General features: G+C 41.7%; 56 protein-coding genes, 4 tRNA genes and 2 pseudogenes (1 of these 62 running past the window's edge). 27 read left to right on the top strand and 35 right to left on the bottom strand.

Annotated features, from left to right (window positions below):
- Together argH and FTU79_RS13565 are read left to right on the top strand one after the other, a co-directional pair.
- A protein-coding gene (argH, locus tag FTU79_RS13570; protein WP_180007020.1) for an argininosuccinate lyase crosses the window boundary here: on the top strand, positions 1-343 show its end. Its footprint begins 1,088 nt before the window's first position; the window shows 343 of its 1,431 coding nt (coding positions 1,089-1,431); its start codon lies off the left edge, out of view; it ends in the stop codon at positions 341-343.
- A 27-nt stretch (positions 344-370) separates the two neighbouring features.
- Positions 371-640 (top strand): oxidative damage protection protein, encoded by a 270-nt coding sequence (locus tag FTU79_RS13565; RefSeq protein WP_180007019.1) that lies wholly within the window; start codon positions 371-373, stop codon positions 638-640.
- Positions 641-1,642: 1,002 nt separating this feature from the next.
- On the opposite strand, the gene pgsA is transcribed toward FTU79_RS13565, so the two are convergent.
- The 3 genes from pgsA to uvrC all read right to left on the bottom strand — a co-directional run bounded on the left by pgsA (position 1,643) and on the right by uvrC (position 5,065).
- The gene (gene pgsA / locus FTU79_RS13560; protein ID WP_078190467.1) at positions 1,643-2,230 is read right to left on the bottom strand and encodes a CDP-diacylglycerol--glycerol-3-phosphate 3-phosphatidyltransferase; all 588 of its coding nucleotides are present in this window, start codon (positions 2,228-2,230) and stop codon (positions 1,643-1,645) included.
- Between the two features lie 104 nt (positions 2,231-2,334).
- The gene (locus FTU79_RS13555) at positions 2,335-3,129 is read right to left on the bottom strand and encodes a thioesterase family protein (protein WP_180050760.1); all 795 of its coding nucleotides are present in this window, start codon (positions 3,127-3,129) and stop codon (positions 2,335-2,337) included.
- Between the two features lie 136 nt (positions 3,130-3,265).
- A complete protein-coding gene (gene uvrC, locus FTU79_RS13550; protein ID WP_180050756.1) occupies positions 3,266-5,065 on the bottom strand; it encodes an excinuclease ABC subunit UvrC in 1,800 nt (599 codons plus the stop codon).
- 178 nt (positions 5,066-5,243) lie between these two features.
- Between uvrC and FTU79_RS13545 the strand changes: the two genes are divergently transcribed.
- The gene (locus FTU79_RS13545; protein WP_180050740.1) at positions 5,244-6,302 is read left to right on the top strand and encodes an AAA family ATPase; all 1,059 of its coding nucleotides are present in this window, start codon (positions 5,244-5,246) and stop codon (positions 6,300-6,302) included.
- Between the two features lie 52 nt (positions 6,303-6,354).
- Here the strand turns inward: FTU79_RS13545 and FTU79_RS13540 are convergent, their stop codons facing one another.
- From FTU79_RS13540 to lpxO, 3 genes are all read right to left on the bottom strand, one after another.
- Positions 6,355-6,765 carry a PH domain-containing protein gene (locus FTU79_RS13540; RefSeq protein WP_180025935.1) on the bottom strand — a complete coding sequence of 137 codons (411 nt, stop codon included), beginning with the start codon at positions 6,763-6,765 and terminating at the stop codon, positions 6,355-6,357.
- A 181-nt stretch (positions 6,766-6,946) separates the two neighbouring features.
- Positions 6,947-8,029 (bottom strand): diguanylate cyclase domain-containing protein, encoded by a 1,083-nt coding sequence (locus tag FTU79_RS13535; RefSeq protein ID WP_180025934.1) that lies wholly within the window; start codon positions 8,027-8,029, stop codon positions 6,947-6,949.
- 370 nt (positions 8,030-8,399) lie between these two features.
- A complete protein-coding gene (gene lpxO / locus FTU79_RS13530; RefSeq protein ID WP_078190472.1) occupies positions 8,400-9,314 on the bottom strand; it encodes a lipid A hydroxylase LpxO in 915 nt (304 codons plus the stop codon).
- 470 nt (positions 9,315-9,784) lie between these two features.
- On the opposite strand from lpxO, the gene fadB reads away from it, so the two are divergent.
- From fadB to drt2, 3 genes are all read left to right on the top strand, one after another.
- On the top strand, positions 9,785-11,938 hold the full coding sequence (gene fadB / locus FTU79_RS13525; RefSeq protein ID WP_180050737.1) for a fatty acid oxidation complex subunit alpha FadB: 2,154 nt from the start codon (positions 9,785-9,787) through the stop codon (positions 11,936-11,938).
- 12 nt (positions 11,939-11,950) lie between these two features.
- Positions 11,951-13,123 carry an acetyl-CoA C-acyltransferase FadA gene (fadA, locus tag FTU79_RS13520; RefSeq protein ID WP_180010561.1) on the top strand — a complete coding sequence of 391 codons (1,173 nt, stop codon included), beginning with the start codon at positions 11,951-11,953 and terminating at the stop codon, positions 13,121-13,123.
- 422 nt (positions 13,124-13,545) lie between these two features.
- On the top strand, positions 13,546-14,868 hold the full coding sequence (gene drt2, locus FTU79_RS13515; RefSeq protein WP_180050719.1) for an antiviral reverse transcriptase Drt2: 1,323 nt from the start codon (positions 13,546-13,548) through the stop codon (positions 14,866-14,868).
- 82 nt (positions 14,869-14,950) lie between these two features.
- Here the strand turns inward: drt2 and tehB are convergent, their stop codons facing one another.
- Entirely contained in the window at positions 14,951-15,844 is an 894-nt protein-coding gene (tehB, locus tag FTU79_RS13510) for an SAM-dependent methyltransferase TehB (protein ID WP_180050716.1), read from the bottom strand.
- A 297-nt stretch (positions 15,845-16,141) separates the two neighbouring features.
- On the opposite strand from tehB, the gene FTU79_RS13505 reads away from it, so the two are divergent.
- Complete coding sequence (locus FTU79_RS13505) at positions 16,142-16,768, top strand: hypothetical protein (protein ID WP_180050713.1); 627 nt, start codon at positions 16,142-16,144, stop codon at positions 16,766-16,768.
- A gap of 53 nt (positions 16,769-16,821) precedes the next feature.
- Here the strand turns inward: FTU79_RS13505 and FTU79_RS13500 are convergent, their stop codons facing one another.
- The 11 genes and pseudogenes from FTU79_RS13500 to FTU79_RS13450 form a co-directional block, all read right to left on the bottom strand.
- Positions 16,822-17,721, bottom strand: a complete 900-nt coding sequence (locus FTU79_RS13500; protein ID WP_180050711.1) for a diguanylate cyclase domain-containing protein — start codon at positions 17,719-17,721, stop codon at positions 16,822-16,824.
- A 51-nt stretch (positions 17,722-17,772) separates the two neighbouring features.
- Positions 17,773-18,183 (bottom strand): hypothetical protein, encoded by a 411-nt coding sequence (locus FTU79_RS13495; RefSeq protein WP_180050692.1) that lies wholly within the window; start codon positions 18,181-18,183, stop codon positions 17,773-17,775.
- 377 nt (positions 18,184-18,560) lie between these two features.
- Positions 18,561-18,839 carry a hypothetical protein gene (locus FTU79_RS13490; protein WP_180009286.1) on the bottom strand — a complete coding sequence of 93 codons (279 nt, stop codon included), beginning with the start codon at positions 18,837-18,839 and terminating at the stop codon, positions 18,561-18,563.
- A gap of 79 nt (positions 18,840-18,918) precedes the next feature.
- Complete coding sequence (locus tag FTU79_RS13485; RefSeq protein ID WP_180009284.1) at positions 18,919-19,668, bottom strand: hypothetical protein; 750 nt, start codon at positions 19,666-19,668, stop codon at positions 18,919-18,921.
- A gap of 192 nt (positions 19,669-19,860) precedes the next feature.
- Positions 19,861-20,388, bottom strand: coding sequence for a hypothetical protein (locus tag FTU79_RS13480; RefSeq protein ID WP_257224312.1), 528 nt, complete (start codon positions 20,386-20,388; stop codon positions 19,861-19,863).
- A gap of 193 nt (positions 20,389-20,581) precedes the next feature.
- Positions 20,582-21,316, bottom strand: a pseudogene (locus tag FTU79_RS13475) (class I SAM-dependent methyltransferase).
- A gap of 104 nt (positions 21,317-21,420) precedes the next feature.
- Complete coding sequence (locus FTU79_RS13470) at positions 21,421-22,146, bottom strand: hypothetical protein (protein WP_257220959.1); 726 nt, start codon at positions 22,144-22,146, stop codon at positions 21,421-21,423.
- Positions 22,147-22,176: 30 nt separating this feature from the next.
- Positions 22,177-22,617 carry a hypothetical protein gene (locus tag FTU79_RS13465; RefSeq protein ID WP_180009280.1) on the bottom strand — a complete coding sequence of 147 codons (441 nt, stop codon included), beginning with the start codon at positions 22,615-22,617 and terminating at the stop codon, positions 22,177-22,179.
- A gap of 151 nt (positions 22,618-22,768) precedes the next feature.
- Positions 22,769-22,844, bottom strand: a tRNA-Phe gene (locus FTU79_RS13460).
- Between the two features lie 137 nt (positions 22,845-22,981).
- Positions 22,982-23,057: transfer RNA gene (locus FTU79_RS13455), tRNA-Phe, on the bottom strand.
- 207 nt (positions 23,058-23,264) lie between these two features.
- Positions 23,265-23,654 carry a GNAT family N-acetyltransferase gene (locus FTU79_RS13450; protein WP_078190486.1) on the bottom strand — a complete coding sequence of 130 codons (390 nt, stop codon included), beginning with the start codon at positions 23,652-23,654 and terminating at the stop codon, positions 23,265-23,267.
- A 97-nt stretch (positions 23,655-23,751) separates the two neighbouring features.
- On the opposite strand from FTU79_RS13450, the gene hisB reads away from it, so the two are divergent.
- The 8 genes from hisB to FTU79_RS13410 all read left to right on the top strand — a co-directional run bounded on the left by hisB (position 23,752) and on the right by FTU79_RS13410 (position 30,250).
- Positions 23,752-24,345 (top strand): imidazoleglycerol-phosphate dehydratase HisB, encoded by a 594-nt coding sequence (hisB, locus tag FTU79_RS13445; protein WP_078190487.1) that lies wholly within the window; start codon positions 23,752-23,754, stop codon positions 24,343-24,345.
- The gene (gene hisH / locus FTU79_RS13440; RefSeq protein ID WP_078193147.1) at positions 24,345-24,962 is read left to right on the top strand and encodes an imidazole glycerol phosphate synthase subunit HisH; all 618 of its coding nucleotides are present in this window, start codon (positions 24,345-24,347) and stop codon (positions 24,960-24,962) included. Before hisB ends, hisH begins: the two co-directional genes overlap by 1 nt.
- 130 nt (positions 24,963-25,092) lie before the next feature.
- Positions 25,093-25,563, top strand: a complete 471-nt coding sequence (locus tag FTU79_RS13435) for a DUF805 domain-containing protein (RefSeq protein ID WP_168378999.1) — start codon at positions 25,093-25,095, stop codon at positions 25,561-25,563.
- A gap of 267 nt (positions 25,564-25,830) precedes the next feature.
- A complete protein-coding gene (locus FTU79_RS13430) occupies positions 25,831-26,304 on the top strand; it encodes a DUF805 domain-containing protein (protein WP_180009274.1) in 474 nt (157 codons plus the stop codon).
- 174 nt (positions 26,305-26,478) lie between these two features.
- Positions 26,479-27,144, top strand: coding sequence for a 3'-5' exonuclease (locus FTU79_RS13425; protein WP_180050689.1), 666 nt, complete (start codon positions 26,479-26,481; stop codon positions 27,142-27,144).
- A 432-nt stretch (positions 27,145-27,576) separates the two neighbouring features.
- Positions 27,577-28,341 carry a hypothetical protein gene (locus tag FTU79_RS13420; protein WP_180050685.1) on the top strand — a complete coding sequence of 255 codons (765 nt, stop codon included), beginning with the start codon at positions 27,577-27,579 and terminating at the stop codon, positions 28,339-28,341.
- Positions 28,342-28,534: 193 nt separating this feature from the next.
- Entirely contained in the window at positions 28,535-29,266 is a 732-nt protein-coding gene (gene hisA / locus FTU79_RS13415; RefSeq protein WP_078190493.1) for a 1-(5-phosphoribosyl)-5-[(5-phosphoribosylamino)methylideneamino]imidazole-4-carboxamide isomerase, read from the top strand.
- 69 nt (positions 29,267-29,335) lie between these two features.
- Positions 29,336-30,250, top strand: a complete 915-nt coding sequence (locus FTU79_RS13410) for a DMT family transporter (RefSeq protein WP_180050682.1) — start codon at positions 29,336-29,338, stop codon at positions 30,248-30,250.
- A gap of 66 nt (positions 30,251-30,316) precedes the next feature.
- Here the strand turns inward: FTU79_RS13410 and FTU79_RS13405 are convergent, their stop codons facing one another.
- Positions 30,317-31,726: an FAD-binding oxidoreductase gene (locus tag FTU79_RS13405; protein WP_180050679.1), complete on the bottom strand. Its 1,410-nt coding sequence runs from the start codon at positions 31,724-31,726 to the stop codon at positions 30,317-30,319.
- Positions 31,727-31,786: 60 nt separating this feature from the next.
- A complete protein-coding gene (locus FTU79_RS13400) occupies positions 31,787-33,118 on the bottom strand; it encodes an APC family permease (RefSeq protein ID WP_180050676.1) in 1,332 nt (443 codons plus the stop codon).
- A 96-nt stretch (positions 33,119-33,214) separates the two neighbouring features.
- On the opposite strand from FTU79_RS13400, the gene FTU79_RS13395 reads away from it, so the two are divergent.
- The gene (locus FTU79_RS13395; protein WP_180050672.1) at positions 33,215-33,574 is read left to right on the top strand and encodes a helix-turn-helix domain-containing protein; all 360 of its coding nucleotides are present in this window, start codon (positions 33,215-33,217) and stop codon (positions 33,572-33,574) included.
- Between the two features lie 347 nt (positions 33,575-33,921).
- Here the strand turns inward: FTU79_RS13395 and FTU79_RS13390 are convergent, their stop codons facing one another.
- Genes FTU79_RS13390 through FTU79_RS13380 form a run of 3 tightly spaced genes read right to left on the bottom strand, consistent with a single transcriptional unit; the run spans position 33,922 to position 35,958 of the window.
- Complete coding sequence (locus FTU79_RS13390; protein ID WP_168378990.1) at positions 33,922-34,314, bottom strand: hypothetical protein; 393 nt, start codon at positions 34,312-34,314, stop codon at positions 33,922-33,924.
- Positions 34,315-34,353: 39 nt separating this feature from the next.
- The gene (locus tag FTU79_RS13385) at positions 34,354-34,980 is read right to left on the bottom strand and encodes a DUF1294 domain-containing protein (protein WP_180022370.1); all 627 of its coding nucleotides are present in this window, start codon (positions 34,978-34,980) and stop codon (positions 34,354-34,356) included.
- A 27-nt stretch (positions 34,981-35,007) separates the two neighbouring features.
- Entirely contained in the window at positions 35,008-35,958 is a 951-nt protein-coding gene (locus tag FTU79_RS13380; RefSeq protein WP_180050669.1) for a homoserine kinase, read from the bottom strand.
- A 110-nt stretch (positions 35,959-36,068) separates the two neighbouring features.
- Here FTU79_RS13380 and hisF point away from each other — a divergent pair, with 110 nt between their 5' ends.
- Positions 36,069-36,830: an imidazole glycerol phosphate synthase subunit HisF gene (gene hisF / locus FTU79_RS13375; RefSeq protein WP_306674445.1), complete on the top strand. Its 762-nt coding sequence runs from the start codon at positions 36,069-36,071 to the stop codon at positions 36,828-36,830.
- A gap of 374 nt (positions 36,831-37,204) precedes the next feature.
- Here hisF and FTU79_RS13370 read toward each other — a convergent pair whose 3' ends face one another.
- Entirely contained in the window at positions 37,205-37,825 is a 621-nt protein-coding gene (locus FTU79_RS13370) for a hypothetical protein (protein WP_180050665.1), read from the bottom strand.
- A 111-nt stretch (positions 37,826-37,936) separates the two neighbouring features.
- On the opposite strand from FTU79_RS13370, the gene FTU79_RS13365 reads away from it, so the two are divergent.
- Positions 37,937-38,947, top strand: a complete 1,011-nt coding sequence (locus FTU79_RS13365; RefSeq protein WP_180050661.1) for an AraC family transcriptional regulator — start codon at positions 37,937-37,939, stop codon at positions 38,945-38,947.
- Between the two features lie 73 nt (positions 38,948-39,020).
- Positions 39,021-39,708: pseudogene (gene aqpZ / locus FTU79_RS13360) on the top strand (aquaporin Z).
- A 97-nt stretch (positions 39,709-39,805) separates the two neighbouring features.
- Here aqpZ and FTU79_RS13355 read toward each other — a convergent pair.
- Together FTU79_RS13355 and FTU79_RS13350 are read right to left on the bottom strand one after the other, a co-directional pair.
- On the bottom strand, positions 39,806-40,054 hold the full coding sequence (locus tag FTU79_RS13355) for a hypothetical protein (RefSeq protein WP_078193158.1): 249 nt from the start codon (positions 40,052-40,054) through the stop codon (positions 39,806-39,808).
- A 117-nt stretch (positions 40,055-40,171) separates the two neighbouring features.
- A complete protein-coding gene (locus FTU79_RS13350) occupies positions 40,172-41,260 on the bottom strand; it encodes a DNA/RNA non-specific endonuclease (RefSeq protein ID WP_168378985.1) in 1,089 nt (362 codons plus the stop codon).
- A gap of 264 nt (positions 41,261-41,524) precedes the next feature.
- Here FTU79_RS13350 and FTU79_RS13345 point away from each other — a divergent pair, with 264 nt between their 5' ends.
- Positions 41,525-42,241 carry a hypothetical protein gene (locus FTU79_RS13345; protein WP_180050641.1) on the top strand — a complete coding sequence of 239 codons (717 nt, stop codon included), beginning with the start codon at positions 41,525-41,527 and terminating at the stop codon, positions 42,239-42,241.
- 201 nt (positions 42,242-42,442) lie between these two features.
- Here FTU79_RS13345 and FTU79_RS13340 read toward each other — a convergent pair whose 3' ends face one another.
- Entirely contained in the window at positions 42,443-44,323 is a 1,881-nt protein-coding gene (locus FTU79_RS13340; RefSeq protein ID WP_078193161.1) for a potassium transporter Kup, read from the bottom strand.
- A gap of 122 nt (positions 44,324-44,445) precedes the next feature.
- Between FTU79_RS13340 and FTU79_RS13335 the strand changes: the two genes are divergently transcribed.
- From FTU79_RS13335 to FTU79_RS13325, 3 genes are all read left to right on the top strand, one after another.
- Positions 44,446-44,536 (top strand) — tRNA-Ser (locus tag FTU79_RS13335).
- Positions 44,537-44,964: 428 nt separating this feature from the next.
- Positions 44,965-45,192, top strand: a complete 228-nt coding sequence (locus FTU79_RS13330) for a hypothetical protein (RefSeq protein WP_078190515.1) — start codon at positions 44,965-44,967, stop codon at positions 45,190-45,192.
- Positions 45,193-45,382: 190 nt separating this feature from the next.
- Positions 45,383-45,458: transfer RNA gene (locus FTU79_RS13325), tRNA-Thr, on the top strand.
- Between the two features lie 51 nt (positions 45,459-45,509).
- On the opposite strand, the gene FTU79_RS13320 is transcribed toward FTU79_RS13325, so the two are convergent.
- The 3 genes from FTU79_RS13320 to FTU79_RS13310 all read right to left on the bottom strand — a co-directional run bounded on the left by FTU79_RS13320 (position 45,510) and on the right by FTU79_RS13310 (position 48,946).
- Positions 45,510-46,337, bottom strand: a complete 828-nt coding sequence (locus FTU79_RS13320) for a cyclopropane-fatty-acyl-phospholipid synthase family protein (RefSeq protein ID WP_180050638.1) — start codon at positions 46,335-46,337, stop codon at positions 45,510-45,512.
- Between the two features lies 1 nt (position 46,338).
- Positions 46,339-47,637 carry an FAD-dependent oxidoreductase gene (locus FTU79_RS13315; protein ID WP_180050635.1) on the bottom strand — a complete coding sequence of 433 codons (1,299 nt, stop codon included), beginning with the start codon at positions 47,635-47,637 and terminating at the stop codon, positions 46,339-46,341.
- A 430-nt stretch (positions 47,638-48,067) separates the two neighbouring features.
- Positions 48,068-48,946 (bottom strand): pirin family protein, encoded by an 879-nt coding sequence (locus tag FTU79_RS13310; RefSeq protein ID WP_180050632.1) that lies wholly within the window; start codon positions 48,944-48,946, stop codon positions 48,068-48,070.
- A 322-nt stretch (positions 48,947-49,268) separates the two neighbouring features.
- Between FTU79_RS13310 and ycaC the strand changes: the two genes are divergently transcribed.
- On the top strand, positions 49,269-49,901 hold the full coding sequence (gene ycaC, locus FTU79_RS13305; RefSeq protein ID WP_180050753.1) for an isochorismate family cysteine hydrolase YcaC: 633 nt from the start codon (positions 49,269-49,271) through the stop codon (positions 49,899-49,901).
- Positions 49,902-50,007: 106 nt separating this feature from the next.
- A complete protein-coding gene (locus FTU79_RS13300) occupies positions 50,008-50,931 on the top strand; it encodes a LysR substrate-binding domain-containing protein (protein ID WP_168378962.1) in 924 nt (307 codons plus the stop codon).
- Between the two features lie 69 nt (positions 50,932-51,000).
- Here FTU79_RS13300 and ahpC read toward each other — a convergent pair whose 3' ends face one another.
- Together ahpC and FTU79_RS13290 are read right to left on the bottom strand one after the other, a co-directional pair.
- Positions 51,001-51,564 (bottom strand): alkyl hydroperoxide reductase subunit C, encoded by a 564-nt coding sequence (gene ahpC / locus FTU79_RS13295; protein ID WP_078190520.1) that lies wholly within the window; start codon positions 51,562-51,564, stop codon positions 51,001-51,003.
- A 162-nt stretch (positions 51,565-51,726) separates the two neighbouring features.
- Positions 51,727-52,365, bottom strand: a complete 639-nt coding sequence (locus tag FTU79_RS13290) for a TetR/AcrR family transcriptional regulator (RefSeq protein ID WP_180050629.1) — start codon at positions 52,363-52,365, stop codon at positions 51,727-51,729.
- Positions 52,366-52,498: 133 nt separating this feature from the next.
- On the opposite strand from FTU79_RS13290, the gene FTU79_RS13285 reads away from it, so the two are divergent.
- Positions 52,499-52,963 carry a hotdog fold domain-containing protein gene (locus FTU79_RS13285; RefSeq protein ID WP_180050626.1) on the top strand — a complete coding sequence of 155 codons (465 nt, stop codon included), beginning with the start codon at positions 52,499-52,501 and terminating at the stop codon, positions 52,961-52,963.
- Positions 52,964-53,086: 123 nt separating this feature from the next.
- On the opposite strand, the gene ssb is transcribed toward FTU79_RS13285, so the two are convergent.
- The 3 genes from ssb to FTU79_RS13270 form a co-directional block, all read right to left on the bottom strand.
- Complete coding sequence (gene ssb / locus FTU79_RS13280; protein ID WP_078193176.1) at positions 53,087-53,674, bottom strand: single-stranded DNA-binding protein; 588 nt, start codon at positions 53,672-53,674, stop codon at positions 53,087-53,089.
- 51 nt (positions 53,675-53,725) lie between these two features.
- Positions 53,726-55,090 (bottom strand): MFS transporter, encoded by a 1,365-nt coding sequence (locus FTU79_RS13275; protein WP_111884498.1) that lies wholly within the window; start codon positions 55,088-55,090, stop codon positions 53,726-53,728.
- A gap of 155 nt (positions 55,091-55,245) precedes the next feature.
- On the bottom strand, positions 55,246-56,331 hold the full coding sequence (locus FTU79_RS13270) for a DUF475 domain-containing protein (RefSeq protein WP_180050623.1): 1,086 nt from the start codon (positions 56,329-56,331) through the stop codon (positions 55,246-55,248).
- A gap of 207 nt (positions 56,332-56,538) precedes the next feature.
- Between FTU79_RS13270 and tenA the strand changes: the two genes are divergently transcribed.
- Entirely contained in the window at positions 56,539-57,204 is a 666-nt protein-coding gene (gene tenA / locus FTU79_RS13265) for a thiaminase II (RefSeq protein WP_078193179.1), read from the top strand.
- Positions 57,205-57,671: the final 467 nt, after the last annotated feature.

Here is a 57,671-nt window from a genome sequence, read left to right as displayed (position 1 = left end):
AGTGCCAAACATTGACATCATGCGTGAAGCAGCGCTGCGTGGCTTCTCAACTGCAACTGACCTTGCCGACTACCTAGTTAAAAATGGCGTGGCATTCCGTGATGCACATGAGATTGTGGGTAAAGCAGTTGCTCTCGGTGTTCAAGAAGGCAAAGATCTTTCAGAATTAACCCTTGAGCAACTTCAACAGTTCTCTGACTTGATTCAGGCCGATGTCTTCAAAAAAGCTTTAACACTCGAAGCATCTGTCAATGCACGTAACCACATTGGTGGTACTGCACCTGCTCAAGTTGAAGCAGCAATTGAACGCGCGCACGCACGTTTAGAAAAACTTTACGCATAACTTTTTCAAGTTAAATGGAGTATTGATATGTCTCGACAAGTTTTTTGCCGTAAATATCAGGCTGAAATGGAAGGTTTAGACTTTGCACCATTCCCGGGTGCAAAGGGACAAGAATTGTTTGATACGATATCTAAACAAGCTTGGCAAGAATGGCTAAAACACCAAACCACGTTGATCAATGAAAAACGTTTAAACGTGTTTGAAGCTGACGCGAAAAAGTTCCTTGAAGAGCAACGTGAAAAATTCTTCAGCAATGATGAATCTTTAGAAAAAGCCGAAGGCCTAAAGCCTGAGTAAAACTTAAAGCATTGCTTTAAGTTTTACGCAAGACAAGCGAAGCGCGTAGCTTCAAATGTCATGAAGGAGTCCAATGGGACTCCTTTTTTGTACTCAGGAGCACTGCTCCGCCACGCCGCAAAACAAGCAGCTATGCTGTGCGTAGGCTTTAATTGAAAAGAATCTCCAATCTTGGGGATTCTTTTTTATTGCTCTAAAAATTACGCAACACAAGCGAAGCGCGTAGCTTCAAATGTCATGAAGGAGTCCAAAGGGGCCCCTTTTTTGTGCTTAGGAGTACTGCCACGCCGCAAGACAAGCAGCTATGCTGCGCGTAGGCTTGAATTGAAAAGAATCTCCAATCTTGGGGATTCTTTTTTATTGCTCTAAAAATTACGTAAGACAAGCGAAGTGCGTAATTTCAAAATAAAGTCTGAAAGGACTCTTTTTTGCTTCGGAGCACTGCTATTTTCGCAAAACCAAGATGACGTCTGTGTAAGCTTTCATTCAGAAATGATCTTCATCATTGCTGGAAAATCTTTTATCCATTGATCAATTTTATTTAAACTTAAATAAATGAACTTATTATTTAAATAATGTTAATTGTATTTTTTCCATTACATATATCGACTTTTATCGTTTAAATCCAAACAAAACCTACCAAAGTTATTGGCCAATTTGTATCAAAAATTCTTAATGTAAATTTGTGATACATTTCTCAATAAAACACAACATTACACTACAAGAAACTCCATGTATTTCTAAGTCTGCTTTCCTATACTAGCAATCAAGGAGATGGAAACATCTTCCATAATAGCGATAAGTAACCCCGATTTTCCTTCCCAGATTTCCCCCAAAATCTGGGAATTTTTTTATCCAAAATTTGCGCTAACGTCTCACATTTAACTTCAAGCTCTATTCAAATGAAGCGTTGTTCAAACTAGACAAACCCTCAATTTTTTCTAAAAGCTAGGCAATAAAAAAGCCCCGATAACGGAGCTTTTAATAATCTACATTTTTTCATCAAGGCTGTTTTAAATACGGCCATGCGGCTTTCAAATATATAAACATCGACCATAAAGTTAAAACCACTGCTGTATAGAGCAATCCATACGCCAACATTTCAAGGGGTTGCCAATTCAGCAAAAATACTGAGATCGCAATCATCTGAAATGCTGTTTTATATTTACCAACGGTTGAAACCGCAACACTGGTACGTGCGCCTAATTCAGCCATCCATTCACGTAGCGCAGACACTGTAATTTCACGTGAAATAATCACAATCGCTGCAAAGGCCATCGAAATGGTCGGTTGCCATTGCACCAAGACGATCAACGCAGTTGCGACCATCAGCTTATCTGCTACAGGATCGAGAAAACGTCCAAATGCTGAAGTCTGATTTAAACTTCTCGCAAGGTAGCCATCAAACCAGTCAGTGACAGCTGCGATCACAAAAATAGCGGTCAGCAATATATGACGTGACATGCTTGCAGCATGCTCACCCACGCCCATTGCAGGTGGCCAATACGCCACCAACAAAAACACAGGAATTAAAGCAATTCGTGCCAATGTTAAAATATTAGGAATATTCAGGATTCGACCTGTTGTCATAGACACCCCAGTTTTCCCCTCATGCACGATGAAAATGCAGAATAATTTGAGGATTTATCCATCGTTAGTTGCACTCACTTTATACGAAATGCCCCTCAGTGTCACTAGGCAAACACCGTAACAGTCTGTCGCGCAATCGCTATCAACTGGTTATTTTCATCCCATAAATGAGCATATTCTGTAGCGTATCCATCCGCTGCATAATCGGTAAATACTTTATATTTAAACCAATTATGTAAGTTTGATTGCAAGGGATGTACATAGGTCAATGTCCACGTTAAAGAACTAGCAGGTGCCATGGTTTTGTACATAGGCAGTACACCGGGCGGCCACATATCCATCGAGACCATTAGGTCAGCAACAGTCATCTTACGGTTATCATGACGTTCTGGGTTAAAACGCATCCAACCACTAAAGTCAGGCTTTTGACTTGCTGTACATGGATACTGCCCATCTACCCAGACCAAATCCATTTGCTGAAAGCACTGGGGTGCAAGTGGATGATGTTCGGCAATCTTTAAGCTGCTCACTTCAGGAAAATTGGGTGCTTGACGCTCCTGATTGACGGCAATGCTTGATTCACGTGGAACACCAAAGCTCGCCAATAAAATGCTTTGTACGGCATCATCTTGCCAAAGTCGAACTTCAATGGTGGTGACGGATTTGCCCTGTCTTAAAATTTCCGCACTTAAACGCACGGGCGCCAATTGTACTGGCCCAACAAAGGTCACATTACAACTGAGTAAACGTCGCTGCGGATCTGCAATGATGGCAACGGCTTTGTGCATCATCATGCCAGCCACTAAGCCGCCATAGATCGTACGTCCTTGCAACCATCCTTCTGGAATCTCAACCCATTCATTGTGTTCAATATGTTGATACAACTGTGCGAGTGACATCATCATCCCTGATCATATTTTTGATTTTTATATCATTGTATAAAAATCAAATGATGTGAATGATCAGTGACTCATGCGTCAATGAGCATTTTGGCAAATTCAGACTTGATGCGTCATCGATTGGGCTTAGTTCGCGCTATTCATGCAGGATTTTATAAATGGTGCGCGCCATCACATCGCCTAATCCCGGTACAAGTTTTAAATCATTTTCCGAAGCTTTGAGTACCCCCTGAATGCCACCAAAATGGGTCAACAGATCCCGACGACGTTTTGGCCCTAAGCCCGGAATCACCTCAAGTACCGATGAGCCACGCTTTTTATCTCGTTTCGCTCGATGTTTAGTAATAGCAAAGCGGTGGGCTTCATCACGAACCTGTTGAATCAAATGCAGGGCTTTATGGTCTTCGGGCAATTGGATTTTTTCACCATCGGTAAAGTGCAAGGTTTCCAGACCTGGTTTACGCCCCTCGCCTTTGGACACCCCGACCATAAAGGCATCGAGCTCGAGCTCCTGCATGACTTCCATCGCCATGTGTAATTGACCTTTGCCTCCGTCAATTAATAGCAAATCGGGCAACATATGCTTTTTATAGCGGCGGGTCAGTGCTTGACGCATGGCAGCATAATCATCGCCTTCGGTAATGTCATTGATGGAAAATTGGCGATAGTCGCGCTTTCTTGCACCGCCAGCATCAAAGACCACACAAGACGCGATAGTTGCCTCCCCCATAGTGTGAGAAATATCAAAACACTCAATACTGTCAATTGGTCGCCCTACCACTTGTTCTAACTGATGAAAACGTTCATTCAATTCAAAATGATCAGCCAGTTTACCTTTAATCGCATGCTGCACATTCATTTGTGCAAGCTCTTGCCATTCGGCACGAGTTTCTCGCACTTTATGTTTGATTTGAATTTTTTTATCAAAGTGCTGATGTAGTGCATCTTCCATGTCTTTGCGATCTGGAATATCGACATTGATGATGAGTTCAGTTGGAATCTCATCTGCAACTTGAAAGTAGAAATTGGCAATGAAGTCCGAGAGCATTTGACCTAGATCATCACCCTGCATATCAGGAAAATAACTCTTTCCGCCGAGCATTTTACCATTGCGCACATGCATAATCTGCACACAGGTCACACCGGCTTGATAAGCAATGGCAATGATATCGGCCTCACCTTTGACTTTATAAATCGCTTGCTGGGTTTGTACATCACGCAGCAGTGCCATACGATCACGATAAAACACCGCCTTTTCAAACTCCAAAGCTTCGGCAGCAGCTTCCATTTTTCCAATTAACTCTTGATTGAGCTCTTTGGTGTCGCCTTGTAAGAAACGAATCGAGTTATTGACATCTTCTTTATAATCTTCGGGTGAGATCAACCCCACACAAGGCGCGGAACAACGTTTAATTTGGTATTGCAGGCATGGTCGTTTGCGCTGTGAAAAATAGCTATTTTCACACTGACGCACATTAAACAGTTTTTGCAGCACCACCAAAGTATCACGCGCGTTATAAGCACTCGGATAAGGCCCGAAAAACTTACCGGCCTGATGCTTCGCTTTGCCTCGCCCTGCGGCAATTCGTGGATAGGGTTTATCGGCTGAAATAAAAATATAGACATAGGATTTGTCGTCACGCAGCATGATGTTATAGGGCGGACGATGCAGCTTAATCAGGTTTTGTTCGAGCAATAAAGCTTCGGTTTCAGAACGCACCACCAAGGTTTCAATGTCGTAGATTCGTGCCACTAAGGCCTGTGTTTTCGGATGTTCAATGGTTTTAACAAAATAGCTCGACACACGATTTTTTAAATTCTTTGCTTTACCCACATACAGCAACTCACCGTCTTTACCCAGCATGCGGTAAACACCGGGTAGAGTCGTCATATTAGCCAGAATTTTTTCAATATGTTCGCGTGCGTTTTCGTTCACTTTTGCCTTGTTCCGTCTTCGATATTGCTCTTTGACATGATGTGATGCTTTTATCTGCATTTTCAAGCAATCCCGCAAATTTATTGTTGCTCATAGCAATGATCTGATTGTTAAAAGCTATTAATGCAAAATTCTAAATTTGCTATGCTCAAAACATCCCGCTTTAGGAACATGATGCATGACGAACGCCAATCCCGCCATCCATGTCGTACACCCGACAACTTCGACGCAGAGCACTGCTGAAAAAAACCGTTTGATGGGTAAGCCGCGTTTTCATTTTGAACCGCATGACGTTATGCAACACCTAAAGCAACGGATCATTGGACAAGAAGCAGCATTAGACGAAATTGAAAAAATGCTGCATGTGGTCAAGGCTGATTTTTCCAGTCCTGAACGACCGCTCTCCGTAACCTTAATGCTTGGACCGACAGGTGTTGGTAAAACCGAAACTGTGCGTTTAATCAGTGAAGTGATTTATGGCCGACCTGATGCCTTTTGCCGTATTGATATGAACACGCTCGCACAGGAACATTATGCGGCTGCCATTACTGGCGCGCCTCCGGGCTATGTCGGTTCTAAAGAAGGCCATAGTTTATTTGATGAAGTTGCCATTGCAGGTAGTCATACCCGACCGGGCATCGTGCTTTTTGATGAACTGGAAAAAGCGTCAACCGAAGTGCTTCGCGGCTTAATGAATGTGCTGGATAGCGGAAAATTAACCCTAACCTCAGGTACAAAAACCATCGACTTTCGTAATTGTATGATCTTTATGACCAGCAATGTCGGTGCACAAGCGGCACAGCAATATCTAGATAAGTTAAATTTTTTACCCGAAAAAATACAGAAGGTTTGTCTCAAACGCGTGCCGGTCAGCAGCATTATTGAAAAAGTCATGCAACGTAAATTCGACCCTGAATTTATTAACCGTATTGACCGTGTACTGCAATATCAACCCGTTCAAGATGATGCCTTGCCCCGTTTGGTGGAGATTGAACTGGAAAAACTTAATCAACGCCTACAACATCAAAAACGCAGTATCAAACTCACAGATGCAGCCAAAGCACATTTTTATCAGAACCATGATATTCGTTATGGCGCACGACATTTAGCACGAAAAATACGAGTAGAACTTGAGCCAATTTTGGCGATGTATTTTTTACAGTATCCTGAACAAACTCAATTACACTTAGATGCACAACACGACAAGTTGGTGATCACCGACGAACTTAATTCATAAAAAAGCACGTGATCGCGTGCTTTCTATTGATTTTAAGCAACCAAATTGATAATCAACTTAAGTTGATGCCCAATGCCTGCGCAAAAGCTTGCTGGTCTTTGGGTGAAACCATGACAAATTTGGCTTTCCCCTCCTGCACATATTCGATTTTTAAACGTTTAATCGAAAGCGCAGGCGCAGCAGATAAATCCTGACTTGGACTAACGCGCTGAATCTCGACCAATGGAATACGCCAACGCACAAACATGCTGCGGATATTCAAATGTGTTTTCGTGATTTGATAACGCGTATTGAAAGGCCACCATAAAATCAGCACCGTCAACACGTACACGGCGGTATGAACAGGATATTGCTGCATGGTACCTTTAGCTTGCATCGTCAGTAATAATTGAATGAGCAAGCCACTCATACAAATAATAAATGCGACCACCCACCAATCTTTTTTTGAACGAAAAACTTGCATCTTATCCCCCATCAACAGCTTTTATTCTATACAAGATTTTGAAGGATGCATCTGCTATTTCAGCTTTATTTTTTGCAGGAAATAAGCGTATTTATCACATTATTTCCAGGAAGATTAAGACCCATTTAGCTCAAGTTTTGCAATTCATCCATTGTCATTTTTGACATTCTCTAGGCTCAGATCACGCTTCTTTCGACATGGGTTGTTCCTGCAAACGTTTATAATTCTTTTTCTCTTGATACATTTTAGCATCGGCTTGTTGTACTAAGCTCATCGCATCTACATAGCCTTGCTGATGGTCTGTTTGACACAACCCAATACTTAAACTTAAGCCTGCTTCCATTTCAGCCACTGCTTCTAATAAACGCGGGATAAAACTCCCTTCCACATGCTTTTCACTACATCCGGGCAAGACCAAACAAAATTCGTCTCCGCCATAACGGAAGCAATGATCATCCGAACGTGCAACCGACTTTATGGCCGCAGCAACCATTTGTAGTACCTGATCTCCACGTGGATGACCTTGTTCATCATTGATCTTTTTAAAATCATTGATATCAATAAACACTACTGTCACAGGTTCATGATTACGCTGTGCGGTATATAAAATACTGGTCAATAAGGTCGATAAATGCCGGACATTTAAGAGTCCTGTTAATGGATCGCGCTGTGAAAGCTCTTCCATTTCTTGTGCACGAAACTCTAGCGCATGCGCATACTGTTCCATTTTTTCACGGGAGATCTTCACCTCATTAATCAAACTCCATACATAGGTTTCCACCACCAATGTAGTATCGAACATAAAGAGCTTTTCCAAGGTGTTAATAATCCGCTGATATTGTTCCGTATCATTAAAGGTACGCTGAATTAAGCGAAACAACATGGTCTTTAGGGTATGCACCGCAGAGAGATACAACTTCGGCTCTACACCTATCCGCTTATGAACCAAACCAATCCGTAAACGGTTATTCACATACGCGCTGTCATAGCGCCCGGAAAATAAATCCAATAAATATTGATGCTGCGCGCGTTGCAAACGCTTCAAGGTATCAAGATCACCAATCAAAGTGGCAATTTCTGGAATTGAGGTCTGATTTTCATAAAATTCATCGACCATACTGTCGAGGATCGGCGCCACAATTCCACCAATCGAAGCCAATTCCGCCAGCTCTAAATCAGTCAAGCCAAGCAACTGTTTACGTCGTTCTATATCTTGCATCGAAATATGCATTTGATGCATCAATGTTTGGTTGGTTGCTTTCATGAATCGGATCCCCTTCCCGCCAAATCCCTCTCTTCAGGCGTTTACACAGGGTTTCTATGCAGTAGGTCTGCAATGTTTCCACCGTTTTCACCCTTGGGTTTTGGCTATCATTGATGATGACGCGTTTCTTTCAGCTCAACGGTTTTGCATGGGCTTAAGTTCGGACGTCAACATCATATTCCTCGTCTATTGGCTCATTTTTTCTGGCTTATTCTGATTCTGGCTTATTTTGGCTAACACGATTCCTGTATTTAGCTGATTTGCTCTGCATAATTATTTTTATTCTGCTTGCAAGATAACTGATATTTCACTGACTGTCAGCATAAAAAAACGCCCCTAAGGGCGCATTTTTTCGATATTTATTCCACTTTTAAAATAAATATGGACGTACAAAAATCAGGAAGAACAGCCCCAACATCAGGAACCACTTTAAAAAGTAATACAGTGAACGATTGGTTTTTTTCAAGGCTTTGGCTTTTATGCGAATTTGATAGACATAGCCAAACACTTTATTTAAACCACCCGTTTTATCACCACTTTCATTCGGTGAACTCGCAGCAGTCATGACATTTTTACCAAACCAATGGTTAAAAGCTTCCATCCACTTCGACTTTAATGGCCGTTCAACATCTGCAAAGAAAATGATCCGGTTCTGATCCGTTTTATTTTCAGCATAGTGAATATAAGTTTCATCAAACACCACACTCTCGCCGTCACGCCATGAGTACCGCTGACCATCGACATCAATAAAACAACGGTCATCATTGGGCGTCAGTAAGCCCAAGTGATAACGCAATGAACCTGCATAGGGGTCACGATGACGAACTAAACGACTGTCGGGCGCCAACTCAGTAAACATCGCGGCTTTAATGGTGGGTAAATTTTTTAACAAGGCCGTAGTTTTTGGGCAAAGTTCAGCAGCTGAAGGATGGGCTGAGTCATACCATTTTAAATAAAAGCGTTTCCAACCGGTTTTAAAGAACGAGTTAAATCCAAGGTCATCATAAGTACTCGATGCTTTGATGCCCCCTTTTTCATACAAGGCCTTGGCTTCATCACGAATCATTTCCCAGTTTTCATCTAAGACTTTTAAATCTTTAAAATGCTGCGTGTCAATATAGGGTTGGCTCGGCACTTTTGAAAACATGTACATGAGAAAATTGATCGGTGCGAGCAATGTCGAATGATCAAAAAACTGACGATAAAATGAATGACGGACTTTACCGCGTTGCTGGATATAAAACGCAGAAATGACAAAGACCGCCAGGATAATCCACTTAATCATATGAGGACCTGGTGCTAATAAGCATTGTGCTTAATAAAAAATTAACTTTTGAGAACGCGGCGAGTATAGCATAGTGCTCAGTGACGCTTCAATAAGCAGCATAGAACACTGTGTCTCAGCAAAGATGGATGACAATAGTAAAAGTGAATTGACCATTCTGCCGAAAAATACACTTGCTTTTTTCTTGATTTTTTCTTTCGCATCTCAATCTATAGCTTACATTTATAAAAAATGTGAACTGAAACATAAGCTTCAACATATTTAATCAGAGCGATAGCGTTTAAAGGCAGATCCGAAGGCTATTTCCAAAAGAAATTTTGATGACCCTAGCGTCACGGCTTGATACAACTTGTTATGTTCTTTTTAGATATAGTTATCGTAAGATTAGCGAGGCATAAAGTGTACGCAGGAACCGCGTACTCGCTTCACAACATCAACTTAGAAGTCCTCCAAAATAAAGGAGATCAGGCATGATCCACGCTGGCAATGCCATTACCGTCCAAATGCTTTCGGACGGAATTGCAGAATTCCGCTTTGACTTACAAGGTGAGTCGGTCAACAAATTTAACCGCGCAACAATTGAAGATTTTAAAGCTGCAATTGACGCTGTTAAAGCAAACGGTGACATCAAAGGTTTAATCGTTACTTCAGGTAAATCTACATTTATCGTGGGTGCAGATATCACTGAATTCGGTGAAAACTTCGCTCAAGGCGAACAAGCGATTGTGGATTGGGCATTGCCTGTTCACGACATCTTCAATGCGTTTGAAGATCTAAACGTTCCTAAAGTTGCTGCAATCAATGGTATGGCATTGGGCGGCGGTTTTGAAATGTGCTTAGTGTGTGACTATCGTGTGATGTCAGAAGCTGCACAAGTTGGCCTTCCAGAAATCAAACTGGGTATCTACCCTGGTTTTGGTGGTACGGTTCGTTTAAGCCGTGTGATTGGTATCGACAATGCGGTTGAATGGATGGCAATGGCTGCGCCGAAAAAGCCTGCTGCTGCGCTCAAAGACGGTGCTGTTGATGCAGTTGTTGCTGCAGACAAACTACAAGACGCTGCAATTGACCTTGTGAAACAAGCGATTGCTGGCCGTGTAGACTGGAAAGCAAAACGCCAAGAAAAATTAGATCCTGTTAAATTGAACATGCTTGAACAAATGATGGCATTCAATACAGCGAAAGGTGCAGTTCTTGCAAAAGCAAATCCTGCTCAATACCCAGCGCCAAAACTTCTTTTAGACTCATTACAAGCAGGTGCAAGCCTTCCACGTGATGAAGCATTGAAAATCGAAGCGCAAGGTTTTGCTAAAGCGGCTGTAACTCCACAAGCAGGTGCGTTAATTGGTTTATTCCTTAACGACCAAATTGTGAAGAAAACTTCGAAGAAATATGAAAAAGGTGCGCACCCTGTCAACCAAGCCGCTGTATTAGGCGCGGGTATCATGGGTGGTGGTATTGCTTACCAAGCGGCAAGCAAAGGCACACCGATCATCATGAAAGACATTGGTAATCCACAACTTGCTTTGGGTATGAAAGAAGCAAATGGCTTACTGACCAAACAAGTTGAACGTAAGAAGATGAAACCTGCTCAAATGGGTGAAACTCTTGCGCGCATCCGTCCAACTTTAAGCTATGACGAGTTTAAAGAAGTGGACATCGTGATTGAAGCGGTGACTGAAAATCCAAAAGTAAAAGGCATTGTACTTGCTGAAACTGAGAAAAATGTTCGTGACAATACGATCATTGCTTCAAATACTTCAACAATTTCAATCACACGTTTGGCTGAAAACCTACAACGTCCTGAAAACTTCGTAGGTATGCACTTCTTTAACCCTGTTCACATGATGCCATTGGTAGAAGTGATCCGCGGTGAGAAAACATCTGCTGAAGCAATCGCGACAACTGTGGTTCTTGCTCAGAAAATGGGTAAAACACCAATCGTGGTTAACGACTGCCCAGGCTTCTTGGTAAACCGCGTACTATTCCCTTACTTCGGTGCATTTGACCTTCTACTGAAAGACGGTGCTGACTTCCAGCAAGTTGATAAAGTGATGGAAAAATTCGGCTGGCCAATGGGTCCTGCTTACCTCATCGACGTTGTGGGTATCGACACAGGCGTACACGGTGCGGAAGTAATGGCAGAAGGTTTCCCTGACCGCATGAAGCCCAACTACAAAGGCGCAACTTTAACCATGTACGAAAACAAACGTCTTGGTCAAAAGAACGACGTTGGTTTCTACAAATACGAACTTGACCGTAAAGGTAAGAAAGCCAAAGTGGTTGATCCTGTGGCTTACGAACTTGTGGCTTCTGTTGCAACTGCGGAAAAACGTGAATTTGACGCTCAAGAAATTATTGACCGTATGATGCTGACGTTCTGTAACGAAACTGTTCGTTGCCTAGAAGACAACATCGTAGCGACTGCTGCTGAAGCAGATATGGCGATGATCATGGGTGTAGGTTTCCCTCCATTCCGTGGTGGTCCATGCCGTTACATCGACCAAACAGGTGTCGCTGAATACGTAGCGCTTTGCGACAAATATGCGTATTTAGGTAAGGCTTATGAAGCGCCACAAATGTTGCGTGACATGGCTGCTAACAACAAAAAATTCTACGGTTAAGGAGCAACGTGAATGGCTACTTTAAATCCACGTGACGTTGTCATCGTTGATGGCGTACGTTCAGCAATGGGTAAAACCAAAAATGGTATGTTCCGTAACGTACGTGCTGACAGCTTATCTGCTGAATTAGTACGCGCGCTTGTTGCTCGTAACCAGTTTGATACCAATGAAGTTGAAGACGTTATCTGGGGCTGTGTAAACCAAACCCTAGAGCAAGGTATGAACATTGGTCGTAACATTGCATTGTTAGCAGACCTACCACGTACTGTTGCAGGTCAAACAGTGAACCGTCTTTGTGGTTCTTCTATGCAAGCAATCCACACAGCGGCTGCGCAAATTGCAACCAACCAAGGTGATATCTTCATCATTGGTGGTGTAGAACACATGGGTCACGTTGGCATGATGCACGGCATCGACATCAACCCTGAAGCGTCTAAGCACTATGCAAAAGCATCTAACATGATGGGCTTAACGGCTGAAATGTTAGGTCGTATGAACGGTATTTCGCGTGAAGAACAAGATGCATTTGGTGTGGAATCTCATCGCCGTGCTTGGGCTGCAACACAAGAAGGTCGTTTCAAAAATGAAATCGTGGGCGTTGAAGGTCACGATGCAAATGGCTTCAAAATTCTGTGCGATATCGATGAAGTGATTCGTCCTGATGCAAACCTTGAAGCATTCCAAGCTTTACGTCCAGTATTCGATCCGAAAGGCGGTACAGTAACTGCTGCAACATCTTCAGCTTTGTCTGATGGTGCTTCTGCAATGTTGCTGATGTCTGCTGAACGTGCTCAAGCTTTAGGTCTTAAGCCACGTGCTGTGATTCGTTCTATGGCGGTTGCAGGCTGTGATGCTGCGATCATGGGTTATGGTCCTGTACCAGCAACTCAAAAAGCGCTTAAACGTGCTGGCTTGTCAATTGCTGATATTCAAACGTTTGAATTGAACGAAGCGTTCGCAGCACAAGGTTTGTCTGTTCTTAAAGGCTTAGGCATTTATGACCAACAAGACCGTGTGAACTTGAACGGTGGTGCGATTGCATTAGGTCACCCATTGGGTTGTTCTGGCGCACGTATCACAACGACTTTGCTGAACGTTATGGAACAGCAAGATACACAAATCGGTCTTGCGACGATGTGTATCGGTTTGGGTCAAGGTATCGCGACCATTATCGAACGTGTTTAATTTTTAATTAAATACTGAGATAAAAAGAACCCCGCGAAAGCGGGGTTTTTTTTAGTTAATAACATATTGAATTTAATTTATATTTTCAATATCATCATATTGCTCATGTAAATGTACATGAGGAAGGTAATTTACTGTCAAGTATTGCACCAATGAACATTAAGATAATCTCTGAAAGTTCTGGTGAAACACTGCAAGCTGCTAAACTCCATACGCTACATAAGCATAGGATAATTAGTAGAACGTAGTTAATGCTTCTCATAATATACACCTTATATGATCAAAAGACGGTGTAGGGGTCATAACTTCTAGAGGGTGCGTAAAAATGGGCACTTGAGTATGCCCTTGGGAATTTTAATTTTTTTAATTGAAACACATTATGTGAGGACTACCGTCAAACCTTTCCCTTGGGTTTACTAACCATGAATATTGATTCAAATTTTTTTAAAAAGCGTAGAAAAAAATATTTACATTTTGATAACTCAATAGATTCGCTCAAAATATTTAATTACGTCACCAATCCAATTAAAATACAATCACATGCATTTTTTCCTTTTATTCATTTTGATGTAAAAATGAATAAAGTTAAAAAATCTAAAGATAAAAAAAATCTTGAAACAATATTAAAAATTAGGCCTATCAAATATGCATCCCATATAGATAGTCACATCTATTCATATTATTCTCATCTTCTATCAGAACATTACGAAAAGCTTATTTATGAAGAAAATATTAATGATTCGATACTTGCTTTCAGAAAATTACAAGGCTCTCCAAATAATATTCATTTTGCAAAAAATGTTTTTGATGAAATAAAGAATCAAAGGACGTGCGCAGTTATTTGTCTAGATGTAAAAAGCTTTTTTGATGAACTCGACCACTCATTATTAAAAACTGCATGGAAAAAGACACTAAAAGTCAATGAACTTCCAAAAGATCACTACAAAGTTTTCAAATCAATAACCAAATATTCTTATGTATATCGTGATGAAATTTTAAGCCAACTAGGTTTAAATAAAAATTCAAAATTGGATGGAATGAAACGCTTATGTACTTCAAATGATTTTAGAGTCAAAATTAGAAATAAAAACTTAATAAATGTAAACTCTGAACAGAAAGGTATACCGCAAGGGTCACCTATAAGTGCTTTATTATCGAATATCTACATGATAGATTTTGATAAATTCACCTCAGATTTGCTAAATGAAATTGATGGAAAATATTATCGCTATTGTGATGACATATTAATTATTTGTCCTATTAAAGAATACCCATCTGTATTACTAAATGTCATAAAAAGAATTAAAAGGTTAAAGTTAGAAATTCAGGATTCTAAAACTAAAATTTCAATTTTTAATGATGGAGTTATTCAAGAAAATAATCCATTACAATATTTAGGTTTTACTTTTGATGGTCAACAAATTTTACTGCGTCATTCAGGTTTAGCTCAGTATTCTTATAAATCTGCAAAAGCTATTAGAATGAGCTATAGAAAATTAGTGCGAATTAATAGCTCACGTTTGCGTAGAAATAAACCAAGTTTAACTTTCAACAAAAAACATATTTATCGTAAATTTTCTTATATTGGAAAACGAAACTATATTAGTTATGCTTTAAGAGCATCTAAAATCATGGAAGAATCAGCCATTAAAAAGCAAATTAAACCTCACTGGAAAAAAATTAAAAGAACTATTAGTTACTATGAAGGTTTATATAAAGATGAAATATCTAATACCTCACAATAACGAAAGTAGATTGAAAGCAAAAAAAATTATTTAATATTTTTTTTAAATACTAAGTTTGTAGTGGAGACTATATCTAAACAACTCAAGGTATTAAAACATATGCTTCATTTTTCTGCGCCAACAAGGTCGCAAAATGCTGCTTAATCCGATTGCCTTGCTCATCCACCCGATGCAACTCCCCGACATTTTCATTGTATTTCACAATGTTCCAGCCCTCATACAAAGCACTTAACTCCCCTGCTTTAAAGCTAAATGGAAAGTCAGGCTGCGCAGGCAGATCAGGCGTATCCATCGCACAGACAATCAGGTTATAACCATTGATATTTGTGGCTTGCTGCATCTGCTGAATCAGAGGCTTTACTGTCTTGGCCTCTAAAAACATCATCACCACAGTACAGCAAATAAAGTCGTATGTACCTGTAATGCTTGGGTCAGCGTTTAGATCACGCTGCTGTACATGAATATTTTCAATGCCTTCCGCAGCGATCACCTCTTGCAGCTTGTGCAAACTGTGTGGATTGACATCCCATGCATCCACCTCAAAACGCTGCTCAGACAACTGACTTAAGTACAGCGAATTACGCCCCTGACCACAGCCGACATCCAAAGCTCGACCACCTTGCAAATATGGTGTCGCTGCCAAAATCTCTGAATGTGTTGGGCTGAGCTGATACTTCTTATAAAAATAATCCTGTGCTAAACAATAAAAACTTAACTGACATTGCACATCATCACTCGCAGAGATAATCTTGTGCCACGCCTGTGGTTCTATAAACGGCGGTGGTAGGTCTGGACTAAATACATGCGTCGAGAGGACATTTCCAGACGCATCTAACATGGCAAAATTTACTTCACCTTGCAGCACGGTGAGTTTTGCCCATGTGCCTGCTTTGGTATTGTGCTGTTGTTTAAAACCTTGTGGAATCGACTGCTGTGTCCACACAGGGAGCTGTTTATAACAAATAAGCTGCTGCATCTGTAGTTATCCCTCATGCGACGTTATTTTTATGCCATACCAATAGCGGAAATGTATATTCACCATAACGGCTTTAACAGTGATTTTAAATCAGCTTTGAATTAAAAATTTCGAATGCTGTGGAATGTACGCTGTTTTTGTTTGTTTTTCTGCGTAACACCATGTTATCCGTTTGTAACATTGGTGGAATATTCACACAATCGAATCCCTCACTCTGTGCCGTGTAACCTAAGCGCTGTTGATAAGGCATAAAATTTACAATGCCTTATTTTAACTAAGTTTTATAGAGTGATGACTATGAACGCGATCAAAACTACTTTAGCTGTTGCTTTAGTTGCTGCTACAACTTCTGCTATGGCAACTACTGCTGTAGAACAAAAACCTGCAACTGCTGTTGAAGCTGCACAAGCGAAAACTGCAACTGTAGCTGCTGCTCAAGCAACTCAAGATGCTGCTAAAACTCAAGTGGCTGTTGCAGAAAAAGCAACTCAAACTAAAACTTTAACAGTAAAAGAAACCACTAAAGCAAAAACTGCTGACATGAAAAAAGCAGTGGTAGAAAAAGCAGCGGCAACTAAAGAAACTGCAGTTGCAGCAAAAGATGCAACTGTAGCAAAAACTGTAGCGGCTAAAGATGCTGTTGTTGCGAACACTGTTGCAGCAAAAGACGCGACTGTAGCAACTAAAGATGCTGTTGTTGCAAAAACTGTAGCAACTAAAGACGCTGTCGTTGCAAAAACTGTTGAAGCAAAAGATGCGGCTGTAGAAAAAGCAACTGATGCAAAAGAAGCTGTTGAAACTAAAACTGAAGAAGTAAAAGCTGAAGCGAAAAAAGACTGCGCTAAAAAATGTGCAGAGAAAAAAGCTGAAGCAGCTAAAGCTGAGAAAAAAGGTTTCTTTTCTTGGTTCAAAAAAGCAGCTTAATCGTTGATTAAATGCAAAAAAAGATGCCTTCACGGCATCTTTTTTTTGCCCATTTAGACTGCAATACTGCTTTCTGCCAACGGAATAATCTTTTGATAAACAAACTGATTTTTCCCCTGTGATTTCGCCTGATATAGGCAGGCATCGACATGCTGTAGAGTCGTGGAGTAATTAGACAAACTCAACTGTTGAAACTCGGCCAAGCCCATACTAAAGCTGACATCTAGCCTTAATTGATCTTTTCGAAACGGTACATGTTCGCAGCGTTCCAAAATTGTTTCACACAACATTTTACCCTGCTCCAAATCGGCACCTTCGAGCAAAATTAAAAATTCTTCACCGCCCCAGCGACTGATAAAACTCGCGCGAGGACTACAATTTTTTAAGATTTTTGCCAAATGCACCAAAACACTATCCCCCATTTGGTGTCCATATTGGTCATTAATTTTTTTAAAATTATCGACATCGAGCAAAATGACACAGCCTTTATCAACCGCACCCTCTATAAATATTTGTTCTTTAAAAGCATGGCGATTTTTCAGCCCCGTCAACTCATCGCAAAAACTTACACGTTGCAAAGCCAAATACAGGCGTTTATTTCGTGCATATAGCTCACAAATAAATAGAAAAATGATCAGATAAATACCCAATGCCAAACGATAAGAACTGATCCGCGAGAGCATATGTACTTGTGCATCCGACCAATATTCCCCAGCCAATGGCATGGCACCATACCAGCCACAGATCAGCGTCATTAAGCCAATCAGCCAGCAAAAGGTTTTGAGGTCGTATTTGATCGCGTAATAACACATCAATAAAGGCAAGACCATGCAGGCATAGAAGATCTGATCATTTGAGATCACATATTGCACGGCCAATGCCACGATCAGATAGCCATAATCTATCCACGGTACATTCATCCAGCGCTGAACACCAAATAATAAACACACCACAGCCAAACTTGTTGCAAATTGCTCTAGAAAATAATCAACAAAGGCAAAGTATTAGTTGTCCATCTGAAAGCATGCCACGAACAACAGACTGCCTGCAAAAGCACTCACGATACTCGGAACAGTTAGCATCAAGGTTCGTTTAAAGCGGCGCTTTTTTAAATGGCTCAGTGCCAAATAGGCTTTAATAAATACCCAAATCTGAAATGCCGAAATCGCACACAGGAGAAATTTATCTTCTAAGATTTTGGCAGGATCGACCATCAGCGAAGCCACAAAGATCGCACTAAAAGCATAGAGCACGATCAGTAAATCGTGGCTTAAATGCTTCCGCATTAAAATCATGCCATAGGCAGCAAATGCATTTACCACCCAAACAGGGCTAATGAATAATTCATAGGTATAGCCTATCGACACCAATGAAACCGCACATATGGCAAGCCATAGCAGTATTAATTTTTTCATACGCTAAAAAAATCATCTCTAAAGATGGCGATAAACCTTTCATTCAAAGCCAATCGGTCTAAGGTTAGAATGTTTGCAAGTTCAATACAGCTCAGCTTCTTATGAGTTATGGGCTGCTGGCTAAAAATTTATGTTTAAATTTTCGGCGTATTTTGAGTGATTTAAGTCACACTATTGGTTGATAGTTGTATTAAATTTGCAAATCCAATGCCTCAGGACAATTTTAGGGCTCACGTTTTCTGCGCCATTCATACTAGCTCAGACCACGCTCCCCCCAATTAAGTTCGCTAGCAACAAAAAAAGCCATCCGCTAAAGGATGGCTTTGAATTGCATAACATATCTCGAAGCTGTGCTGAATAATTTGAATGAAAAGGACTTATTTTAATATTTGTAATTGTTCCATCAACCAAGCCATGTATTTGTCTTGATCCATAAAGTCAGGCGCCATCCCTGTATCCAAACTATAAAATTGTTGATTAAATTCAATCACAATCTGTTCAGTCAGATGCCAATCTTCAATCATGCGAAAATATTGACTGAAGAAAAAACGGTTCTTACCCCAATTGTTTAAACTTTCCAACCGTGGATATTGGCGGTTCGCGATAAAGTCGATATAGACCTGCTGAATATCATCAAAAATCTGAATAGCTCGCATGAGCATGGACCTCTATATGATGTAAAACCCTGCTATAAGCCACTTTATCGCGCAAATTTGAAAGAGTGATGACAGTCAGTTAAAGCTTTTGTTTCAACTCTGAACGGTTCTTTTGGCGGATCTCATCCATTTGTGCATTGAGCGCTAACATCTCTGTATAAAGCTGATTAAACTGCTTTAAAGGCGCATCTTCATAGAACATAAATAATTTATTTTTCTTTTCCCATTTATTGGCTTTTAGTACAGCAAAGATCTCATCAGCCTTCGCTAAACTTTGCTTTTCTAACTCAAATAAAGCATACGACTCATCACTATCACGACTGTCTCTTAAACTCTGGGCAATTTGCTGACGAAACACCTGTTTGACTGCCAACTGTTTGGCCTGAGCTAAACCATTTTCCTCTTGCTGTGTGGTTTTTTGCTCATAAGCATCGACCACTGCATGCACCTGCTGCAGCATTTGCTCAGTCTCTTGATACTGGTTTTTTTTATCCTGCAATAAGCGATCGATGTCGAGAAATTTATCCCAATTCAGTGCTTTAAGATCACGAATATATTGATTCCGCGCTTCTGCACGCTGCAGCATTTGGCTCAAAATAAAATCCGACATGATTTTATAATCACCCGTTAGCCGTGCATCTGTCACATTGAGTTGTATCGGCTCTTCCCAGTGCTGAGCTTGCTGAAAAATTTGCTCGGTTTTTTCGCGCAAAACCGTTTCATAGGTCGAGAGTTGCACAGCTTCTTTTTGCTGTACTGAATATTGATAAAACATCCATCCAAAGACCAATACCGTAGCACTGGCCAAGACAACAAAGATACGCGGCATAATGAGCTCCGAATGCCCTTTTATTCAGTTTAACCAAAAGTTTGAAGATTGACGATAAAATAGCCATGCTTTTTAAGAAGGCTATTTGAAAACATCAATGTAAATAGACTTAAATTGCGCATGCCATCAAAACGAAAATTCATGGATAAAACATGAATTTTCGCCTTCAATGTACTGTAGAGATGTATTCGATTATGGGGTCTTAATCGGATTGGTATTTAACTGACGGTCGATGTTTCCGAGATTGATTTGATCACGGCTGATTTGCACATTGGTCGCATTACGGTCAATCCCAAAGGGTTGCAACATAATATATAAACCATTGCGTGGGTCAGAAGACTGCAAACCTGCGGCAATATTTAAAACATGCTGTTGCATCAAAGGCGATAAATTCGACATATCTGGCACTGCTGTGGCAGGTAAGATATCAATATTTGACACGATTGTTGCATCGACACCTTTGTTTTGAGTATCACGCTCAAGTTGCATCACCCGTTGCTGTAAGGCTTTACGGCGATCCACCTGCTCTTGGTACTCAACAATGCCCGTCTCTGCACGCATTTCACGCTCTGCCATAATGGTTAAAGCAGGCATCTGAATGGCTTGTTGTTCGGTGTCCGCAGCTTTTGTTGTGGCTTTTTCCGCAGCCAAAGTATTCATAGCCGTCATTGCTGTACTAACAAAAACCAAAACGGAGACAGATTTAGGGAGATTCATCATGTTCATTCCGAGAGATTTAAAAATAGAAAATTGAAAAAATTTACACTGCTATTATTGTACAGCAATTAATCAACTCACTATATTTAACCCCGACAAACGGCAGGATAGCACAGCTAGTTTAAACCTCACGTTGCTCATTCTGGACTTGAGATATCATCCTTTACCTATCTGCATTACCACTGCTTTTTCTTTTTTATACTGTTCCAATTCTTAACAGCACAGGAAATGACAAAGCAAACTCTTGCTGCGGATGACGGCTAAAGAAGTAGTGCAAAGCTGCACATGGTTGAAGTGTCGGATGTTGCTGTTGGTAGTGTTTTAACCCAGACCATGTTTGCAGATAGTCCAAAATTTGCTGTGAACGCCACCTGTAATTTAAAAACAGCTGAGGTGTCGCTAACTCCTGAAATGGAAACGGAATACTGCGATATTCTTCATCGATGTAACGACGTTCAGCGTCCCAATAGCCTTTTAACGTGATAAAATACAGATCCTGTAAGAGCTGGTTTAATTCCGCATGTTCAAATTGAATCAGACCATAGCCCACAATGGCAATGTGACCATGGGGTTTCAATACGCGTCGTACTTCTGCATAAAAGGCAGCAAAATCGAACCAATGAATCGCTTGCGCGACTGTGATTAAATCCGCTGAATGGTCTGCAAGCGGACAATGTTCGGCGCTAGCTTGCTCATAACGCACATTATCTAAGTTGGGTGCTTGTGCCAATTGTTCGGCACTCAGATCTGTCGCTAAAACCTGTTGAAAATAGGACGCCAAACCTTTGGTAAATTAACCTGAACCTGCACCACAGTCCCATGCCAGTTCACGCACGGCAACATGCTGCAAGATGCTATCGACAACTTCAGCAGAATAACTTGGACGTGATTGTTGATACAGCGCACTCCCTGTAGAGAAAAGGTCTTTCATTGTAGAAATTCATTGGTTATTTTTTATCAGTTTAATCGAATTTTAGGGGTAGGAACTAGCACTTAAGTCATAGCTTCAGCGATAAAATTTGAGCTTCAAAATATTTACTCAATCACATGCTGTATATAAAAACTGGTCTGCGCAATCGGGCTTAATTGATCATTCATTTGATAATATTTCACATCATAATGACCAGTTTTCCATCCAGTCATAGGATAGAAACTCACCCAGTTTTGTTGCTGTTGCTCACTAACTTTGCGTGGTGTAAAGAGCAGCACTTCACCGCTATCACGATGCGTCAAACGCACCATGACTTGCATATTGTTTGGAACTTTACCCATGGTATCAAAATGTGCATACAACGGCTGTGTGACATAGATTTCACGAGGTAAAACTTGATCTACATCTGTCTGTGATTGATCTGTCACATACGCTTGCCCTGCCAATCGCTGATGCGGATCATTTTTGGCTTGTAGAAATTCGTCTAACATCTGCTGCGCAAATTGTTGCTTATTTTGAATCCCTGCAAAACTGTAATTGGGAAATGCCTGCTGTAAATATCGCCCCAATTGTTGATCTGAAGTCTGCTGAATAATGCTCTGTAGCTGACGATGTTGGCTTTTGCGTTGTTGCTGTATATCTTTAGAATGAGGTTGATCCGAGGCATCTTGATCTAAAGCCAAGAGTGCCACAGGATTACTCGTCGCCAAAGTTACAAGCGAGTGTTCAGGTGGCGACGACGTCAAGCTTGGTTGGTCATTCCACGATGCCGCAATATAGCCCAGTGCAAAACAAAGCAGTCCAAGCATCGGATATTGAAGTCGCTTCAACTGTCACTCCACGAATCTATGTTCATTTGATTAAAGCCTACAGCGGAGCACTTCTGTGCCGACAATATATTCACCAGAGCTCATCGTCGTACCCGTGTTAATCACCTGATTTAAGCTAAAGTTAGATCCAACTTTTAATTTAAGCAGACCATTATCACATGCTGCAGTTATTCTGCTGCCCGATTTCATATTGGATACACAGCCCGTTTTGGTCACGGCAAAAATTGTTTGCCCTGCGGAAATACTGGTGCTGCATGATGCTGTGATTATTTTATCGAGCGATGATTCACAAGAAGAACAATTGCCATTATCACAAAGCGCTGCTGCATTTTCACTTTTACATTCATAGGTCACACCATTTTGAATAATGGTTTTAGAATAGGAAGAATCGACATTACTACCGCCCCCGCCACCACATGCGCTCAGCAAGGCAATCATGCCGATCAAAACAGGAAATAATATTTTTTTCATAACCTTAACCCTTATTTTTTAATAATTTTCTTATAGCAATTGGGCCCATCATCTGGCATCGATTGTAGCAGTTAAACTGTGCGAAATATCAACACCTGAAAAACAGCAGACGAAAAAAAACCTCAAACAATCGTTTGAGGTTTTTCTAATATGGTGGCGAGACCCAGGATCGAACTGGGGACACACGGATTTTCAATCCGTTGCTCTACCTACTGAGCTATCACGCCGATGCGGTGTATTAAGCCGCATCTCAGTTAATTAGTCAATCATATTTATAAAAATATTTTTCGTATGCATATTTTTTAGGCAAAAAAAATCCCTGATGGGATCAGGGATTGATAAACTGAAAAATCAGTTTTGAATATGGTGGCGAGACCCAGGATCGAACTGGGGACACACGGATTTTCAATCCGTTGCTCTACCTACTGAGCTATCACGCCGATGGGGCGTATTAAACAATTTCAGTCTCATGGCGTCAAGCATCCGTTGCGCTTTTTTGTGCAAATGTTTATTTTTAAATCAATATTTCACACTATTTGCTTATTTTTTGAGTGATTTCAAATTTCCACAGCTGAAATTACAGTGACGAAACTGTATTTATCCAACAAAAAAGCAGCTCAATGGCTGCTTTATTATTGGAGGGCAGGTTATTCAGCCGCAGTAATTTTTCCAATGTGTGCCAAACAGCGGTGGATCGCGCCACAACCTGGTTCAAAAGTTTTCACCCCTTTTTCTTCTTCCATACGGGTGGCCTCACTGACCAAGCGCTCTGCAACACCACGCCCACGATTTGCAGGGTGTACCACAATATATTCAAGGGTTTTGCTTTCACCTTGGCCTGTACACCAAATCGCACCAATCAATTTTGTATTAAATTCTGCAGTATAAACTAAGGTATACTGAGCTAAGTTCTGCTCAAGTTGTTCAATCGCATCGGAACCGTCGCTAAACTCAGGGCTGGTGTCATACAGTCGCTCAAGCTGGCTGCGCACTTCATCATTTTCTAAAGAAGTATAGGCATGTACGGTAATAGGCATTGATAAACCCTCCTGAGCAATCTAATATGCGGTGACTTTTCGTCACAGCGAAAATATTTTTACATCAATCATTTTGACGTATTTGAGGAACGTGTCTATGACAGATCGTATCAGTGAAGTGGTAAGAAACACCAACGAAACCAAAATTCGAGTTCGTGTGAATCTTGATGGTACTGGTCAAGGCACTTTAAACACTGGTGTTCCATTTTTAGATCATATGATTGATCAAATCAAGCGACATGGTCTGTTTGATATTGATATTCATTGTGATGGCGATCTTGAAATTGACGATCATCATACCGTAGAAGACTGTGGGATTACACTGGGCCAAGCCTTTGCTCAAGCACTGGGCAATAAAAAAGGCTTACGTCGCTACGGTCACTTCTATGCGCCACTTGATGAATCACTGAGTCGTGTTGTGGTGGATTTATCTGGCCGTCCGGGTCTTTGGATGGATATTCCATTCACTCGCGCGCGCATCGGGACTTTTGATGTGGATCTTTTCTCTGAATTTTTCCAAGGTTTTGTGAACCATGCGTTAATGACGCTGCACATCGACAACCTAAAAGGTAAAAACAGCCACCACCAAATTGAAAGCGTATTTAAAGCCTTTGCCCGTGCATTACGTATGGCGTGTGAAGTTGACCCGCGTGCCGAAAATACTGTTGCGTCTACCAAAGGAACATTGTAATGACCCGTATTGCCCTTCTTGACTATGGCATGGGAAATCTTCACTCAGCAGCAAAAGCCCTCGAACACGTGGGCGCAACTGTTGATGTCACCAATGATCCTAAGCTGATTGCACAAGCAGATAAAATTGTGTTCCCCGGTGTGGGAGCAATGCGTGACTGTATGCAAGGCATGCATGATGCAGGCATTGATGAAGTGGTCCGTAAAGCGGCATTTAATAAACCTGTGCTTGCGATCTGTGTCGGTATGCAAGCCCTAATGCAGCATTCCGAAGAAAATGGCGGTGCAGATGCATTGGGTATTTTTGAAGGTTCGGTTAAACGCTTCCCTGACGTAGAGGGATTAAAAGTGCCGCACATGGGCTGGAACCAAGTGCATCAGGCAGACCCTAGCCACCCGATGTGGAAAAACATTGAGCAAGATGCACGTTTCTATTTCGTACATAGTTTCTATGTAGAGCCGCAAGATTCAAGCATTGTCGCTGCAACCTGTGACTATGGTTTGGAATTTTGTACCGCAATTCACAAGGAAAACTTGTTTGCGACACAATTTCACCCAGAAAAAAGTCATACAGCCGGCCTGCAATTGCTCAAAAACTTTGTGGAATGGGATATTTAAAATTCCTTCACCGCAAAAAAGCCCGCTCCTTGCGGGCTTTTTTGTACTGTTTATTTTTCATCCTTTTATTTTCTACATATTCATTTTAGAATTTGCCTACTTATAAAAATACCAAAGCCTAGGAATAATAATGAATACCTTCACATCTGACTCACCGACCCAAGCCAGTGGTCGCTTTAGCCGGCGCGCATATCTTGCATGGAATCTACTTCTCGGCATTATTTTTACGCTAATTGCTGTTGTAGTCGGCCTGCTCATACCCGGTGCGCAAAATGCGTTGACTGAGGGTGCAATGTCGACGCCACTCATGATTATTTTCTTTATCATGTATGCCATCGTCATTTATTACAGCGTCATTTTCTTAATCCGTCGTTTACATGACCGAGACCATTCAGGATGGCTTGCACTGCTGATCTTAGTTCCTGTAGTGAATATATTATTTGCGCTCTATGTGTTATTTGCACCGGGTAATAGCGGTAGTAATAGCTTTGGACAACCACGCCCGACCAAAGGCTGGGAAACAGTGCTGGCTGTTTTGTATATCGTGGTGTTTATAGTCGGGATACTTGCTGCGATCATGATTCCGTCTTACCAAAACTAAGTGATCCGCTCTCAACAAGCCACGATTCAACAACAATAATGATAAATCATTAGATGCCGCCTAGATCGCTCTAAACAGCAATACATCTATTCAAACAAGCTCACACAAGTGGGCTTTTTTTGTACTTTACCTTTATAATCAACGCGCTTTTTATGTTCAGGATCAAATCCTGTACTTTTTCACATTTTTATGTCGTTTTGAGCTCAATTTTTGCGGTTAAAAATGAATGATAACAATACTTTTTACGATAATTTAAGATCATTTAATATGAATAATTCACCCAATATAAACTCTGGTTGGAACCGTGACGGTCGTTTTAATCGCATGTCTTTTATCGGTTGGAATGTCTTTTATGGCCTCATGCTGAGCATATTGATGCTACTGATCGTCAGCATGATGCCCAATACCCTCAATGCCCTAATAGCTCACGCTGAAAATCCAATGACGCAAGTGATTGGATTTATCCTAAATGTTTTAATGCTGATCCCTTTGATGATTTTTTCAGTGCGTCGTTTGCATGACTTTAATCTCTCAGGCTGGTTTGCACTCTTAGAGCTGATTCCGTTGCTCAATATCGTCATGTGCATTGCGCTGATGCTCATCCCCGGGTCTGCAAATGCCAATCAATATGGTGAGCCACGTGCATCCAAAACATGGGAGGTGGTTCTCGCCTTTCTCTTTATCGGTTTATTCTTACTGATCTTGGTAAATGTATTATTTACTGCGCGTTTTCTGTTTTAAGTTACTGTCTTTAAATCTCTTGGTCACTGTGTTTAAGTGCCCTCGTCACTGTCATAGCAACGCGCTATGACAGGCAGGTGAGTCAATGGCTCATGCTCAACGCCACATCTCGGTATTTGCATTTCCCTACTAAACGCTCTAGGCTGCAACAACAAGCCTTTGAATTAAATCACAATGACTGATGCTCTACCGACACCTATTTTGCCAACAAAAGAACAGATTAAAAATTTTCCATTGTTCCAAAATTTAGTGCCAGAGCAGATCCATGTCATTCACAATGCAGAACAATGCCAACACTGGGCCGATGAATTGCAGACGACTGCCTTATTCGGTTTCGACTCTGAATCTAAGCCGACTTTTCGTAAAGGTGAGGTCTCTACCGGTCCACATTTAATCCAACTCGCTACGGCGCAACAGGCGTGGTTGTTTCAAATGAACGAATGCACTTGGGATTTTTTAAAGCCGATCTTGAGTAATCGTGATCAAATTAAAGTGGGTTTTGGCTTAAAAAATGATGCGCATTTATTTCGTAAAAAAGGCATCGAACTGAATAGTGTATTGGAACTCTCCAAGTGCTTTGCTTCTTTTGGCTTAAGCCAACCCGTCGGTTTAAAAAATGCCATGGCACTGCTTTTTCGTGTGAATTTTCCAAAATCTAAATCGGTCAGCACCTCCAATTGGGCCAAAAAGCGCATAAGTCCGGAGCAAATTCGTTATGCCGCTGCCGATGCTTATGCCCCTGTTTTGGTCTTTGAAGAATTATTACAACGTGGTTTATTACCTAAAACCATTCCCAATACCTCCCTCAAACTAAGAATTCGTCCGCACATGAAATTATAAACCCTTAATTATTTTAATGATTTAAATTATATTCAGCGATGTAACCGCTCTGTAACTGGATATTGCCCCAATCTATGGCATGACCAAGTGCAAAGATCGGCTGAAGAGTGCCAATGAATTTGCAGTTTATTTGCGCTAAAGATTTGAACAGTACCTTATTGCCTTAAAAATAGTCACTGCACAGTCTAAAAAAATAAAATCGCACCTTTTAAGTACATCTATATCTTTGATTTAAATCATTTTAATTACATTAATACACATTTATATTTTTATTCGACTAAGGTTTTGATCTCTCTAGATTTTCTAGCAGAATTACATGATTTATCTCATTCTTTCTATACTTTCATAATTTGTTTTCATCAGTCCCCTTTTGCTAAAACAAATCTGCCAAATACATAACACATCATAATTTAAAAACTTGGAGAACCTGACATGTTGAACTTATTTACAGGAAAAATCAGCGGTGTACTCAGCCTGACTTTACAAGGGATCAGTAAAGCGGTTGGACTGGTTTTAAATACTGTTTTGGATACTGTAGACAGCGTTTTAGAGACAGTGAATAGCTTAACAGCGCCCTTAACAGATGCACTGACTGAACTACCACTCATTGGCGGGACCATCGAAAAAGTACTCACGGTTGAAAATCAGTTGGTCGGCACCTTAGGTGACGGCTTACATGCTGTAGCTGATCAACTAGCGACAGGTGATCTTCTCGGCGATGTACAGACCGCTCTCAATGGCGTAACTGGTGTGGTCGGTCAAACTGTGACTGAAGTTGCAGGTTTGGTTGATCATATAGGTGGTGTTGCTGCACCAATCACAGACGCACTTTCTGACCTGCCATTGCTTGGCGGGCTATTGAATGCAGTAGGCGAAACTACGGGTAATTTAACTGGCTTGTTGGCTGAAACGGGCGACTATGTAGCCAGTATTGATCCTACCGAATTATTAACATCCGTCCTGAATGATCCTTTAGCAAGTGTGGGTGGTGTCGTGCAAGATGTTTCAGGCACGTTAGATACCTTACTGGATGACATTGCACCGATTACATCGATTGCCACTGAACTTCCTGTAGTCGGTGATCTCGTTCAAGTGGTCGGTGAAAGTACCACAGCCCTCAATCAAGGCGTATACGATGTCGGTAGCTTACTTCAATCCGTAAACAGCGATTTATTACAAACTGCTGCTTATGTTTAATGACTAAAAACGCGAATACACAGCGCATTTTTATAGACCAAGAATAAAATCCAATCCTCTATTTACACTGGCCTGACCTATGTCAGGCTTTTTTAATTCATCAATTCTGATATTAGCATTTAGTGAATAGCCGTTTATTTGATAAGATTGGGCACAAATTTATTCTTAATTTGATTGAGCAAGGAGCGAAAGCATGCTGATCATCCCTGCAATTGACCTGAAAGATGGCAAATGTGTCCGTTTAAAACAAGGTCGTATGGAAGACGATACCGTATTTTCTGACGATCCAGTGGCAACTGCACAGCATTGGGTAAATGAAGGCGCGCGTCGCTTACATTTGGTAGATTTAAACGGTGCTTTCGCTGGTACACCGATTCATAAGCCTGTGGTTGAAGCGATTGCTAAAGCACAGCCTGAATTGCCAATTCAAATTGGTGGTGGTATCCGCTCTCTTGAAACCATTGAACACTACCTTGATGCAGGCGTCTCGTTTGTCATCATTGGTACAAAAGCGGTAAAAGAGCCTGAATTTGTTGAAGAAGCGTGCAAAAAATTTGCAGGCCATATCATTGTCGGTATCGATGCCATGAACGGCATGGTGGCAACTGATGGTTGGGCAAATGTCACTGACGTGAAAGCGACTGATTTGGCAAAACGCTTTGCAGATGCCGGCGTATCGAGCATCGTCTACACCGACATCGCACGTGATGGCATGATGCAAGGTGTGAACGTTGAACAAACCGTTAACCTTGCAACGTATTCAGGCTTACCTGTTATTGCATCTGGTGGCGTGACCAACCTTGACGACGTGCGTAACTTAAAAGGCCAACCGGGCATTTTAGGTGCGATTACCGGTCGTGCAATTTATGAAGGCACATTGAACCTTCGTGAAGCTCAATTACTGCTTGATCAACAAAGCTTGTAATTTACCCGAGCAGAAAAGAGGTCTTCGGGCCTCTTTTTTTATTTCTCCTCTTTGAACATTCAAATACACATGCCAACCGTCCAATCTGCTTGGAAAGCCAAGTTTCCGCAGCTCGCACTCATCCTGATTACCATGATTTGGGGCGCCAGTTTTATCACCGTGCAATACGGTTTAAATTTTAGCAGTCCAGTGCTGTTTGTCGGTCTACGTTTTGCCGCAGCTACACTGGCTGTGAGTCTGTTATCGCTCAAATATCTTAGACATTTTTCTCAATACGATGTCATTGCGGGCGCAAGTATTGGCGCGGTGATTGCAATCGGCTATGCGACGCAAACAGTCGGCTTACAAAGCATCAGCAGCAGTGAATCGGCTTTTTTAACAGCGCTGTATGTACCGCTGGTTCCGATTTTTATGTGGCTGTGTTTTCGGCATAAACCACATGTGATGACATGGCTGGGTGTAAGTTTGGCTTTTGTCGGTTTGGTCTTTTTAACGGGTAATGGTTTTGGCGCTATTCAGCTCAATTTTGGACAAATCATTACGCTGCTCGGTTCGATTGCCATTGCCTTTGAAATTATCTTGATCAGCTATTTTGCGCCCCGCGTCAATCTGCGCAGAGTGACGGTTCTACAGTTGGCATTTGCCTCTCTGTTCTGTTTTTGCTTTGCCCCACTGGTGGGTGAAACCACTTTGCCAAAATTTGAATGGCCATTAATCGCTGTACTCTGCGGATTGGGGCTTGCCAGCGCCGTGATTCAACTGGTGATGAACTGGGCGCAGCGCATGGTTGATCCTGCACAGGCAGCAATCATCTATGCAGGTGAACCGGTTTGGGCCGCGATCATTGGGCGACTTGCTGGTGAACGCTTAACACCGCTCGCCCTTATTGGCGGGCTTTGCGTGGTTCTCGGTGTGATTGTGAGTGAATGGCGGCCGAAATTCTTAAAGAAAAATAAAGACAAAATTACAGAAGAAATGCCTTAACACGCAAAAGCGCCCTCAATAATGAGGGCGCTTTTAAGCGATATCCTTCATAAAAAAGACTTAAATTTAGAAGGACACCATCTTGCCCGGATTGACCATTGCCCCCAGCCCATAAGCGGTTTTCGCCATTGGAATCACCATTGGTGCAAGTGCGCGACCAAACAAAATGTCCTGATGCTGAATACTGGTGAGCATTTTAAAGTCATCGGCATTGCCACAAAAATCATCGGCAATGGCTTTGCCTATACGCACGGTTTGCGCCACGCCATGACCGCTCCAGCCTTGTACCGCATAAATCGGATATTTCCCATCGGACTTACGGCTATCGGCTGCGCCATTCATGGTTAAATCTGTGGTGCCACTCCAAACAAAGTCCAGCTCAACCTGTGTCAATTGCGGGAACACATGCTTGATTCGGCTCAGTAAATAATCATGGGTTTTTTCAGGCGTCCAGCAAGAGCCCGTCCCTTCACCGCCAAATAGCAAACGGTTTTTAGATACACCGCGATAATAATCAATTTGAAACTGCGTATCGTACACAGGCGCATCACTCGGCAGAATTTCAGCAAGATCGAGCTCTAAGGGCGCTGTGGTACACACATAAGTATAAAATGGAATGGTGGTTTGATTATGGCTTTGCAGCAGCTTAAATGAGGCATGATGGACCCCAATCACGGCGCTCTTACGTGCTTTAATCACACCGCCAGTGGTTGTCACATAAATGCCATCTTGACGCTCATCCACCGACAGCACTTCGGTTTGCTCATAGATTTTGCCACCTTGCTGGCTAAAACCATAAGCAAGGCCACGGTTTAATACCAAGGGATGAATATGCCCGCCGAGAGTATCGAGTAAACCGCCATAATAATTTTCCGATTTCACATGCTCAAACAACTCGTGCTTGCCCATAATCTGGGTATGGTCTTCACCCAAATATTTACGCGCATCTGCACCTTCAGTTAAACCCACCAAATGCCCTGGATGCACGGCTGCAGTAATGTGCTGATGTTTGCGTTGTAGATCTAAATCATAGTTCTGCGCAATTTGGTCAATTAAAGACATGGCCTCAGTCGAAGTGAAGTGCCATAAACGTTTAGCATCCTCATAACTAAAGTGTTCAATCATTTCCCCCGCTTCCCAACGCGCCAACCCAGGAGTTAGCTGTCCACCATTACGCCCCGATGCAGCACTGCCAATACGGTTTTTTTCCACCAGCACCGTGTCCACACCCTGTTCCGCCAAATGCAGTGCCGTAGATGTGCCCAACAAGCCGCCGCCGATCACCACCACATCACACTCAACATCCGCATTAAGGGCATCAAAAGCCTGCCATTCTTGCAGTGAGCTTTCATAATAATTGGCTGGAAAATCAAAACTGCCGCGAGCAGGATTGACCCAGTTCCACTCCTTACCGCTTTGCACATTTACACTGTTTTTATATTCAACATCGTCTACAAATTTTGGCTTTGTATTCATTTTTTTACATTCCTATTTATCAATTCAATTCTGTTTGATCGCTATAGAGGCTTCAGCCTCTTAATACGCATTGCCAATCACAATATTTTGTTTTCTTAACTTTTTATAAGCGAACAATACGACGCCCACTGCCAGCCAAATACCTCCGCAAACCAAGGCGTTGTGTTCTAGGCTCACCCAAAGGCACATAATCGCTGCCACTGAAAGTAGCGGCAGCAGCATGTTCAGGCAGATATTTTTAAGACCATGACGTTGACCATCACGTACATAAAACTTCATAAACACGGAGAAGTTCACGGCGGTAAAGGCAATGAGGGCACCAAAGCTAATCATGCTCACCACTGTAGCTAAATCTAAACGAATGGCTGCCAATGAAATCAGACCGATCAGCAATACTGCATATAAAGGTGTGCCTAACTTGCTATGCACTTGACCAAATGTGCCTTTATGAAAAATGCCGTCTCGTCCCATAATATGAATTAGGCGTGATGCGCTGGCATGCGTGGCAAGCCCAGAAGCAAATGTATTCATAATTTGGGCGCATAAAAATACTGATTGAAATAGCGCCCCACCCACGTACAGGACGATCTCAGGGAGCGCTTCATCTGGGTTGTTAAAACGGACATTGGTTGGAAAATACAATTGCACAAACCAGGATGCTGTAATAAAAATCACACCGCCCGTAAGCGTGGTTAGGATAACCGCTCGAGGAATTGTGCGTTTCGGGTCTTTGGTTTCATGTGACATGGTCGTCACCGCATCAAAACCTAAGAAGCTAAAGCACAGGATTGAAGCCCCTGCGATAAGTGGCAAAATTGACGTATCACCATTAAATAGCGGCGCGAGCGTCAAGACATGCGCATAACCTTGCTCACTCCCTATACCTTTAATGACGAGATAGATAAAAAAGCCCATCAGCAGTACAGGCGCACAGACAAAGATCATGCTTAAATTGGCCAAAATATTGATACGGAAGCAGTTGATGAGCGTGACTAAGCTAGTAAACAAAATCACCCATGCCCAGTACGGCACGCTTGGAATCACTGCTTCTAAATAAATACTTGCCAAAAGCGCATTGACCAATGGCAGCATGATGTAATCCAGTAAAGAACACCAACCGACAAAAAAGCCAGTTTGAGGCCCGCAAGATTCTGCAGTGTAGGTATAAGCAGAACCCGGTTTATCCGAATGCTTACTAAAACGCGCATAACTAAATGCGGTGAGGAGCATGGCAAATAAAGCCAAAATATAGGCCAGCGGCACACGGCCATCTGTAATACCGGACACAATGCCAAAAGTATCAAACACAACCATTGGCGTCATATATGCGACACCAATAATCACCACTTGCCATAAAGACATTTTTTTTAAAACAGACGCTGAAGTTTCCATGCACGTCACCTGAACTATATTTATTTGCGTTACAGGTTCTTTTGCAATCAACATGCCATATAATATTCATTCATTATTTTAATGATGATTCAAAAAATGCCAAAGTATGATTTAGAAACCAGAAAATCAGCCATTCAGATGTATAAAAAAACTGACTACAAAGTGGCTGTATGCAAAGAGTTTAACATCTCTCGAGTCACCTTGGATGCTTGGATTCGCCTGGAGGAAGAGACCGGAAGTTTGCTCCCAAAAGCCGCAAAAAACCGTGGTGCACCGAGCCACATTCGCGACTGGAATGAATTTCAAGTATTTGTAAAAAATACAAAATTTAAAAATATTAGTGATCTAGTTCCATTATTTGAACAGCGATTTAGCTATCCTGTTTCGTATGCGGTATTGGTACGCGCAATACACGTTTTAGGTATGCGCCGTCGCCGTGGTCGATTCTATAGCTAATACCTAAACTGGTGTAATTTTAAATAAAAATCCAGAAAATAATTTAAATAAACAACTATACATTAATGTAAATTTATTTTAGTAAAAACGTAAATTTATATTATTAAGAATGTAAAATAATAAAAATAAATATGTAAATTAATAAAATTAAATAAGCAAAGTTATTTTATTAAAAATGTAAGTTATAATTCTTAAAAATGTATAGTCAATTTTGCTTAAATAACCAAAGTTAAGCACTTTTATGTGCAATTGCTTTATAAAAGAGCATTTTTTGATGCCGCCTATCGAATGGTCAAACGAAAAAAATAAAAGCGACCCATGGGTCGCTTGTCATTATGCTGCTGTATTTACTCATACATCGGTCTGTTGTCATTGACACGAATTAAACCTTTAATCGCGCGGTACACAATCCATAACCAAGACAGTCCGATCACCGTGACGCAGAAGGTACTTGCTCCCAGTGCCACCCCTGCAAAGGCATTAGCATTATTGCCAGTAAAGAACAGAAAAATAAAAGGCACGAAAGCAATGATGTTCCAAATGAGATACCACCAAAACGTACGAATCTGCCAAGTAAAATGGCTTTCAAAAATCGTACCACGCACATCACTGCGTTTGACGTAATTGATAATCAGCGCGAGGACCGCAAGCAAGCCGGCAGAAAAAATCGCCACAATATAAAGAATATACAAAATAATCGTGAGCAGGCGGTTTGGATCTTTATCAATGGAATAATTCATTTCGCTCTCCGTCATGATGATTTTTCGGATCATTCCACCCTAGATATGCAGGATATTAAATGGTGAAATTAGCCATAAAATCAGTAATATGTTAAAGGCTATGGTACAGAAATATATTTTTCGAAACGGTTGTTTTTGTGTTTTATGCCGCAAACGTTGCTGCGCTAGCCATGCCGCCGGCCACCCACCTAAAAAAGACAAAAGATGCAGTGTATTTTCTGGCACGCGTCGGTTCCCCATTTGCGCAGCTTCTTTATCTTGCGCATAGAACCAATAGGTCAGGACATTGATAATACTCACAAAAAGCAGCACCATGCCACTGAGTAAACCCGCCACAGACAAACCCGCCAAGGCGAGGATATAAATGATGCACAAGATTTGCATCGGCTCTGCCTGACGCGGCATCTGCACCACATTTTTTTTATTGGGGCGTTGTGTAGCTTTGGTTTGTGAGGCTTTTAAATAATGCACTTGCTGTGCACGAAAGCGTCCGCGTTCGTCTAAGATCACAGCATAATCCAACGCGCAGCCCACGATTGGTCGTGGGCCGGGACGGGAAAAATCTTTAATGTGCAAAAATACGCGATCTTTGGTGCTATCGTTCGGTTGAATGAAGCCGTAGCCCTTGTCATCAAACCATTCTACTAAGCGTCCTTGATCACGCATGCTTTTCCCTCTCGTTGTTTTTAAAATTTATGCTGTGACGAATTTTAATCGTTCAATCAGCATATTACGCATTTCAGCAGGGTTTTTCTGCAAAATATCATCCCCTGTACGGCCTTCTGCAGCATTTTTCTGTGCCACCTGTAAACGCATCATCCAGAAGCGACCCGCCGCCATTGCCAAATATAACTCTAGACATGATTTTTCATCTGCGGTTAATGGGCGCACGCTTTCATATGCATGTAAAAAGGCAATGGCTTTGTCTTCATTCAAATGCACATCCGGATATTCAGTACAGAAGTCATTTAAAGTAATAGCAATATCAAACAAGAGTTCGTCTTTATTTAACTCATAAAAGTCTAAAATGCCGTTAAGTTGATCGCCTTCAAATAGAGTATTGTCACGGAACAAATCAGAATGAATAAAACCGCTAGGACGGTCTGGATACATCGCCGTTAAGATGTCATATAAACCCAACAAATTGTTAAGCAACGTGGTATCTGCTTCATTTAATGTTGGACGTATATTACGTGAAACTTGTAACCAATAAGCATGATCACGATATTCTGCACGTTCCAAAGGGAAGTCTTGTAAAGCCACATGCATTTTCGCTTGAGCCACAGCTATCGCCTCTGCTTGCGCTAAGCTCGCAGGCACGGGATGTTGACCTTGCATGCGTGGCGCAATCTGTGCAGGTTTATCTTTTAAGCTATGAATCGCTTTACCCGAATGATTCAGCGGTACAGGCACAGCTAGACCAGCCTGCCCCAAATGTTCAAGTACAGGGACCAGCTCCCCTGCACCTTGCTCGTCCATCTCTTCAAAAACGGTTAATACATACTGCGTACCATTTTCGCAAACAATAAAATAGTTGGTATTTTGAATACCGCCTTGAATCGGAATCAGGTCAATCACCTCCAGTCCATAAGGTGCTGCAAAATCCTGAACTTCCTTTAAAGTCAAAGTGGTATAAACCGACATAGAAAACCTGCGAAAAAACTTACATATTTTTGATAGAATAACCGCTCCGACTACTAAGGTGTAGCATCTAAGTCGCGAAGTTTCATAATCGGCTGTTATTTTTGGAAAAAATTATGCTTGCTAAACGTATTATTCCTTGCCTCGACGTGGACAACGGTCGTGTAGTGAAAGGTGTTCAATTTCTTGATATTCGTGATGCAGGCGATCCAGTTGAAGTTGCACGCCGTTATAACGAACAAGGTGCGGACGAAATTACCTTCTTAGACATCACCGCAACCTCAAATGGTCGTGATACTACTTACCGTACAGTAGAGCGTATGGCTGAGTCTGTATTTGTGCCATTAACAGTCGGTGGTGGCGTGCGTAAAGTAGAAGATATCCGCCTGTTATTAAATGCGGGTGCGGACAAAGTTTCGATTAACTCTGCGGCTATTTATAATCCTGAATTTGTACAAGAAGCCTCTCAGCGTTTTGGCGCACAGTGTATTGTGGTTGCTATTGATGCGAAAAAAACCGGCGATAATAAATGGGAAATTTTCACCCACGGTGGTCGTAAAGAAACCGGTATCGATGCCATCGAATGGGCGGTAAAAATGGCGGACTTCGGTGCAGGTGAATTACTCATCACCTCAATGGACGCAGATGGTACCAAAGCGGGTTATGACCTTGAACTGATGCGTAACATCAATGACCGTGTGACCATTCCAACCATTGCTTCTGGTGGTGTCGGTAATCTCCAACATTTGGCCGATGGTATTTTAAAAGGTGGCGCAGATGCTGTGCTTGCTGCCTCTATTTTCCACTTTGGTCAACACACCATTCCTGAAGCGAAAAAATATCTTGCAGAACAAGGCATTGAAATGCGCCTTTAATTGATTCGTTTTCAATGAAAATTTAAAAGAGCGATGATTCGCTCTTTTTTTTGCTTTGGTGTTTTTGATGCAACAACATGGAGTTACAGCAGAGCATCGCCCATGCAATTGATTTACTATAGACATAAAAAAAGGAGCCTTGTCGGCTCCTATAAACCAAGAAAAACTACAGCACTTGGTCTGATACTTAAAACAAATGAAAAAATATACATAGCAACTTCATCAATCAACTCGTCGTGTACAAGCCTTTTGATGATTTAAATATAGGGCATTTACACTGTATTTGATTGACAGTAGATTCATAATTTATTGACAAATTGCGACAGCTCAAATGGGTAGCAAAGCTTGTTGTCAAAACGCACAGTGCATTCATATTAGACCGTTTCAAGAAGTGCAACTGGCTTTTCGCGCTCAGCCACCCACTTTGCAGGAAATACCCGATTGACCCAATGCGACAATGGCTTGGCAATCGCTGTCGGCAGTAGCACACCCAATGGGTTTTGTTCCTGTAATTTCGCCGAGGAGATCACCCGAGTCCCTAAAATATAATCAAACCACGGTTTGGTCACACACCAATTGGCATCCTGATTTGAATTCATATGGTGGTCATAGTGCCATGGAATCTTTTTCATCGCCCACTCTGGCTCAAGATGTGCGCGACGATGGATATAATAATAATTCCCTGCGCAATACAGCACAGATAAACTCATTCCTTTGGAAATAGGATAAAACAGCGGGACAAATATGGCTGAAACTGCCACCAGTGACAATATTTCATTTTTAGTGCGCCAGTTCTGTACACCTTCAACATAGCCATGATCATGAAAATCTGTTTTTCGAACTTCACGATGATGTTCCCAATGTGATTTCATGCTTTTCGGTACTGGACTAAAACGTGGCTTGCCTGACCGATGTGTCCCATGCAAAACATATTTATGTGCGAACCATTCAAAGGCATTGGCGACGACCAACCCTGCAATAAAACCTTTTAACATGACCAATATCTCCTTTTCTTAGCTCCACTATAGGTAATGAAAAAAGCTAGATATTGACCGTTTTTTTTAATATTATTGACAAAACACGACAAAATTTAGAATTAAAAAAATATGCAACAACTCAAGGACTATACAGGATCGGTCTATGGAGGACTGGGCCATTTGCTCTATGCTTATCACCAAGCCCAAGGCATTGCTATTCCTGAAAAATTGAATAAAGTTCAAAACTTAGAGCGTTTTGATTATGCCATTTGGCGTGATTTATTGATGGATTTAGATCAAAAGATCCAAAAGCCGGCGCTGGGTTTAGAAATTGCAGAACATGTGCAACCTAAACATATTGGCATTATTGCGTATATTGCTCTGTCCTGTGAAAACTTGGGCGAAGCGCTGCTCTGCTACCATGATTTTCATCGCTTAATCTTCGATGGCAGCCCATTGCTGATTGATATTCAAAATGATTTTTTCTCGATCGGTTGGAATGATTTACCCATGAATATGGCCAATCAATTGACCGATGAAATTGCGATTGCCTTAATGCTGCAGTTTCTAAAATTATTCATGCGTTTTGAAGATATCAATTTACACGAAGTGCATTTTCATAATCCTGCACCGAAAAATGTCGCACAATATGAACAATATTTTCGCTGTAAAGTTCGATTTTCCCAAGAAAAGTCAAAGGTTATTGTTCCCATTCAAGAACTGTCTCGCCCCTTTTCCCAAGGCGATCAGACCTTACAAAAACTGTTAATGCAGCAGGCACAGTCTTTATTGGAAAAGCTGCCGAATACCACGCAAATCGACCAACGCTTACAGCAAGCCATCTTAATGGGTTTGCAAAAAAATCAGTTCCAAATTGAACATGTCGCTACGCAACTGAATCTGTCCGTCCGACAATTACAACGCCATTTACAACAACAAGGCAGCACCTATCAGCAACGTATGCAGGAGGTCCGCTGCATGATGGCAGAAGAATTTTTAAGAGACCCGCATTTAAGTTTGCAGGAAATTGCTCTACTGCTGGGTTATTCAGAACAGAGTGCGTTTCAACGCGCTTTTAAACAATGGCGAAACTTGACCCCACAGCAATGGCGCTTATCGCAAATTGAAGCAGTAAGTTAAAAATGTGACACAGTTATCATTTTATATATTGTGATTTTCAGCAAAATCCATTAAATCTATGCATATTCGATAAATGAATAAATATTTAGCAGAACTGATCGGTACATTTTGGCTGGTCTTTGGTGGTTGTGGTAGTGCGGTCTTGGCTGCGGCCTTTCCTGAACTTGGCATTGGCTTCGCTGGCGTGGCACTGGCCTTCGGTTTAACCGTATTAACGGCTGCTTATGCGCTGGGTCATATCTCAGGGGGGACATTTTAACCCTGCCGTGAGTATCGGCTTGTGGGCCGATGGTCGTTTTGAAGCGAAAGAACTAGCACCCTATATTATTTCTCAATTGCTGGGTGCAACCCTCGCCGCATTTATTCTATTCATCATTGTACAAGGTCAGGCCGGATTTACCGGTGTCGGCGGTTTTGCCACCAATGGCTATGGTGAGTTATCTCCGGGCAAATACTCTATGCTCTCAGCGTTAGTTATTGAAATTGTGCTGACGGCTGGCTTTCTGATTGTGATCATGGGAGCAACAGATAAACGTGCACCTGCCGGATTTGCCCCAATTGCAATCGGTCTTGCGCTTACATTGATCCATCTCATCAGCATTCCCGTCACCAATACTTCGGTCAACCCAGCGCGTAGTATGGGTGTGGCATTCTTTGCTGAAACTGCTGCGCTTTCACAAGTTTGGCTATTTTGGGTAGCCCCTATCATTGGCGCGGTGATTGGTGCTGTCATCTATAAACTGATGGCAAAAGACGCATAAATAGAAGAAGACACCATAAAAAAGCTCACAACCTGTGAGCTTTTTTTCATTCATCCCGAATTGAGCATTGCTTCCTTCGACGGCCGATGACACAGCATTAAAGAAATGGATTTTCCACTTCGTTGTCTTCACCGCCCTGCGCTATTTTTTCAGCTAAGTTGGTTTCTGCCTCAAGTGTGGTCACCACATCATTGAAAAATGCCTGTAAAGCTTTCGCTGCAGCTAAACCTGCTTGGTCTTTCGTCACCTGTAAGTTGCCATAAATATTAATTCGATCTTGGCCATTTTCTAATGTTAAGTCATGAATTGCATGCGACGCTGTGTCATTTTCAAATGCTTTAAACATGTTGGATATCCTTGTTTTTTGTTGTAGTGATGCAGCAATAGAAATACGTGAAAAAGATTTCAACTGCAAGCAATGATCCTCTTCATCGCTCGCAGTTCAGCGCTATTAGCTGCTCGATTATTTCAAAATCTGTAGCAGATATTGCAAAATTTCTTCAATCAATTGTTTGACCAAGGCATCTTGATTGTTGTCATTTTCACTGCTTGCCATGGATGTCTCTCCCACAGAACCACCACTCGATTTAAACTCTTTTTGCAAACTTAAAATCTTGTCTTCTGCGACATCTGCAGCACACTGGCTTTCAGCATCCCAATGCAAATAAGCGATATCTTGATTTGCTTTTACTTGGGTGGCTTTGAGTGGCAAACGGTAGGTATTACGCTTTTGGTCTTCGGTTAATTCTGGAAAGAAATTAATTCCAGTCAGTTCTTCTAGCGCACAAATACTCATGACTTTGACTGTCGGTGCCGTATCACGCAAGGTATTGTCTGCATAGTACACGCCTGCAACACCTTTTTTCGGCAAATAGATCGCCTTATAAGTGGCGGTCGGCACAATGACCCCTTGCCCGATGGTTTTTAATTTTTTCGCACTGTATACCGGCCCCGTCACCACATAGACATCTTGCTTTTGTTTGGTCACTATCGCCCGTGTGGCTTCTTCTAACTCGCGCCACACTTGCTGATTATTTTTTGGGGCTTGCGGCACCATATTGGCCAAAGAAAAACTGTCTAACTGTGCCGCTTTATTGGGCATATCGGCATTGGGTGCCATGTGTCCACGGTCATAGCCTGAAGATTTATAGTCTGACAGCAAAGCCCGATATTCAGACGGCACGCGAGTCTCTTCATGAAAGTTATCTTCACGCGGAATTTTTTGACTCAGGCGTGCAGGGGTTAATGCTTCTGCAACCCAAAGCGGTGTCTTGGATATCCCTGAATACATGACATTAAAGCCATTAAAACACAGGGGGAAACTATTTTTGTGCAGGCTTTCACGGACCAAATAAGGCGGCACTTCACGGTAAAATTGGTCCAAACAGGCGCTATTTGAACTGCTGCTCATGGAAACAAGTTGTTGAATTTTTTCTTGCCCGAAAGCAATTGCAAAGCTCCCTGTTGCCACCAGACCTAACAGCACTTTTATGCCATTTTGCCCAAATAACTGTGAAAGCGGATTTGCTGAATTGCGTTTCTTTTTAACCATGACTTACAACAATGACTTCTAAAAAGGACTATTTTTCCGCAGCTTAGCAAGGGTGAAAATTTTAGTACACTTTTCTTTTTTAATTTGCTTAACAATCACACAAATATTGTTTAACAAAGCAGCAGTTGATGTAACTTTATGTCGCAGTTGTGCAGGTCTTTATAAGAAGTCATGAAGCAGTTGCGTATGTTTCATTGAATTCGCCTCAAGAATTATGACAAGGTAAAAATACGAAAAATTGCGATAAAAATATACGGAGTGACTATGCATTCTAAAATTTTAGGTTTAGGTTTAATTTCAGGTTTAATGAGCGCAGCAGCATTTGCAGAGCCGCCGATTCAACCCGGTGACACTTTAGAAAGCTTGTCTAAAGTCAAAATTGTGACCACTGTGAATGGTCAACCCGGTTCTATTCAGGACTTGGTATCAAGTGGTCAAGTTCAATTGCTTGAAGCACCTGCCGGACAAGTCAATGCCGCTGCAACAGAACAGCCCTTAAACCCTGAACAGGCTCAGGCAAACCAAATCGATCCGAATGCCCCTGCAGTCCCTGCAAATGCTGAACAAGCAGCGACTGAAGCGGAAAATGCACTCGCAAATGAACAGCAAAGTGTAGCTGCTGCACCTACAGAGCAGTCTGTGCCAACTGAACAAACGGCAGTGGCCAATACACCTGAAGCCGCGGTAACTGAAGCACCTGTGGAAACAGCACAGCAAGTACCTGAAGCCGTATCAGCGGATAACAACGCTGCACCCGTCATTGCCTCTTCTGCAGAAGCGCCAGTGAATGCCGATAGCGCATCGGCTGCATTACCTGAAGCCCCTCAAGCACAACAGGATGCTTTTATGGCAGCACCTGAAACTCAAAGTGCAAATCCTGCAGATGCATCAATTCAAGCCAACCCAGAAGCACCTGTTGCTGACGAAGCCATCCAAGCTGCGCCTGAAGCCTCTGCAGATGTAGACGCGACAATCAACTAATCAGCGTATTTTCAAGGATGAAATAACGCAACATGTTCATTCTGTTGTTTTGCTCGCATACTCCTCCCAGGAAAAAGCAACAGAATGATCTCTATGTCTTTGGACTAAATAAGTTCAATTATCCCAAATAAAAAAGCCAGAATTGATCTGGCTTTTTCGTGTTTAACTTTTAAATCTATGCCTAAAAGTTAAATCTACGTCTTAAATTTCAATCTGGCTGCCCAACTCAACCACACGGTTGGTTGGAATTTGATAAAAATCGCTGACTGGACTGGTATTTCGCTGCATAGAGATAAACAGCTTTTCTCGCCAAGGTGCCATTCCTTCACCCAATGTATGAATAATACGGTCTCTGGAAATAAAGAAACTGATTTGCATTAGATCAAATTCAAAGCCCAATTCACGATACGCATGCTCCAAAGCGGCAGGAATATTCGGCTGATCTTTAAACCCATAAAACATCGTGATTCGATAGAATCGATCATCTAGTTTTTCCGTGATCACCCGCTCATTTTCGGGTACAAATGGCACATCTCGGGTGTTGACCGTAACCATAATATTGCGTTCATGCAGAACTTTGTTGTGCTTAATATTATGCAACATGGCATGAGGCACGATCTCAGGCGTTCCTGTCAAGAATACGGCATCACCTGGAACAAACTTGGTTTCACTACCCATGCTGACACTGCGAATAAACAGGTCAATAGGCAAAGCATCTTTACCGAGCCGATTGAGCACCAATGCCCGTCCATCTTTCCACGTCATTAAAATCGTAAACAATACCGCACCAATCAGGATTGGAACCCAACCGCCCGCTGCAATTTTTAATGATGTCGATGCAACAAAGATCAAATCAATCAATAAAAATGGCACTGCAAATATTGCCACTTTCCAAACCGGCCAACGCCATAAACCATAAGCCAAAACTGAGATCAAAATCGTACCGCAGAGCATGGTCATGGTCACAGCTACGCCGTACGCACTGGCCAAGTTCGCACTGTTTTCAAACAGCAAGATCAAGATCAGCACCGAGATAAACAATGCCCAGTTAATAAATGGCAAATAAATCTGACCACGTTCAACTTCAGAGGTATGTTTCACTGTCAAACGCGGCAAATAACGCAATTGAATCGCCTGATTGACCATAGAGAATACCCCTGTGATCACCGCTTGAGAGGCAATCACCGCGGCCGCTGTCGCCAAAGCAATCATTGGATACAATGCCCATTCAGGGATCAGCATATAAAATGGATTGGCTAAAGCTTCAGGATTACGCAGTAGCAAGGCACCTTGGCCTGCATAGTTCAACAGCAAGCACGGCATGACCACAATAAACCATGCCAAGCGGATTGGGAGTCGGCCAAAATGCCCCATATCGGCATAGATTGCCTCACCACCTGTCATCGTCAAGATGACCGCACCCATGGTCAAGAATGCAACATAGGGCTGCTGTACCACAAAATTGAAAGCCCAATGCGGACTGATCATGGTCAACACAAATGGTGTTTGCGAAATACTCCATAGTCCAAAACCACCAATGGATAAAAACCACATGAGCGTCAAGGGACCAAAGAATTTACCCATCGTGCCTGTGCCATGGCGTTGCACTAAAAATAGCCCCGCCAAAATACCAATCGATAAGGGTTGCAGCCATTGGTTAAACATCGGCGTCGCAATACTTAAACCTTCAATCGCGGATAACACAGAGATTGCGGGGGTAATGATCCCATCACCAAAGAACAAAGATGCCCCAATAAAACCAAGAGCGATCAGGTAGATTTTTTTGTTTTCGGCAATTCGTGTGGTTCGTAGATTCAAGGCCAACAGCGACATAATACCGCCCTCGCCATTGTTATCTGCGCGCATGATGATGCTGACGTATTTAAAACTAATCGTCAGCATGATGCACCAGAAAATCAGGGACAGAATACCCAGCACAGACGCTTCGCTAATCGCCAAATGTGCTGTGAGGAAACATTGGCGCAGCGCATATAACGGGCTCGTCCCAATGTCTCCGAATACTACGCCCAAAGCTGCCAAGGTGATGGCAGGCAATGCGGCTTTTTGTGCAGTACTTTGCATATAATTGTCTTCAATTTAGACAGGATTTTTGCGAATCATAGCACCGCTCAAGATGTTTTTGTCTAATTCAATTGTTTCTCTTGGCAGAATATATTTTTTTCGCTATTATCCACCGCGCAAAAGGTGAAGTGTCCGAGTGGCTGAAGGAGCACGCCTGGAAAGTGTGTAAACGTTTATAGCGTTTCGAGGGTTCGAATCCCTCTTTCACCGCCAGAATAAACTGCAATGCCAAGCAGAATGAAGGTCTAAATTGATAAAATTTAGGCCTTTTTTAATTTTATTGTTCTCAATATTAAATATCCCCCTAATTGATCTTCTATTTGTTTAGCTCAATAACTTCACAGTATTTGAGTCCTGATTGATGGATTTCAATCACACGTTTTTTTCCTAATGCATGACTTATGGATTTTTTATTGGCAGCAAGAAAGACACGTTTATTTACAAATACAAATTTTATATTCTAAAGACAATTACTTAAGCCTATGCTAAAAATAAATCATCCTCTCAATATAGGTGCTATTCAAAAAATTATTCATTAATTTAAACATCATAGAACTGAAACGCGATTGCGGTACTTTTAACTTGATCAACGAAAAACTTAAAAAACACCTTTCATATATCACTGCTATTCGGGAGAGAACATGAATAACAGCCAGAATTATGTTAAGCAGATCAAGAATGCCAAACGTGGTGGCTATACCCCAACCCTTGCCAAAGACATCAATAAACATAAAATTCAAAAAGCACAGCGTCTGATTGACGAATGGCGAAAGCTCGCCAATGAACTCCGCCCCCAAATGCAACTGGAGATGGCATATACACTTGAGGAATGCGCACAGGATCTAGACCAAATTTTAAGAATGAAATAGCACTCAACGTTCATCCATCCTATTTTTTCGCCCACATCTTGTGGGCGAAACATTGCCTAATTTTATTTTTCTGGTTTTTAGAGCCAAACATCGGTTGAATGCTGAATAAATCAAACGTATAAATTACATTCGATTTGCTGTTTTTTTAACTTGCACCACTTCAAAAAATCTGTAGAATGCATTCCACAACGCCGGCATAGCTCAGTTGGTAGAGCAACTGACTTGTAATCAGTAGGTCCACAGTTCGAATCCGTGTGCCGGCACCATTTCTTAGCCTCACTTTTTAGTGAGGCTTTGATGTTTTTAGAGCCACTCTTTTATGGCTTCCTCGCGCTAATCTGCACATAACGAATCAGCCCGTCTCGATACAACTTTTCGCACAATTTTGCCGTCATCTTGATTTTGAATTGATCCACATGACTCAGGCTCGTCTGACTTTTTTGTTCTTGAATATAATCGGCAAAACCCTGAAATACGAATTCGCTGATATCTTCAATCTGGATATTTTCGAAACCTGCCTGTTGCACTTGGTGTTGTAAATTTTGCTTTGAATTTAAATTTTTCAAATTCACATCTGCTGCTTTCAACAGACTTTGATATTGCAGTCGCCGTAATGAATTTAAATTCAAAAACGTATCGGACAACATTAAATAGTGAAAAGCAAAGCGTCCTTTTGAATTCAAAACATTAACAACTGATAAAAGCAATAAATTCAAATCACTATGATACGCAGCATCAATACACAGCACTGCATCCATAGCGTTTTGTGGATAAATATTTTTTAAATTCAAAAATGAATCTTGTTGTATTTTGATTTTTGAATTTAAATTTTTTTGGATTTTTTCCACACATTCGGTTTGCAATTCGACTGCGGATAAGTTTTGAATTTGAAAATGTTCCATCCAAAAAACCAAGCTCGCGCCCTGCCCACAACCAAGGTCTAAAACACGATCTGTAGATTTTAATTGAATGGATTCGGCAAGATATAAAGCGAGTTTTTGACAGGCTGCAGGATAGGATGATTTTGCATCATCCCAATAGCCCAAATTGCTCCAAGCAAGCTCCGCATCATCTCCGAGTAATCGACTGTTAATCGCATATTTATGGCTAGGGACGTACTGACGAATTGCTTGAAGCCATTTCATGTTAGTAACCGAGTTGAGGGGCAACCTCCACTTTAGGTTTTAAACCCACAAACGGCAATGGTGCACCAAAAATTTCTGCAATATGCATAGCAGACGTTACCGCAGACTCTAAAATCGGCAGACCGTCACAAGACCATGAACCACAGAAGAAGACTTTACGTTCAGGGGATAAATGTCGTTGCTGTAACTCTTTATTCAGCGCCACGGTATGTGAATCCACCACTGCACGTGTCAAACTGACCGAAGAGATCACTTTTTTAGGATCAATCGGTGTCACTGGCTGCCAGGTTTGGAACACAGGGGTTTTACCCACCAAGCTCGGCTCAATGGAGTTGAGCCATACGGTAAATTGCTGACGGGTAAATTTACGGTCCATCATATAACTTAGTACAGACCAATCTTTACGCTTCGGTGGCATCACGGTTTGATCAGTGTGAATCACCAACTGACCTTGCTCAAATTTAAATTTCTTTAAAAGCTCAATATCGTCAGCAAACTGGGTTGAATCTAAAAATTCTTCCGTTTTGGTGGTTGGTGTCGCGACTACAACACGATCGAATAGATGATGTGTTCCGGCCTCAGTTTCCACCAAGACTTTATCGTCTTGCTCGTGCACTTTGGTAATTGCCGTACCACTTTGAATATTTAAACCTTCAATCAGTTTATCAACCAACGCAGGTGTACCACCTTGGATACGCAGCAAGGCATCGCCATTGGTCAATTGACGCAAGAAAATCAACAGCGGTTTAGCAGGCCATTCGCCAATCGTTTTCGGGTTACAGGTGCAAATGGTATACAACACTGGCATGACCGCACCATGCCAAAATACTTCTTCAATTTCATTTTTATTAATGAACTCGGCAAGCATGATGTCCTGATTTTTTGATTTAAAAAATCGAGTGATCGCGGCTTTGAGTTGCAACATTCCTTTGACTAAACGCCAGCCATATTGTTGTAAGCCTTTCCGGTTATTAATAATTGGGAAATTACCAATACGGCTACGACTGGTGGTCAACCACGTTTCTGTACGATCTTCAAATAGCCAACTGCATGCCATATAGGTACGGACGGGGAAGGTTTTAATCCCTAAATGGGTCGCCAAACTTAAGGTATTTTTCCAGAGGTGTGGATTCATCACACGCAAAGGGGCATCGATCAAGCCGCCTTCAAACTCAGTGCTGTGGCTATCCATACCACGACCAGGCAGAGCTTCGAAAATTGTAATGTTATGCCCTGCGTCTTTAAGAATTCTTGCGGTAGCCAGCCCAGCCATGCCACTACCGATGACTGCAATTTCCAATTTTCTTTTCCATCTATAAAACACAGTTTAAAAGTATGACTGATCAGAAGTTAAAAATAGCTATTAAAAAATACCAGATTCGCACTTTTTGTATGGATTTCAGTACAGCCGTTTTTAAGTTAAATTTACAAATATTTACAGTCAGAAAGCACACAATTTAAGCTTTGTTTTTTAAACATATTTTTCTTTAAAATTTTAATTACCCTATAAAACCAAACAATTAAATTAACCATTTTTATAACTTTCGGTTTACTTTAAAGCCAAGTACCGCTAAGATGCGCCACATAAGAAAGTGATAAATTCATCACAATTTATAAAAAGTAAAATGATATTTAAATCATGACAACAATAAATACTACAGCGCTCAATAAAAAAGCCTCTGACTGTTCAGAGGCTTTTTTTTCGGCTATTTCAACGGCATGATTTTCACTTAAGCTTCATGCGCCACTGCAATTTCACCAAATTTTCCGTTATTGAAATCATCAAAGGCTTGAATGATTTCAGCTTTGCTATTCATCACAAATGGGCCATAACCTTGAATCGGCTCATTTAGTGGCTCACCGCTAAGTAACAGAAATTGTGTGTCCTGCAACGCTTGTAGCTGAATGGCGATATCATCTTTGGCAAACATGACCATCGAACTGTCTTGCACTTTATGGCTTTCATTCACCACAACCTCACCCTTCAAGACCACCAAAATGGTGTTATGCCCTTCAGGTACATGTAAGGTGGTTTCATATTGAGCTTTCAATTCACCATCCCAGACATTCACTGGACTAAAGGTTTGTGCAGGCCCAAGGTGACCACCCATTTCACCGGCAATCACCCGAATATGCCCTGCACCTTCATCCATGTCTATGCGAGGAATATCTTGGCGTGTGATCGCTTGGTAACAAGGCTGAGTCATTTTGTCTTTTGCCGGTAAATTCACCCACAATTGAACCATCTCAAAAAGACCACCTGCTTGAGCAAATTCAGGCGAATGAAATTCTTCATGCACCAGACCCGACCCTGCGGTCATCCATTGCACATCGCCTGTTTGAATTGTGCCGCCACCACCACTTGAGTCCTTATGAGTCACTTCACCGCTGTAGGCGATAGTCACCGTTTCAAAACCACGATGTGGATGTGAACCTACACCATGCCGTGCAGTGGTGGGATCGAACTGATAAGGTGCCGCATAATCCAAAAGCAAAAATGGGCTAATCGCCTGACCTAGACGATCATAGGAAAATAAGCTTTTGACTGGAAAACCATCGCCCACCCAGTGCATTTGCTGATTACGATAAACACCAATTACTTTTTTCATTTCTTAGCTCCTATATTCATACGATAGGATGAACATAGCGCTTATTTTAAGCTTTGAAATACTTGATGGCCATCATCCAGATAGCATTCTATATCTCAAATTTAGAACAATACTCAGACATACAATCTGCACCTCACTCAAAACCAAGCATTAATTCAGAAATTCTAAGCTTTAAGTCATATATAACGATGAATTATCCCAATTTTATGATTGAGCTTCTCATTTAAACCCATTTCATTGTCTCATTTTTACAACTATTCTAAATCTAGTTAACACGCAGATTTCATCTGATCCTGCGTACTTGCAAACAGGAAAGAGGACAATAAAATGGGGCAAACCTTACGTTCGTTTAGACAAAGATAATGCCGCGGTACTTTTAGTTGACCATCAAACAGGTCTACTTTCATTGGTTCGCGACATTGATCCAGATAAATTTAAAAATAATGTGCTCGCACTGGCTGCAGCCGCAAAATATTTTAATCTTCCAACGATTCTCACCACCAGTTTTGAACAAGGTCCAAACGGTCCATTGGTTCCAGAACTAAAAGAGATGTTCCCTGACGCACCTTATATTGCACGCCCAGGTCAAATTAATGCTTGGGACAATGAAGACTTTGTGAAAGCCGTCAAAGCAACAGGCAAAAAGCAATTGATTATTGCCGGTGTAGTGACTGAGGTTTGTGTTGCATTTCCAACCTTGTCTGCTTTAGAAGAAGACTTTGGCGTCTTTGTGGTGACCGATGCTTCAGGTACATTCAACCATTTAACCCGTGACTCAGCTTGGCAACGTATGACGCAAGCGGGTGCGCAGCTTATGACGTGGTTTGGTACCGCGTGTGAATTACACCGCGACTGGCGTAATGATATTGAAGGTTTAGGTGCGCTTTTCGGCAACCATATACCGGACTACCGCAACCTAATCAACAGCTATACGCAAAATACTGAAAAGAAATAATCCTTCAGTAGTAAAAAGCGGCTTCGAGCCGCTTTTTTTATACCTGATGTATAAATTGACGTATGATGATTTGAATTGAAATAATTTTCACTGCATAAGGTGATCCATGCATTCATTTGATGACTATTACTACTTTTACTTGGTGGTGAAACATGGCGGTTTTAGCGCTGCAAGTGAAGCATCGAATATTACAAAATCAAAATTAAGCCGACGCATTTTAGATCTCGAAGCCAAATATAATGTCACCCTTATTCAGCGTTCTACCCGACACTTTAAGGTCACGACATTAGGCCAAGAATTGTATGAAGAATGCATAAAAGTGATCGAACAAGTCGAATGTGCGCATCAGGTACTCCTGAAGCAAAAAAGTGAACTTGAAGGCTTGGTTAAAATTAGTTGTCCACCGGTCATGATGGAACATCAAATTCGCCCCTTGTTAAATCAATTTTTAAAAGATCATCCCAAAGTTCAGGTCGAACTTGAGCTGTCTAGCCGCCGTGTAGATGTCTTGCATGACGACATTGATTTAGCGATTCGTACCAATTTTAGTAAAAATGAAGACTCGAGCATTATTGTACGTGACGTGATTAAAACCGTGCATTGCTTAGTGATTAGTCCTGAACTTTTACAAGGACGCGAGTTAAAGCATATTTTCGAATTGACAGAATTTCCGAGTATCGTTTTGGGTACACAGAAAAACCGCTATCAATGGCATTTGCATCATACGGGACAGCAAGAGCAGATTGAAATTGCCTTACAACCTCGGATTAAAAGCAATGACTTAGCCGGTGCTTATTATGCGGTACTCGATGGTTTAGGCATCGCAGACTTACCGTATTTAACGGTACAAGCAGATATTGAGGCAGGTCGTTTAATTCACCTCTTCCCCGAATGGTGCTCAAATGTCGGTACGGTACAATTGGTATATGCTTCGCGAAAAGGTCAGCGCCTAGTCATGGAAAGATTAATTGACTATTTAGTCGCTGGAATTCGTGACTATGCTCCGGAGCATGATGGCTATTTAGTTTAATGTTCTAGACCACAAAAAAAAGCCAGAACTGAGTTCTGGCTTTTTTAAATCTACGGTTGGATCACTAAATTAGATTTTACCCACTAGGTCGATCGATGGTGCAAGCGTCGCTTCACCTTCTTTCCATTTTGCAGGACATACTTCACCTGGGTGTGCATGTACATATTGAGCAGCTTTTACTTTACGCATCAATTCAGAAGCATCACGGCCGATACCACCTGCGTTGATTTCAACGATTTGGATTTTACCTTCAGGGTCGATCACGAAAGTACCACGGTCAGCAAGACCATCCGCTTCAATTAAAACATCAAAGTTTTTCGCAAGTGTCCAAGTTGGATCGCCAACCATTGGGTATTCGATTTTCTTAATTTCTTCAGAAGAATCGTGCCAAGCTTTATGCGTGAAGTGTGTATCAGTAGATACTGAATAAATTTCTACACCCATTTTTTTGAATTCAGCATAGTGATCAGCAAGATCGCCTAATTCTGTTGGACATACAAACGTAAAGTCAGCAGGATAGAAGAACACCACAGACCATTTACCGTAGAAGTCTTTTTCTGAAACTTCAATAAATTGACCGTCTTGGTAAGCGGTAGCGTTAAATGGTTTTACTTCAGTATTAATTAAACTCATTTGATATTCCTCTAACTCATTTCAGGGATTGCTTATCTGTTGAAGCTAGAATACGAAATATCAAACCATAGGTAAAACCGAACTTTTTTATAAAAACTATCGAATTTTTAGATTTGTTATTTAAATCAATCTTTGCCTTTCCATCGTGCAAAGCAATCAAGTTCAATGAGAGTAAGCTTTCATATCCATACAGAGGGTCTGCCAAGCAGCCTGTATAAACTGTTGTTTATAGTGTGATGGTGGCGTTTTTACTTTATGCGACAACCATGCCCGACAATAATTTTCCGTTGCCCCCAAGACCAAAGACATCATTAATTCTTTGGGTAAATGCTCGATCAAATGCCAATCGGGTTGTGCGGTCAACCAGTCCAGCAGTGCGCTATTGCGTTGTAGATTATGTTGTTTTAACTCGGCTTGTAGCGCTTCCTTACGCATACTAAACCCTGCCGCATACAAGAATCCTGCAAAATCTGGATACGCTTCGACCCAGTCGATATACGAGCACAAAATGGCTTGAATGCCTTGCTGCAGCGATTGAGCCTGTGTCAAGGCGTCTGCCCTTTTTGCAAATTGATCTTGCAATGCCGCAAAATACAATGCTGCTACTAAACCATCTTTATTTTTAAAATGATGGTAAATCGCACCAACACTGGTCTCTGCACGGTCTCGTACATGTTCAATCGTCGTCGTTTCAATCCCTTGCTCTAAAAAACATGCAAGGGCTTCTCCTAAGATCTGCCGTTTAAGTTCCGCTCGGCGACCACTGTAAATTCGTTGCAATAATGCTTGATTTGACGACATCGATACCTTCCCTTTGATCGGGTCATTTTAAAACAATGTTGGCTTTTTTTAATAGCTGTGACGTCATTTACGCCATTAACAGAACAATATTCTGTATTAGAATTATATTCTGAATAATGACGGATAATTAAGCATGAGCCAAGCATTAAAATTATGGAAGACCTTCCAAAACAAACCCGCAGGGAAATGGACTTTTTCAAAATTGCTGTGTTTGAAAGCACCGTATTTCAGCAGTATTTCGCCTGTTTTTGATGAATTAAAGCCCCAATACTGTGAACTACATATAAAAAAACAGCGCAGCGTGCTGAATCATATTGGCACTGTCCACGCGATTGCCATGTGTAATATGGCTGAATTGGCTGGCGGAACCATGACCGATGTGACCGTTCCGAGCAGCCATCGTTGGATTCCCAAAGGCATGACTGTGGAATATTTGAAAAAAGCCGATACAGATTTAACAGCCATTGCCACGCCTGTCGATGTTAATTTTACGTGGAATGCAGGGAGTGATTATTTGGTGAATGTCGTGGTGAACAACACACGTAATGAAGCAGTTTTTAAAGCCGTGATTACCATGTGGGTTTCTGCAAAAAAATAAGTCATCGACTCAATTTCAAAATGAAACTGATCTTTCAAGATGAGACCTGCGAAAAAAAACCCTCAAGATTGAGGGCTTTTTTTGATGATGATCTACCGTTTTAAACGCTGTGTTTAAGGTTCATTAGAACGGTAAGTCGTCATCTAAATCTGCTGCTGCAGGAGCCGGTGTCGGTGCAGGCTGTTGTTTTGGCGCAAAACCACCTGGGTTGTTATTGCCATAGCTATTGCCTTGAGCCGGTTGGTTATTGCCATAACCGCCTTGGTTTGAGCTATTACCGTAGCCACCTTGGTTTTGGTTATTGTTATAACCACCTTGTTGATTATTAAAACGAGGCTGACCAAAATCACCGCCTTGACCTTGTTCGCCTTGTTGGCGATTATTGTCAAGCATTTGCATTTGTTCACCACGAATTTCAGTCGTGTAACGCTCTTGACCGCCTTGATCTGTCCACTGACGAGTACGTAATGAACCTTCAATATAAACTTTAGAACCTTTGCGCAAATATTGCTGTGCAATTTCACCTAAGCGGTTATGTAACACAATACGGTGCCATTCTGTTTGCTCTTTACGTTCACCTGTATTTTTATCTGTCCATGAATCACTCGTTGCAATTGAAAACTGAGTGAGAGAACCACCATTTGGGAAAGTTTTTGTTTCAGGGTCACGACCCAAAGTACCAACTAAAATGACCTTATTTACACCACGCATCAGACGTATTCTTCCTATTTGTTTCTATTATTTACTTTATAAGAGTTATGCTTAAATGGCTACCTCTTTCCCTAACAAGTGCGTTAAATGTTGTCGCGCAGATTCATCCATCTGCTGCTTATCCACTTTTACATAAGCCACTTGCTGGTCAGACATCACCACAACTTCTTCAATACCACGAATTGCTAAAAGCTGAGAAGTCCATTCATCCGTTTCTTTATCTTCAGGCAAACTGAAAACCATAGACGATAAATAACGCGGCTGAGCCAACCCAAAACTAATGATCAACCATAAAATGGCTAGCCCTGTCAGGATGCCCCATCCCATTGCCGTATCATTTAGCAACAGAAGTTGCCCGCCAATCATACCACCAAAAAATGCCCCCAGAAACTGACTGCTGGCGTTCACCCCCATGGCAGTCGCTTTGGATTGAATTGGAGCTGCTTTCGATAACCATGACGGTAATAATGCCTCCATCACATTAAATGCGATAAAGAATAATCCTAAGCCAGTAAGCAGAATATATTTTGATTCGAAACCAAAAATTAAGATGCCCAATCCTAAAATAATGCCACCAATGGCGGTCAAGAAAATGCCGCGCATTTTGCGATATTTTTCCGCCAAAATAATACTTGGAAAGGCAAAAAACAGGCTCACGACCAAAAGCGGCAAATACACCAAACCATGTGAATGTAATGGAATATTGGCAAAGTCAATCAACTGAGACGGTACATAAATAAACATCGCGGTGAGCAGTAAATGCAATGAAAAGACTGAAACATGTAAACGATTTAGATCAGGCATTTTCAGTACTTGCTTTAACTGCGTCAGATAACCTTGTTGAAAATTTTTATGATGACGCGTTACTTTCGGTACCAATAGCAACATCGCAATCGCGGCAAGTCCCATGATGGTGGTCACCCAAAATAAACCCGAGATGCCGACTAAACCTGTGAGCCAAGGCCCAAGGCTGAACGCGACCACAAAGGACAAACCGATACTCATCCCCATCATGGCCATGGCTTTAGTACGCTGTTCTTCACGTGTGACATCGGCTAACAAAGCCATCACTACGGCAGATACAGCACCACCACCGGCAATCGCACGCCCGATAATTACGCCGTAGATGCTATCGGACATCGCCGCAATTGCACCGCCTAAAGCAAACAACAGCAGCCCGATCACCACCAACGGTTTACGGCTATAACGGTCTGCAATCAAACTAAACGGAATCTGTAAAATCGCTTGGGTCAAGCCATAGACACCCACCGCTAAACCAATGAGTGCCGGTGTTGCCCCTGCATATTGCTGACCTGCCACAGAGAAAACAGGAATAATCATGAACAGCCCCAGCATACGTAAGGCGAAAATACTACTCAAAGCAAAAGTTGAGCGTCGTTCAAGAGCATTCATCATAGCTGGTTAAAAATTCATTAATCTTGGAATGGGATTATAGGACATTCAGCTTAAAGCGAAGCAGGATTTTTATTGATTTTAAATATCCTGATGATTGGACAAATAAAAAGCGCAGCTGACGCTGCGCTTTTTGGGAGATTTTAGGCAAATTTAAATTAGCCTAAATTTTCTTGACGCTTTTTATATTGAATTGAGGCAATCACAGCCCAAACAATAAATGCCACACCAATTAGACCCGTTACCACTTCAGGGACATGAAGACCTGTGCCACTCGCCAACATAATGAAGGCCAAAGCACCAATCGCATAATGCGCACCATGTTCAAGGAAGATATAAGCATCTAAGGTGCCTTTATCCACTAAGTAAATGGTCATTGAACGCACGAACATAGCACCAATAGCAAGACCGAGCATAATGATTACGACATCAGAGGTAATCGCAAATGCACCAATCACACCATCAAAACTGAATGAGGCATCGAGTACTTCAAGGTAAAGGAAACCACCAAAACCTGCTTTGATCACGCCCGTCGGTACGCCATTTGCGTCATGTCCAACCGCATTACCGTTTTCATCAACTTCAGGTTCACCACCCAATAAATGACTCAGTACTTGGACACCGATATACACCACGATCCCCCAGATACCCGCCATCACTACCGCTAGACGAGAGGCTTCGGCCACGTTTGCTGCCATTACCAATAACGCAATTAGGGCAATAAACACGGACATCGCAGGAACGTTTGCAAGATTAGCTAAACGGCGCTCTAGCCAACGGAACCAATGGGTATCTTTCCCTTCATCTAAGAAGAAGTTCAGGAACACCAACAATAAGAAAGCACCACCAAAGGCCGCAATTTCTGCATGATGTGCCATCAATTTTGCAGAGTATTCAATTGGATTATTCAATGCCAATTGCACCACTTCCATAGCGCCCATGTCAGCCGTTACAGCAACAATGACGATTGGGAAAATCAAACGCATACCGAATACAGCAATCACGATCCCGACAGTTAAGAAAATCATTTTCCAGAAATGATCCCAACCACGGAGTACCGATGCATTCACTACAGCGTTATCAAATGACAATGATACTTCCATCACTGCCAAAATTACAGTAATGGTCAGTGCTGTCAGCATGGCTTGCACACCTGCATTTGGGCCATGATTCAGACCCCAATATGCAGAAATGGCAAGACACACGATCGTAAAGACGATTGAGAAACCAAAATGTTTCATCATGATAGATCGACCTATTCATTCAATAAGATTTCAAAATGAGGGAATACCCAGTTTGAAGCTAAGTTTATGGCGCAATTATGCCGCTTTTCAGGATTGAAACCAAAAATTATTCGTTACATTTTGAATAAACACTCTAAGATGGAGGCTCTCAATTACATCGCATCATGGTGTAGACCCGTCTTTCATTTTTAACGACAGGAATGTTCAATGCGTTTTTCTGAAGAAGTTTGGCAACGTAATACCGCGTTATATCAGCAGATTCTCCATCTACCGTTTAATCAGGAATTGGCTCAGGGCAGCTTAAGCCGCGATGCCTTTTGCCACTATGTCATTCAGGATGCCCATTATTTATTGGCCTATGGTCGTGCGCTTGCAGTGTGTGCAGCCAAGGCGTTTGATGCCGACGATGTGATTCAGTTTTCTGAAGCGGCAAAAATTGCCATCGTGGTGGAACGTAGTCTGCACAATGACTTTATGCAAGGTTTCAACATCAGCAAAGAACAGTTTGAAAATACTCCACTGACCCTTGCCTGCCATCATTACACTTCGTTTCTAACAGCGACAGCATGGTCAGAAAGTTACCCTGTGGTCCTTGCCTCACTCCTGCCTTGCTTTTGGATCTATGCTGAAGTCGGCAAAGCCATTGTCAGCCAATCTGTGCCTAATAACCCTTACCAAGCATGGATCGACACCTACTCAGGTGAAGACTTCAATACTGCTGTGCAAAACGTGATTCAAACCATTGATCGAGTGGCCGCCCGCTGTGATGCAGATACACGTGAAAAAATGCATGCCGCCTACACGAACGGCGCAAAATTAGAATGGATGTTCTGGGACAGCGCGTATCAACAGCGGACTTGGCCTGTTGAATAAGCTATTGATTTAAGCTCTGATGTTACGCCCGTAAAAGTAATTTCGCATTTTTAATATGCTTTTTAAGTCTATTCGATGGAATCTTACATCCAGAGTTTGAATAAAGGGATCAGCCTTCGGCTGGAGGTACTTTTGTTTCGGCAAAAGTACCCAAAACCATTGTCATCCGCAAAACTCGTTCACTAGCGTCAAATTATTCAAAGTATCGCAAAAACATTTGTGATTAGAAGTCGTCCTGTCTCAAACACTTGCGGATGACTTTACCGCGTATCGTTCTTTTATTTGAATCAAATTGCGCTTCTGATTTTACTGCATAACATCAGTTAAAATGTATAAAAATTCTCTGTACACGACAAAAATAGATAACTCATTGAAATAATGTCACAATAATTGTTTTCTAACGACGAATACTATGACACATCTCAATGAGTTATATCTTATCTTAAACAAATCTCTAAAATGGAACA

This window comes from Acinetobacter sp. YH12144, assembly GCF_013418345.1.
GTDB classification, from domain to species: domain Bacteria; phylum Pseudomonadota; class Gammaproteobacteria; order Pseudomonadales; family Moraxellaceae; genus Acinetobacter; species Acinetobacter amyesii.
The sequence above is the reverse complement of the archived record's forward strand: the minus strand, read 5'-3'. Positions and strand labels throughout refer to the sequence as shown.

Excerpts from the sequence above, each read along its gene's own strand:
- FTU79_RS13565 (WP_180007019.1), top strand. The coding sequence starts at position 371 with ATGTCTCGACAAGTTTTTTGCCGTAAATATCAGGCTGAAATGGAAGGT.
- pgsA (WP_078190467.1), bottom strand. The coding sequence starts at position 2,230 with ATGACAACAGGTCGAATCCTGAATATTCCTAATATTTTAACATTGGCA.
- FTU79_RS13555 (WP_180050760.1), bottom strand. The coding sequence starts at position 3,129 with ATGTCACTCGCACAGTTGTATCAACATATTGAACACAATGAATGGGTT.
- FTU79_RS13545 (WP_180050740.1), top strand. The coding sequence starts at position 5,244 with ATGACGAACGCCAATCCCGCCATCCATGTCGTACACCCGACAACTTCG.
- FTU79_RS13540 (WP_180025935.1), bottom strand. The coding sequence starts at position 6,765 with ATGCAAGTTTTTCGTTCAAAAAAAGATTGGTGGGTGGTCGCATTTATT.
- FTU79_RS13535 (WP_180025934.1), bottom strand. The coding sequence starts at position 8,029 with ATGAAAGCAACCAACCAAACATTGATGCATCAAATGCATATTTCGATG.
- lpxO (WP_078190472.1), bottom strand. The coding sequence starts at position 9,314 with ATGATTAAGTGGATTATCCTGGCGGTCTTTGTCATTTCTGCGTTTTAT.
- fadB (WP_180050737.1), top strand. The coding sequence starts at position 9,785 with ATGATCCACGCTGGCAATGCCATTACCGTCCAAATGCTTTCGGACGGA.
- fadA (WP_180010561.1), top strand. The coding sequence starts at position 11,951 with ATGGCTACTTTAAATCCACGTGACGTTGTCATCGTTGATGGCGTACGT.
- drt2 (WP_180050719.1), top strand. The coding sequence starts at position 13,546 with ATGAATATTGATTCAAATTTTTTTAAAAAGCGTAGAAAAAAATATTTA.
- tehB (WP_180050716.1), bottom strand. The coding sequence starts at position 15,844 with ATGCAGCAGCTTATTTGTTATAAACAGCTCCCTGTGTGGACACAGCAG.
- FTU79_RS13505 (WP_180050713.1), top strand. The coding sequence starts at position 16,142 with ATGAACGCGATCAAAACTACTTTAGCTGTTGCTTTAGTTGCTGCTACA.
- FTU79_RS13495 (WP_180050692.1), bottom strand. The coding sequence starts at position 18,183 with ATGAAAAAATTAATACTGCTATGGCTTGCCATATGTGCGGTTTCATTG.
- FTU79_RS13490 (WP_180009286.1), bottom strand. The coding sequence starts at position 18,839 with ATGCGAGCTATTCAGATTTTTGATGATATTCAGCAGGTCTATATCGAC.
- FTU79_RS13485 (WP_180009284.1), bottom strand. The coding sequence starts at position 19,668 with ATGCCGCGTATCTTTGTTGTCTTGGCCAGTGCTACGGTATTGGTCTTT.
- FTU79_RS13480 (WP_257224312.1), bottom strand. The coding sequence starts at position 20,388 with ATGATGAATCTCCCTAAATCTGTCTCCGTTTTGGTTTTTGTTAGTACA.
- FTU79_RS13465 (WP_180009280.1), bottom strand. The coding sequence starts at position 22,617 with ATGAAAAAAATATTATTTCCTGTTTTGATCGGCATGATTGCCTTGCTG.
- FTU79_RS13450 (WP_078190486.1), bottom strand. The coding sequence starts at position 23,654 with ATGCCTATTACCGTACATGCCTATACTTCTTTAGAAAATGATGAAGTG.
- hisB (WP_078190487.1), top strand. The coding sequence starts at position 23,752 with ATGACAGATCGTATCAGTGAAGTGGTAAGAAACACCAACGAAACCAAA.
- hisH (WP_078193147.1), top strand. The coding sequence starts at position 24,345 with ATGACCCGTATTGCCCTTCTTGACTATGGCATGGGAAATCTTCACTCA.
- FTU79_RS13435 (WP_168378999.1), top strand. The coding sequence starts at position 25,093 with ATGAATACCTTCACATCTGACTCACCGACCCAAGCCAGTGGTCGCTTT.
- FTU79_RS13430 (WP_180009274.1), top strand. The coding sequence starts at position 25,831 with ATGAATAATTCACCCAATATAAACTCTGGTTGGAACCGTGACGGTCGT.
- FTU79_RS13425 (WP_180050689.1), top strand. The coding sequence starts at position 26,479 with ATGACTGATGCTCTACCGACACCTATTTTGCCAACAAAAGAACAGATT.
- FTU79_RS13420 (WP_180050685.1), top strand. The coding sequence starts at position 27,577 with ATGTTGAACTTATTTACAGGAAAAATCAGCGGTGTACTCAGCCTGACT.
- hisA (WP_078190493.1), top strand. The coding sequence starts at position 28,535 with ATGCTGATCATCCCTGCAATTGACCTGAAAGATGGCAAATGTGTCCGT.
- FTU79_RS13410 (WP_180050682.1), top strand. The coding sequence starts at position 29,336 with ATGCCAACCGTCCAATCTGCTTGGAAAGCCAAGTTTCCGCAGCTCGCA.
- FTU79_RS13405 (WP_180050679.1), bottom strand. The coding sequence starts at position 31,726 with ATGAATACAAAGCCAAAATTTGTAGACGATGTTGAATATAAAAACAGT.
- FTU79_RS13400 (WP_180050676.1), bottom strand. The coding sequence starts at position 33,118 with ATGGAAACTTCAGCGTCTGTTTTAAAAAAAATGTCTTTATGGCAAGTG.
- FTU79_RS13395 (WP_180050672.1), top strand. The coding sequence starts at position 33,215 with ATGCCAAAGTATGATTTAGAAACCAGAAAATCAGCCATTCAGATGTAT.
- FTU79_RS13390 (WP_168378990.1), bottom strand. The coding sequence starts at position 34,314 with ATGAATTATTCCATTGATAAAGATCCAAACCGCCTGCTCACGATTATT.
- FTU79_RS13385 (WP_180022370.1), bottom strand. The coding sequence starts at position 34,980 with ATGCGTGATCAAGGACGCTTAGTAGAATGGTTTGATGACAAGGGCTAC.
- FTU79_RS13380 (WP_180050669.1), bottom strand. The coding sequence starts at position 35,958 with ATGTCGGTTTATACCACTTTGACTTTAAAGGAAGTTCAGGATTTTGCA.
- FTU79_RS13370 (WP_180050665.1), bottom strand. The coding sequence starts at position 37,825 with ATGTTAAAAGGTTTTATTGCAGGGTTGGTCGTCGCCAATGCCTTTGAA.
- FTU79_RS13365 (WP_180050661.1), top strand. The coding sequence starts at position 37,937 with ATGCAACAACTCAAGGACTATACAGGATCGGTCTATGGAGGACTGGGC.
- FTU79_RS13355 (WP_078193158.1), bottom strand. The coding sequence starts at position 40,054 with ATGTTTAAAGCATTTGAAAATGACACAGCGTCGCATGCAATTCATGAC.
- FTU79_RS13350 (WP_168378985.1), bottom strand. The coding sequence starts at position 41,260 with ATGGTTAAAAAGAAACGCAATTCAGCAAATCCGCTTTCACAGTTATTT.
- FTU79_RS13345 (WP_180050641.1), top strand. The coding sequence starts at position 41,525 with ATGCATTCTAAAATTTTAGGTTTAGGTTTAATTTCAGGTTTAATGAGC.
- FTU79_RS13340 (WP_078193161.1), bottom strand. The coding sequence starts at position 44,323 with ATGCAAAGTACTGCACAAAAAGCCGCATTGCCTGCCATCACCTTGGCA.
- FTU79_RS13330 (WP_078190515.1), top strand. The coding sequence starts at position 44,965 with ATGAATAACAGCCAGAATTATGTTAAGCAGATCAAGAATGCCAAACGT.
- FTU79_RS13320 (WP_180050638.1), bottom strand. The coding sequence starts at position 46,337 with ATGAAATGGCTTCAAGCAATTCGTCAGTACGTCCCTAGCCATAAATAT.
- FTU79_RS13310 (WP_180050632.1), bottom strand. The coding sequence starts at position 48,946 with ATGAAAAAAGTAATTGGTGTTTATCGTAATCAGCAAATGCACTGGGTG.
- FTU79_RS13300 (WP_168378962.1), top strand. The coding sequence starts at position 50,008 with ATGCATTCATTTGATGACTATTACTACTTTTACTTGGTGGTGAAACAT.
- ahpC (WP_078190520.1), bottom strand. The coding sequence starts at position 51,564 with ATGAGTTTAATTAATACTGAAGTAAAACCATTTAACGCTACCGCTTAC.
- FTU79_RS13290 (WP_180050629.1), bottom strand. The coding sequence starts at position 52,365 with ATGTCGTCAAATCAAGCATTATTGCAACGAATTTACAGTGGTCGCCGA.
- FTU79_RS13285 (WP_180050626.1), top strand. The coding sequence starts at position 52,499 with ATGAGCCAAGCATTAAAATTATGGAAGACCTTCCAAAACAAACCCGCA.
- ssb (WP_078193176.1), bottom strand. The coding sequence starts at position 53,674 with ATGCGTGGTGTAAATAAGGTCATTTTAGTTGGTACTTTGGGTCGTGAC.
- FTU79_RS13275 (WP_111884498.1), bottom strand. The coding sequence starts at position 55,090 with ATGATGAATGCTCTTGAACGACGCTCAACTTTTGCTTTGAGTAGTATT.
- FTU79_RS13270 (WP_180050623.1), bottom strand. The coding sequence starts at position 56,331 with ATGATGAAACATTTTGGTTTCTCAATCGTCTTTACGATCGTGTGTCTT.
- tenA (WP_078193179.1), top strand. The coding sequence starts at position 56,539 with ATGCGTTTTTCTGAAGAAGTTTGGCAACGTAATACCGCGTTATATCAG.